This window comes from Nocardia exalbida NBRC 100660 (genome assembly GCF_000308575.1).
Classification (GTDB): Bacteria; Actinomycetota; Actinomycetes; order Mycobacteriales; family Mycobacteriaceae; genus Nocardia; species Nocardia exalbida.
Map to the genome: position 1 here is coordinate 1 of NZ_BAFZ01000053.1, position 57,671 is coordinate 57,671.

Annotated in this window: 51 protein-coding genes (1 of these 51 running past the window's edge); 26 read left to right on the top strand and 25 right to left on the bottom strand. The window is 68.2% G+C overall.

The features are described from left to right. Both ON29_RS11805 and ON29_RS11810 read right to left on the bottom strand, forming a co-directional pair. The coding region (locus ON29_RS11805; protein WP_040866308.1) for an MDR family MFS transporter at positions 1 to 1,303 on the bottom strand (1,303 nt) is incomplete at its 3' end. Continuing rightward, entirely contained in the window at positions 1,296 to 1,793 is a 498-nt protein-coding gene (locus ON29_RS11810; protein WP_040866272.1) for a MarR family winged helix-turn-helix transcriptional regulator, read from the bottom strand. The genes ON29_RS11810 and ON29_RS11805, both read right to left, overlap by 8 nt. A gap of 291 nt (positions 1,794 to 2,084) precedes the next feature. On the opposite strand from ON29_RS11810, the gene ON29_RS11815 reads away from it, so the two are divergent. The 5 genes from ON29_RS11815 to ON29_RS11835 all read left to right on the top strand — a co-directional run bounded on the left by ON29_RS11815 (position 2,085) and on the right by ON29_RS11835 (position 11,306). Further along, on the top strand, positions 2,085 to 3,752 hold the full coding sequence (locus tag ON29_RS11815; RefSeq protein ID WP_040866273.1) for a fatty acyl-AMP ligase: 1,668 nt from the start codon (positions 2,085 to 2,087) through the stop codon (positions 3,750 to 3,752). Between the two features lie 30 nt (positions 3,753 to 3,782). After that, a complete protein-coding gene (locus ON29_RS11820) occupies positions 3,783 to 4,049 on the top strand; it encodes an acyl carrier protein (RefSeq protein ID WP_040866274.1) in 267 nt (88 codons plus the stop codon). Beyond that, positions 4,046 to 8,344 (top strand): type I polyketide synthase, encoded by a 4,299-nt coding sequence (locus ON29_RS11825; protein ID WP_040866275.1) that lies wholly within the window; start codon positions 4,046 to 4,048, stop codon positions 8,342 to 8,344. Before ON29_RS11820 ends, ON29_RS11825 begins: the two co-directional genes overlap by 4 nt. A 364-nt stretch (positions 8,345 to 8,708) precedes the next feature. Continuing rightward, positions 8,709 to 10,316 (top strand): carboxylesterase/lipase family protein, encoded by a 1,608-nt coding sequence (locus ON29_RS11830; RefSeq protein ID WP_051175117.1) that lies wholly within the window; start codon positions 8,709 to 8,711, stop codon positions 10,314 to 10,316. Positions 10,317 to 10,619: 303 nt separating this feature from the next. Beyond that, positions 10,620 to 11,306: a PAS and ANTAR domain-containing protein gene (locus tag ON29_RS11835; protein ID WP_040866276.1), complete on the top strand. Its 687-nt coding sequence runs from the start codon at positions 10,620 to 10,622 to the stop codon at positions 11,304 to 11,306. Positions 11,307 to 11,319: 13 nt separating this feature from the next. On the opposite strand, the gene ON29_RS11840 is transcribed toward ON29_RS11835, so the two are convergent. Then, positions 11,320 to 12,390 (bottom strand): baeRF2 domain-containing protein, encoded by a 1,071-nt coding sequence (locus tag ON29_RS11840; protein WP_040866310.1) that lies wholly within the window; start codon positions 12,388 to 12,390, stop codon positions 11,320 to 11,322. Positions 12,391 to 13,209: 819 nt separating this feature from the next. Between ON29_RS11840 and ON29_RS35760 the strand changes: the two genes are divergently transcribed. After that, positions 13,210 to 13,368 (top strand): hypothetical protein, encoded by a 159-nt coding sequence (locus ON29_RS35760; RefSeq protein ID WP_157106603.1) that lies wholly within the window; start codon positions 13,210 to 13,212, stop codon positions 13,366 to 13,368. Positions 13,369 to 13,884: 516 nt separating this feature from the next. Next, positions 13,885 to 16,605 (top strand): hypothetical protein, encoded by a 2,721-nt coding sequence (locus ON29_RS11850; RefSeq protein ID WP_040866278.1) that lies wholly within the window; start codon positions 13,885 to 13,887, stop codon positions 16,603 to 16,605. Here ON29_RS11850 and ON29_RS11855 read toward each other — a convergent pair. Then, a complete protein-coding gene (locus ON29_RS11855) occupies positions 16,584 to 18,059 on the bottom strand; it encodes an MFS transporter (RefSeq protein WP_245548918.1) in 1,476 nt (491 codons plus the stop codon). The genes ON29_RS11850 and ON29_RS11855 overlap by 22 nt on opposite strands. A 111-nt stretch (positions 18,060 to 18,170) precedes the next feature. On the opposite strand from ON29_RS11855, the gene ON29_RS11860 reads away from it, so the two are divergent. Further along, the gene (locus tag ON29_RS11860) at positions 18,171 to 18,827 is read left to right on the top strand and encodes an EthD domain-containing protein (protein ID WP_040866279.1); all 657 of its coding nucleotides are present in this window, start codon (positions 18,171 to 18,173) and stop codon (positions 18,825 to 18,827) included. A 5-nt stretch (positions 18,828 to 18,832) separates the two neighbouring features. Here the strand turns inward: ON29_RS11860 and ON29_RS11865 are convergent, their stop codons facing one another. Further along, positions 18,833 to 19,711, bottom strand: a complete 879-nt coding sequence (locus ON29_RS11865; protein WP_040866280.1) for a LysR family transcriptional regulator — start codon at positions 19,709 to 19,711, stop codon at positions 18,833 to 18,835. 71 nt (positions 19,712 to 19,782) lie between these two features. Here ON29_RS11865 and dapA point away from each other — a divergent pair, with 71 nt between their 5' ends. Together dapA and ON29_RS11875 are read left to right on the top strand one after the other, a co-directional pair. After that, positions 19,783 to 20,718: a 4-hydroxy-tetrahydrodipicolinate synthase gene (gene dapA, locus ON29_RS11870; RefSeq protein ID WP_063825300.1), complete on the top strand. Its 936-nt coding sequence runs from the start codon at positions 19,783 to 19,785 to the stop codon at positions 20,716 to 20,718. After that, positions 20,715 to 22,253, top strand: a complete 1,539-nt coding sequence (locus ON29_RS11875) for a DHA2 family efflux MFS transporter permease subunit (protein ID WP_040866281.1) — start codon at positions 20,715 to 20,717, stop codon at positions 22,251 to 22,253. The genes dapA and ON29_RS11875 overlap by 4 nt, the downstream gene beginning before the upstream one ends. Positions 22,254 to 22,465: 212 nt before the next feature. Here ON29_RS11875 and ON29_RS11880 read toward each other — a convergent pair whose 3' ends face one another. Beyond that, positions 22,466 to 23,020, bottom strand: coding sequence for a TetR/AcrR family transcriptional regulator (locus ON29_RS11880; RefSeq protein WP_040866282.1), 555 nt, complete (start codon positions 23,018 to 23,020; stop codon positions 22,466 to 22,468). Positions 23,021 to 23,104: 84 nt separating this feature from the next. On the opposite strand from ON29_RS11880, the gene ON29_RS11885 reads away from it, so the two are divergent. After that, positions 23,105 to 23,821, top strand: coding sequence for an SDR family NAD(P)-dependent oxidoreductase (locus tag ON29_RS11885; protein ID WP_040866283.1), 717 nt, complete (start codon positions 23,105 to 23,107; stop codon positions 23,819 to 23,821). A gap of 9 nt (positions 23,822 to 23,830) precedes the next feature. Here the strand turns inward: ON29_RS11885 and ON29_RS11890 are convergent, their stop codons facing one another. Next, on the bottom strand, positions 23,831 to 24,262 hold the full coding sequence (locus tag ON29_RS11890; RefSeq protein ID WP_040866284.1) for a type II toxin-antitoxin system Rv0910 family toxin: 432 nt from the start codon (positions 24,260 to 24,262) through the stop codon (positions 23,831 to 23,833). Positions 24,263 to 24,824: 562 nt separating this feature from the next. On the opposite strand from ON29_RS11890, the gene ON29_RS11895 reads away from it, so the two are divergent. From ON29_RS11895 to ON29_RS11945, 11 genes are all read left to right on the top strand, one after another. Further along, positions 24,825 to 26,195, top strand: a complete 1,371-nt coding sequence (locus ON29_RS11895) for an ATP-binding protein (protein ID WP_040866285.1) — start codon at positions 24,825 to 24,827, stop codon at positions 26,193 to 26,195. Beyond that, a complete protein-coding gene (locus ON29_RS11900) occupies positions 26,195 to 26,620 on the top strand; it encodes a roadblock/LC7 domain-containing protein (protein ID WP_040866286.1) in 426 nt (141 codons plus the stop codon). Before ON29_RS11895 ends, ON29_RS11900 begins: the two co-directional genes overlap by 1 nt. A 73-nt stretch (positions 26,621 to 26,693) precedes the next feature. Further along, entirely contained in the window at positions 26,694 to 27,044 is a 351-nt protein-coding gene (locus ON29_RS11905; RefSeq protein WP_039805398.1) for a DUF742 domain-containing protein, read from the top strand. Next, positions 27,019 to 27,624: a GTP-binding protein gene (locus ON29_RS11910; RefSeq protein WP_040866287.1), complete on the top strand. Its 606-nt coding sequence runs from the start codon at positions 27,019 to 27,021 to the stop codon at positions 27,622 to 27,624. Before ON29_RS11905 ends, ON29_RS11910 begins: the two co-directional genes overlap by 26 nt. Beyond that, positions 27,621 to 28,892, top strand: a complete 1,272-nt coding sequence (locus ON29_RS11915) for a cytochrome P450 (RefSeq protein WP_083863389.1) — start codon at positions 27,621 to 27,623, stop codon at positions 28,890 to 28,892. Before ON29_RS11910 ends, ON29_RS11915 begins: the two co-directional genes overlap by 4 nt. Positions 28,893 to 28,906: 14 nt before the next feature. Next, complete coding sequence (locus tag ON29_RS11920; RefSeq protein ID WP_040866288.1) at positions 28,907 to 30,133, top strand: cytochrome P450 family protein; 1,227 nt, start codon at positions 28,907 to 28,909, stop codon at positions 30,131 to 30,133. Positions 30,134 to 30,434: 301 nt separating this feature from the next. After that, complete coding sequence (locus ON29_RS11925) at positions 30,435 to 31,727, top strand: cytochrome P450 (protein ID WP_051175120.1); 1,293 nt, start codon at positions 30,435 to 30,437, stop codon at positions 31,725 to 31,727. Positions 31,728 to 32,107: 380 nt separating this feature from the next. Beyond that, a complete protein-coding gene (locus tag ON29_RS11930) occupies positions 32,108 to 33,199 on the top strand; it encodes a cytochrome P450 (RefSeq protein ID WP_245548919.1) in 1,092 nt (363 codons plus the stop codon). A gap of 10 nt (positions 33,200 to 33,209) precedes the next feature. Further along, positions 33,210 to 34,439 carry a cytochrome P450 family protein gene (locus tag ON29_RS11935; RefSeq protein ID WP_040866290.1) on the top strand — a complete coding sequence of 410 codons (1,230 nt, stop codon included), beginning with the start codon at positions 33,210 to 33,212 and terminating at the stop codon, positions 34,437 to 34,439. 123 nt (positions 34,440 to 34,562) lie between these two features. Further along, positions 34,563 to 35,891, top strand: a complete 1,329-nt coding sequence (locus ON29_RS11940) for an MFS transporter (protein WP_051175121.1) — start codon at positions 34,563 to 34,565, stop codon at positions 35,889 to 35,891. 344 nt (positions 35,892 to 36,235) lie between these two features. After that, positions 36,236 to 36,736: a flavin reductase family protein gene (locus ON29_RS11945; RefSeq protein WP_040866291.1), complete on the top strand. Its 501-nt coding sequence runs from the start codon at positions 36,236 to 36,238 to the stop codon at positions 36,734 to 36,736. A gap of 32 nt (positions 36,737 to 36,768) precedes the next feature. On the opposite strand, the gene ON29_RS11950 is transcribed toward ON29_RS11945, so the two are convergent. The 3 genes from ON29_RS11950 to ON29_RS11960 form a co-directional block, all read right to left on the bottom strand. Continuing rightward, positions 36,769 to 37,635, bottom strand: a complete 867-nt coding sequence (locus tag ON29_RS11950; protein WP_040866292.1) for a TIGR03619 family F420-dependent LLM class oxidoreductase — start codon at positions 37,633 to 37,635, stop codon at positions 36,769 to 36,771. Continuing rightward, a complete protein-coding gene (locus tag ON29_RS11955) occupies positions 37,632 to 38,006 on the bottom strand; it encodes a MerR family transcriptional regulator (protein ID WP_040866293.1) in 375 nt (124 codons plus the stop codon). The genes ON29_RS11950 and ON29_RS11955 overlap by 4 nt, the downstream gene beginning before the upstream one ends. A 95-nt stretch (positions 38,007 to 38,101) precedes the next feature. Next, positions 38,102 to 38,971 (bottom strand): alpha/beta fold hydrolase, encoded by an 870-nt coding sequence (locus tag ON29_RS11960; protein ID WP_051175126.1) that lies wholly within the window; start codon positions 38,969 to 38,971, stop codon positions 38,102 to 38,104. Between the two features lie 64 nt (positions 38,972 to 39,035). Here ON29_RS11960 and ON29_RS11965 point away from each other — a divergent pair, with 64 nt between their 5' ends. After that, positions 39,036 to 39,620 (top strand): TetR/AcrR family transcriptional regulator, encoded by a 585-nt coding sequence (locus ON29_RS11965; RefSeq protein WP_040866317.1) that lies wholly within the window; start codon positions 39,036 to 39,038, stop codon positions 39,618 to 39,620. A gap of 63 nt (positions 39,621 to 39,683) precedes the next feature. Here the strand turns inward: ON29_RS11965 and ON29_RS11970 are convergent, their stop codons facing one another. The 4 genes from ON29_RS11970 to ON29_RS11985 all read right to left on the bottom strand — a co-directional run bounded on the left by ON29_RS11970 (position 39,684) and on the right by ON29_RS11985 (position 45,312). Continuing rightward, on the bottom strand, positions 39,684 to 40,724 hold the full coding sequence (locus ON29_RS11970; protein ID WP_051175122.1) for a 2-hydroxyacid dehydrogenase: 1,041 nt from the start codon (positions 40,722 to 40,724) through the stop codon (positions 39,684 to 39,686). Positions 40,725 to 40,726: 2 nt separating this feature from the next. Then, positions 40,727 to 41,908: a pyridoxal phosphate-dependent aminotransferase gene (locus tag ON29_RS11975; protein ID WP_040866294.1), complete on the bottom strand. Its 1,182-nt coding sequence runs from the start codon at positions 41,906 to 41,908 to the stop codon at positions 40,727 to 40,729. Positions 41,909 to 42,023: 115 nt separating this feature from the next. Next, on the bottom strand, positions 42,024 to 43,490 hold the full coding sequence (locus tag ON29_RS11980) for an MFS transporter (RefSeq protein WP_157172753.1): 1,467 nt from the start codon (positions 43,488 to 43,490) through the stop codon (positions 42,024 to 42,026). 31 nt (positions 43,491 to 43,521) lie between these two features. Continuing rightward, positions 43,522 to 45,312, bottom strand: a complete 1,791-nt coding sequence (locus ON29_RS11985; RefSeq protein ID WP_245548920.1) for a choline/carnitine O-acyltransferase — start codon at positions 45,310 to 45,312, stop codon at positions 43,522 to 43,524. A 550-nt stretch (positions 45,313 to 45,862) separates the two neighbouring features. Here ON29_RS11985 and ON29_RS37995 point away from each other — a divergent pair. Beyond that, positions 45,863 to 46,600: an IPT/TIG domain-containing protein gene (locus ON29_RS37995; protein WP_083863392.1), complete on the top strand. Its 738-nt coding sequence runs from the start codon at positions 45,863 to 45,865 to the stop codon at positions 46,598 to 46,600. Between the two features lie 203 nt (positions 46,601 to 46,803). Here ON29_RS37995 and ON29_RS11995 read toward each other — a convergent pair whose 3' ends face one another. The 4 genes from ON29_RS11995 to ON29_RS12010 form a co-directional block, all read right to left on the bottom strand. Further along, positions 46,804 to 47,865, bottom strand: a complete 1,062-nt coding sequence (locus tag ON29_RS11995; RefSeq protein WP_040866295.1) for an NAD-dependent epimerase/dehydratase family protein — start codon at positions 47,863 to 47,865, stop codon at positions 46,804 to 46,806. Between the two features lie 150 nt (positions 47,866 to 48,015). After that, positions 48,016 to 48,258: a hypothetical protein gene (locus tag ON29_RS12000; RefSeq protein WP_040866322.1), complete on the bottom strand. Its 243-nt coding sequence runs from the start codon at positions 48,256 to 48,258 to the stop codon at positions 48,016 to 48,018. A 42-nt stretch (positions 48,259 to 48,300) separates the two neighbouring features. Beyond that, the gene (locus tag ON29_RS12005; RefSeq protein ID WP_040866296.1) at positions 48,301 to 48,627 is read right to left on the bottom strand and encodes a hypothetical protein; all 327 of its coding nucleotides are present in this window, start codon (positions 48,625 to 48,627) and stop codon (positions 48,301 to 48,303) included. Positions 48,628 to 48,751: 124 nt separating this feature from the next. Further along, a complete protein-coding gene (locus ON29_RS12010; RefSeq protein WP_040866297.1) occupies positions 48,752 to 49,948 on the bottom strand; it encodes a lipase family protein in 1,197 nt (398 codons plus the stop codon). A gap of 401 nt (positions 49,949 to 50,349) precedes the next feature. Here ON29_RS12010 and ON29_RS33805 point away from each other — a divergent pair, with 401 nt between their 5' ends. After that, a complete protein-coding gene (locus ON29_RS33805; protein WP_051175125.1) occupies positions 50,350 to 50,778 on the top strand; it encodes a hypothetical protein in 429 nt (142 codons plus the stop codon). A 246-nt stretch (positions 50,779 to 51,024) separates the two neighbouring features. Here the strand turns inward: ON29_RS33805 and ON29_RS12020 are convergent, their stop codons facing one another. Beyond that, positions 51,025 to 51,423, bottom strand: a complete 399-nt coding sequence (locus ON29_RS12020; RefSeq protein WP_040866298.1) for an NUDIX hydrolase — start codon at positions 51,421 to 51,423, stop codon at positions 51,025 to 51,027. A gap of 62 nt (positions 51,424 to 51,485) precedes the next feature. Continuing rightward, positions 51,486 to 52,121 (bottom strand): TetR/AcrR family transcriptional regulator, encoded by a 636-nt coding sequence (locus ON29_RS12025; protein ID WP_040866299.1) that lies wholly within the window; start codon positions 52,119 to 52,121, stop codon positions 51,486 to 51,488. Between the two features lie 221 nt (positions 52,122 to 52,342). On the opposite strand from ON29_RS12025, the gene ON29_RS12030 reads away from it, so the two are divergent. Next, positions 52,343 to 53,335, top strand: coding sequence for an NAD-dependent epimerase/dehydratase family protein (locus ON29_RS12030; RefSeq protein ID WP_040866300.1), 993 nt, complete (start codon positions 52,343 to 52,345; stop codon positions 53,333 to 53,335). A gap of 15 nt (positions 53,336 to 53,350) precedes the next feature. Here the strand turns inward: ON29_RS12030 and ON29_RS12035 are convergent, their stop codons facing one another. From ON29_RS12035 to ON29_RS12055, 5 genes are all read right to left on the bottom strand, one after another. Next, positions 53,351 to 54,121: a glucose 1-dehydrogenase gene (locus tag ON29_RS12035; protein ID WP_040866301.1), complete on the bottom strand. Its 771-nt coding sequence runs from the start codon at positions 54,119 to 54,121 to the stop codon at positions 53,351 to 53,353. A 75-nt stretch (positions 54,122 to 54,196) separates the two neighbouring features. Then, positions 54,197 to 55,039: a helix-turn-helix transcriptional regulator gene (locus tag ON29_RS12040; RefSeq protein ID WP_040866302.1), complete on the bottom strand. Its 843-nt coding sequence runs from the start codon at positions 55,037 to 55,039 to the stop codon at positions 54,197 to 54,199. 27 nt (positions 55,040 to 55,066) lie between these two features. Beyond that, positions 55,067 to 56,302 carry a cytochrome P450 family protein gene (locus tag ON29_RS12045; RefSeq protein WP_040866303.1) on the bottom strand — a complete coding sequence of 412 codons (1,236 nt, stop codon included), beginning with the start codon at positions 56,300 to 56,302 and terminating at the stop codon, positions 55,067 to 55,069. Next, the gene (locus tag ON29_RS12050) at positions 56,299 to 57,570 is read right to left on the bottom strand and encodes a cytochrome P450 family protein (RefSeq protein WP_040866304.1); all 1,272 of its coding nucleotides are present in this window, start codon (positions 57,568 to 57,570) and stop codon (positions 56,299 to 56,301) included. Before ON29_RS12050 ends, ON29_RS12045 begins: the two co-directional genes overlap by 4 nt. After that, positions 57,567 to 57,671, bottom strand: partial view of a GTP-binding protein gene (locus tag ON29_RS12055; RefSeq protein WP_040866305.1) — the 3' portion only. The gene runs 540 nt beyond the window's last position; the window shows 105 of its 645 coding nt (coding positions 541-645); the start codon falls outside the window, past its right edge — the gene reads right to left on this strand; the stop codon is at positions 57,567 to 57,569. The genes ON29_RS12050 and ON29_RS12055 overlap by 4 nt, the downstream gene beginning before the upstream one ends.

Here is a 57,671-nt window from a genome sequence, read left to right on the forward strand (position 1 = left end):
TGGCCAGGACCGAACCGAGCACCGAGACCCCGATGGCGCCACCGAAGGTGCGGAAGAAGGCGACACTGCTCGACGCTGCGCCGATGTTGTGCACGCTCACCGTGTTCTGCACGGCCAGGACCAGGTTCTGCATCATCATGCCGACGCCGAACCCCACGACGGTGATGTACCCGCCGACCAGCCACAGGCTCGTCGCGTGGTCGATCGTGGACAGCAGGGCGAATCCGACCACCAGCAGTGCGGCGCCCGCGACCACGAAACCCTTCCACTTGCCGCGCCGGGTGATCAACTGGCCGGAGCCGACGGAGGCGATCAGCATGCCCGCGACGAGCGGGATGGTCAGCACGCCCGCCGCGGTGGGGGAGTAGCCGCGCGCGGTCTGGAAGTACTGGCCCAGGAAGGTGGTCGCGCCGAACATGCCGACGCCGACGGCGATGGAGGCGATGATCGCCAGGCCCGTGGTGCGTTCGGTGACGATCGGCAGTGGGATGATCGGCGACTTGGCGCGGGACTCGACCCACACGGTCGCGAGCAGCAGCAGCACGCCGGAAGCGACATAGATCGCCGATTCCCGCGAGATCCAGTCGTAGTACCCGGCCTTTCCGGCGAACGACACCCAGATGAGCAGCACCGAGACACCGCCGGTCAGCAATGCGGCGCCGAGCCAGTCGATCGACACTCCCTCTTTGCGGTCGGTGGGCAGTCGCAGGGTCCGCTGCAAGAGCGCCAGCGCGATCACGGCCAGCGGCACGCACACGAAGAAGCACCAGCGCCAGCCCAGCGGGCTGTCGACGATGACACCGCCGAGGACGGGGCCGCCGGACATCGAGACCGCCATCACGGCGCCCATGTACCCGGAGTAACGCCCGCGTTCGCGCGGCGCGACGATGGAGCCGATGATCGCGACGACGAGCGCGGTCAGACCGCCCATGCCGATGCCCTGGACGACGCGCGCGACCAGCAGCACGGGGACGTTGCCGGCGAATCCGGCGATCACGGAGCCGACGACGAAGATGACGATGGCCGATTGGACCAGCGCCTTCTTGTTGAACAGGTCGGCGAACTTACCCCAGATCGGCGTGGAGGCCGCGTTCGCCAGCAGCGCCGAGGTGATGACCCAGGCGTAGGCGGTCTGCGATCCCTGTAGGTCGCCGATGATGGTGGGCAGCGCGGTGGCGACGATCGTGGTGCTGAGCAGGGCGGTGAACAGCGCCGCGAGCAGCCCGGTCATCGCTTCCAGCACCTCGCGGTGGGTCATCGCGTACGGGTCGCGTCGCGTCACCGACTCGACTGAACTAGACATCTACTTCCTGACTCTCTTTCGAAACCGGCTGATGCGCGTGCACCGCACTGCCCTGTGCGTGCGCGGTCAGGGCGTTGCGGAGCTTTTGCACGGCGACGCACGCGCCCTCGGCGTCGTCTTCGCTCCAGTCCGCGAGGACGTTCTGCAAGCCCCGCGCCCGCGAAGCGCGGACGCGGTACAACAGATCCCGGCCCTCGTCCGTCACCCGGATGAGGGTGGCCCGCCCATCGGTGGGATCGGCGTGCCTGCTGATGTAGCCCGTGCCGACGAGTTCGGTGACGTGCCTGCTCAGTGCGCTCGGACTGATGCACAAGTCCACGGCGAGGTCCACCTGCCTGCACGGGCCCTTGGACTCGAGGGTGCCGAGCACCCCGATGCCGCCCGGAAGCAAGTGCCCCTCCTCCGGATGCGCGAGCACCGTACGGATCGCCCGGCCCATCAGATAGAGCTCTTTGATCAGGCTCTGAGCCGTATCGGGTGAGACTGCCATGTCCGCTCCAGACGAGATAAGTTGCTTGCGCTATGCAACTATATAGTAATTGCTTGAGCTAAGCAATTAGTGTCCACGGACTCCTCCTCTGTGCCGGGTCGGTGACCCGCAGAGGGTGTAGCAGCTTCACAGCTATCGGATTGCGGAACGGCGGTCGACCACCGACCCCAGGGTGGGTACTGGCCACCCCCGGGGTTTGCTGGACGGTCCCTAAGGTCTCTGTTCCTGCGGTTACCGACGCCGGAGAGTAGTAGCCGACGCCGAAACCGATCCCTATCGAGGAACTACGAGATGCAGCCGACTTTCGTTCACCACGTAAGGCAGCAAATTTTCGAATACGGGGAGACCCGGTCCTATACCTACCTGCGTGAGGCCGGACGAGGGCTCAGCGAGGAAGTCGTCACCTACCGCGAACTAGACCGCGACGCCAGGGCTGTCGCCGCCTGGCTGGCGGCGCGTCCGGAATCGACCGAGCCGGTCGTGCTGCTCTATCAGGACGGGCTGGCGTTCCTGCGGGTGTTCCTCGGTTGCCTGTACGCCGGGGTCGTGGCCGTTCCGGCGCCTGTGCCGCACGATGCGGGCAGCGCCCGGCGTGTGGCGAATGTGATTGCGGATTCCGGCGCCCGACTGGTCCTCACCACAGCGCATTTCCAGCCGCTGGTCGCGGCGGCCACGCGCGCGGCCGTGGTTACCACCGACGGTCAACTCGGTGACCCCGACGCGTGGCAGATGCCCGACATCGACTCGGGGACGATCGCGTTCCTGCAGTACACGTCGGGATCGACCGGCACCCCGAAAGGGGTCGTCGTGACGCACGGCAATCTCCTGCACAACGAGGCCGCCATCGCCGAGGGCGGGATGAAAGGTGCCGGTACCGGCGTCAGTTGGATTCCGCACTTCCACGACATGGGCCTGATCGGAATGCTGCTCGGGGCGGTATACGCCGGTGCGAACCTGGTGCTCATGGCACCGACGACGTTTCTCAAGCGTCCGGTGCGCTGGCTGCAGGCCATCGAGAAGTACCGCGCGACATTCACCGGCGCACCGAATTTCGCCTACGATCTCATCGCGCGCCGGGTGACCGACGAGCAGTTGGCCGATCTCGATCTCAGCACTCTCGAGATCGCGCTGAGCGGCGCGGAGCCGGTCCGCGAGCAGACCATGACGGCGGTGCTGGAACGTTTCGCACTCGCGGGTTGGCGGCCGACGACGTTTCGGCCCGCCTACGGCCTGGCCGAGGTGACACTGCTCGCCAGTGCGGCATCGACGCCCTCGGTACCCGTCTATCTCGACGTGGGACGCGATGCTCGGCTCGTCGGCTGCGGACCCGCGGCCGGTGGTCTCGACATTCGTATCGTCGACCCGCGCACGCTGCAACAACTGGCGGACAACACCGTCGGCGAGATCTGGATTCGCGGCGAAAGCGTCGCCGCCGGCTATTGGAATCGTCCCGACGAGACCCGCGAAACCTTCGGCGCACACCTCGGCACCGTGGGTCCGTTCCTGCGTACCGGTGATCTCGGCCTGCTTCGGGACAACGAGCTGTTCGTCGCGGGTCGCCTCAAGGATCTGTTGATCATCAACGGCCGCAACGTCTATCCCCAGGACGTCGAGGAGCTGGTGCGCGAGCTGCATCCGGCGTTCGCCGACAGTGCCGGTGTAGCCGTATCCGTCGACGCGGGCGGCCGGGAACGACTTGTGGTGCTGCAAGGTGTCAAGACGGCGCTGCAGGGCGACGCCACGCTCGCCGAACTCACCTCGGCGATCAAGGTCGCGGTGTCCCGCGGGTTCGACGTGCCCGCGCCGAACGTCGTTCTCATTCCACCCAGGTCGGTGCACCGCACCACCAGCGGCAAGGTCCAACGCAGCTCGATGCGGGAGGCGTTTGTCCAGGATCGCGTCGTGGGTGTGCTGCACGAGGATCTCGAACCGGCGCTGCGCCGGTCCGTGTCCGCCTGATCGATCGAAAACCCGCCGAGGAGCCGAAACATGTTCAGCAGCACGATCACTCGTCCGACCACCATCCGGGATTGGCTCGTGGAGCGCGTGGCGGACTACACCGAACGCGCGCCCCACGAGGTGGATCCCGTCGTCCCGCTCGCCGAGCTGGGCATGGACTCCGTCTCGGCGGTGAGCCTGTGCGGTGAGATCGAGGACCGCTGGTCACTCGAGCTGGACCCGGTGCTGGTCTTCGAGTACCCCACCATCGCCGACATCGCCGCCTACCTGGCCGCCGAATTCACCCTCGCCGCATGACCGATATCGCCATCGTCGGCCTCGACTGCCGATTTCCCCAAGCACCCGATCCGGCGGCGCTGTGGCGGCTGCTGATCGAGGGACGTGACGCGATCTCCGAGGTTCCGTCGAGCCGCTGGAACGCCGCCGACTTCCACGACCCGGCCGGTGCGCCCGGCACGATCAACACCCGCAGCGGCGGCTTCCTGGACGACGCGGATGCGTTCGACGCCGACTTCTTCGGCATCGCCCCGCGCGAAGCCGAGGCGATGGATCCGCAACAGCGGTTGCTGCTGCAAGCCACCTGGCGGGCCTTCGAAGACGCCACGCTCGACCCGCGCGGCGAGGCCGGTTCGCGGACCGGCGTCTTCGTCGGGGTGATGGCCAACGAATGGGCCAACTTGCAGATGAGCGACTACGCCGCGATCACGCCGCAGCACGGCTCAGGCAACGGGTACTTCATGACCGCGAACCGGCTGTCCTACCAGTTCGACCTGAAAGGACCGAGTGTCGCGGTCGACACGGCATGCTCGTCGTCGCTGGTCGCGGTGCACCTCGCCTGCGGCGCACTGGCTTCCGGCGAATGCGATCAGGCGGTCGCCGGTGGCGTCAACCTGGTACTCACGCCCGCGGTCGGGGTGTTCTACACCCAGGCCGGTCTCTCCGCCCCGGATGCTCGGTGCAAGCCGTTCAGCGCCGACGCCGACGGAATCGTGCGCGGCGAGGGCGTCGCGGTACTCGTGCTGCGCCGCCTCGCCGACGCCCAGGCGGCGGGCCTGCCGATCTACGCGGTGATCAAGGGCAGCGCCGTCAATTCCGACGGGCGCAGCAACGGCATCACGGCGCCGAACCGGTGGGCGCAGCAGCAGGTGATCGGCGCGGCGTGCGAGCGCGCGGGCGTACGGCCCGAGCAGGTGGATTTTCTCGAGGCGCACGGCACCGGAACGGTGCTCGGCGATATGATCGAGGTCAAAGCGCTGGGCCAGCTGCACGGGCGAAACAGGCTTCGCCCCTGCGGGATCGGGTCGATCAAGGGCAATCTCGGCCACACCGAGGGCGCCGCGGGCGTCGCGGGCCTGATCAAGGTCGCCCTCAGTTTGCGGCACGGCGTGGTTCCGCCGTCACGGTTCGCCGACCAGGAGAACCCGCGGCTGCGGATGACACAGCAGGGTCTGCGTCTGCTCACCGACCCGATGCCGCTGGAAGGCCCCGGCTACGGCGGAGTCAGCAGTTTCGGCATCGGCGGCACGAACGCCCATGTCGTGCTGGGCAGCGCACCTGCGGCCGACACGTCGACGGCGTCCGGCGGGGGAGTGCTCACCGTGTCGGCGAACGACGCGGAAGGGTTGCGGCGCAACGCCCGTCGGCTCGCCGAGGCATTGACTTCCAGCCCGCCGGATCAATTCGCGCAAATGTGCTGGACGAGCAACCAGGTCAAATCGTCCGGCCGTGCCCGGCTCGCGATCGTCGCGGCGGATCGCGACACCGCGATCGCGCGGCTGCGCGAGGGCGCGGAGACCGGAGTGGTGCGACCGCTGAGCGTCGGCTGGATGTTCACCGGGCAGGGTTCGCAATTCGCGGGAATGGCTCGCAGGCTGGACGCGGCCAGTCCGCTGTTCCGGCGCGCCTTGGCGGCGGTCGACCAGGTCATGGCCGCCCATCTCGGTCGCTCGGTGCGGGAGCTGATGCTCGACGAGAACACCGGGATCGACCGCACCGATCTGGCGCAACCGGCGATCTTCGCGATGGAGTACGCCTTGGCGAAGTCGCTCGCCGACCTGGGCGTCCGTCCGGCCTGGGTGATCGGGCACAGCATCGGCGAGTTCGCGGCCGCCGCGGTGGCCGGAGTGTTCGATCTGGAGGACGCGTGCCGTCTCGTCGTCGCACGCGGCGAGCTGATGCAGCGGTTGCCCCCGGGCGGAGCGATGCTCGCCGTGCGGGCGGACGCGGCCGACGTCGCAGGACTGCTCGCCGACCGGACGGAGATCGCGATCGCCGCCGTCAACGGACCGAAGGAGATCGTGCTGTCCGGCGCCGCCGCGGCGATCACCCGGATACACGAGGCGCTCGCGGCGCGCGGGGTGGGCGCCAAGGCGCTCACCGTGTCCCACGCCTTCCACAGTCCGCTGATGGAACCGATGCTGGAGAAGTTCGCGTCCGTCGCCCGCGAATGCACCTACCGGACACCGGCTCTGCCGCTGTACTCGACCGTGCGCGGTCGCCTGCTCGACGCGACCGAGACGATGGACGCCGCGTACTGGACCGAGCACGTCCGCGCCACCGTCCGTTTCGGCGAGGCCGTCGAGGCCGCACTCGGCACCGAGCCGAGTCATGTCGTCGAGCTCGGGCCGCGCCGCGTCCTCGCCGCGCAGGTCGGCCGGATCCGCCCGGACCTGGCGTCGCGCTGCCTGACGCCCAGCCCGGGGCCCGGCGCGACCGGGGGCGAACTGGCCGGCACCGTCGCCGCGCTGTATCGCGACGGATTCGATCCCGACTGGGACCGGCTCTACGAACCCGCGCAGTGCGTCCGCCGTCGGCTGCCCGGTTATGAGTTCTGCACCGACCAGCGGTTCTGGCTCGAACCGTGCGCCACCCCCACGCCTTCCGCACCAGCCGAGGAAACCCCCATGGACCAGTTGATCGCCCTCTTCCGTGAACAGAACGCCGTGCTGGCGAGTCTCGCGGGCGTTCCGTCCGCCGGGCGAGTTCCGCAACGGGCGGGGGCCACACCGGCGGTCACGCAGACGGTCACGCCGCAACCGATCGCGACGCAGACGACCACGGACCTGCCGATCGCCCCGGAAGCCGCCGCCGGTGTCGTGCGCGCGGAGTTCGCCAGGGTGAGCGGTTTCCCGGCCGATCGGCTCCGCGATACCCAAACTATCGGCGACGACTTGGGATTCGACTCGCTCATGCTCACCGACCTGATCGCCGCGCTCGTGCGCAAGCTGCCCGGAGCGGCCATCGACCCGAGCCGGTTCACCCCCGCCACGACGATCGGTGATGTGATCGCCCAGGTCTCGAATCAGGGGGGCGCGCCCGTCTCGCGGCAAGCCGCCGCGCCCATGATGGCCGAGGCGCCCGAACCCCGGCGTACGGTCGTCGAGCCGGAGTACCGGATCTCGGATTTCCCTGAGGTGAAAGCGATTTCCGACCGGGTCTCCGCTCTCGAAGCGCTCGGGTTGTCCAATCCCTATTTCTTGATCAACGACGGTGTCACGCGGGACACCTCCGTCATCGACGGTGCGCCGGTGATCAACTTCTCCAGCTACAACTATCTGGGGTTGTCCGGTCATCCGGCGGTCGTCGCCGCCGTGCAGGACGCGGTGGCCCGCTACGGCAGCTCCTGCTCGGCCAGCCGGATCCTGTCCGGTGAGAAGCCGGTGCACCGCGAACTCGAGGCCGAACTCGCCGCCCTGCTCGGCACCGAGGACGCCATCGCGCTGGTCGGCGGCCACTCCACGAACGTCACGATCATCGGGCACCTGGTCGGACCGGAGGACCTGGTGATCCACGACAGTCTCGCCCACGACAGCATCATGCAGGGCTGCAAGCTGTCGGGCGCGACCCGCCGTCCGTTCCCGCACAACGACCACGCCGCACTCGACGCGCTGCTCACCGAGATCCGCCACCAGTACCGGCGGGTGCTGATCCTGATCGAGGGCGTCTACAGCCAGGACGGCGACATCCCGGACCTGCCCGCGATCATCGCGGTGAAGAAGAAGCACAAGGCGCTGTTGATGATCGACGAGGCGCACAGCGTCGGGGTGCTGGGCGCGGGCGGCGGCGGGATCGGCGAATACTTCGGCGTGGATCGCGCCGATGTCGAACTGTGGTCCGGGACGACATCGAAAGCGCTCGCCGGATGCGGCGGGTACGTCGCGGGCAGCGCGGAGCTGATCCGCTTCCTGAAGTACACGACGCCCGGTTTCGTCTACAGCGTCGGCATGACGCCGATGAACGCGGCCGCCTCGGCCGCGGCGATCCGGCAGTTGCGGTCCGAGACCGAACCGCTGGAACGGCTACGCCGCAACTCCCGGCTGTTCCTGCGACTGGCCCGGGAAGCGGGGATCGACACCGGCGACAGCCACGACACTCCGATCGTCCCGTGCATCGTCGGCGACTCGCCGAAGACGCTGCGACTGTCGAACGCACTGCTGCGCCGCGGCATCAATGTCAACCCGATCCTGTACCCGGCGGTGCCGGAGAATCTGGCGCGCCTGCGGTTCTTCATCACCGCCTGCCATACCGAAGATCAGATCCGCGAGACGATCAAGATCCTCGCCGAGGAGATGGCCTTGCTCGCCGAGAGCTGACGCGCGGGGCCTACGCAGCGGCTGCGTCGTGTACCGCCACGCGCACCGGACCGCTGTAGCATCAGCCCGAGGTGGCATCGCCGCGGGTCGCAGCGGCGACTCGGCGGGCCGCGCGGACGATGAGGGCCGAGCGCGGTGTCCGCTGTCGCGGGCAGGGGTTCGAACGCCGTCGACGGGTGCCGCGGGCGTGTGATCTGCCGGATGAAGGTTCCAGCGGCGTTTCGGCTCCAGCCGCGTGCGGCCGGTCGGCTCCCGATCCGATCGCGCACCGCGCCACCGAGCCGATCGATGCCGGCTACCGCGGTGGACGAGGTCGCCTGCCTCGCCGCCGACCGTAGCGACGCATCGGAGGTAGTGGACAGCCATGATTCGCTCGATCGTGCGAACCGCGCTCGCCCTGACGGTCGCCGCCGGTGTGTGCTTCGCGGGTACTCCGCCGCCCATGGTCGCCTCGGCGCCGCTCGGCGTGCTCGTCACCGGCGGTGAGATCGCCGGCCGCGCCGCCGACGGAGTCGTCGAATACCTGGGCATCCCGTTCGCCGCGCCCACCGGGGGCGAAGCGCGGTTCGGGCCGCCGCGCCCCGTGCCGCCGTGGCCCGGTGTGCGCCCCGCCCGCGACCACGGGCCGCAATGCGCGCAGAACGGCTACCTGCCCGGCCTGCCGCCGATCGGGCAGACCAGCGAAGATTGCCTGACCATCGACGTATACGCGCCGGACCGTGCCCGCGATCGCCCGCTGCCCGTCATGGTGTTCTTCTACGGTGGCGGCTATATCAACGGTTCCAACAGCGAATACGACGGGCCCACGCGGATGGTCGCCGACGGCGACGTCATCGTGGTCGTTCCCAACTACCGCCTCGGACCGTTCGGCTTCATGTCGCTGCCCGAACTGACCGCCGAATCCGGCGGCGCCACCGGAACGGTCGGCATCCAGGACCAGCAGGCCGCTCTGCGGTGGGTGCGCGACAACGCGCCCGCTTTCGGTGGCGATCCGGGCAATGTCACGATCTTCGGTGAGTCGGCAGGCGGGGTGAGTGTCTGCACCCACTTCGCCGCACCCGGCTCCGAGGCTCTGTTCGCCAAAGCGATCATCCAGAGCGGCGCCTGCGCACAAGCGCCCCTGGCCCCCGTCGATCCCGGCGACGCGTTCGCGCGCTCGCAGCGCTACGCCGAACGCGTCGGATGCGGGGATCCCGCGACCAGGCTGGCCTGCCTGCGCGCACTGCCCGTCGCGGCACTTCTGGACGCGCCGAACGTCGAAGCCGACGGCCGGACTCCCGTCTGGGTGCCCAGCATCGACGGCGTCGTCATCACGCGGACACTCGACGCGGCCTTGGTGGGGGACGCGAGGAAGACGCCGCTCATCGTCGGGTCCACCAGTGCGGAAGGCGCGCTGAGCGTCGCCGAGACCGACTATGCCCGCGGGCGCGTCCCGGACGCGGCGAGCTATGAACGGTACGTGCGCGAATCCTTCGGCGCCGACGCCGAGCGAGTCCTGGCCCGCTATTCGCTCGACCGATATCCGTCACCGGCGGCCGCCCAGATCGCGGTGATCACCGACAGCCGGTTCGCCTGTCCCGCGCTGTTCACCAGCCGAACGGCGCGCGACGCCGGACATCCACTGTGGCAGTACGAAGTCGATCAGGCGCCGCTCGGTGCCGCCAATCCTGTTCTGCCCGGGGCCTTTCACTCCTCCGAGCTGTTCTATCTGTTCACCCGATTCATGGGCGTGCCGATTCCATGGACGGGTGCGTCCGCCGCTTTCGCCGCGCGAATGCAACGCTGGTGGACCACCTTCGCCCACACCGGTGACCCGAACGATCCGGGTCCACCCGAATGGCCTGCCTGGCCGGAGTCGACCGGGCACAGCCCCGATGGGCCTGCTCTGATCATGCGGGCGACCGGCAGCGTCGTGACGGAGGATTTCGCCGCCATGCACGACTGTGCGTTCTGGGCGGAACGCGACCGCTGAACGGTGAGACTCGAAGTTGAGAAAGTCTCAGCCAGATAGCCCGCTGTTGGCGGAATTCCCCGCTGAGCATCCTGCTCTCGGATGACGGCACGGGCGACCGTGTCGGAAGTGACCCTGCGTTTCGGTGAATGACGGCCGGGCTCACCCGCCGCGCGGTGGCCGCTCGGGGCGCTATCGACGAGGCCGGGAACCCGGCTCCCCAGGATCAGGATGATGATGTCACCGCGGGGGGCGCGGTCGGGACGTCTGCTTCGATCCGCAGGATCCACGGTGAAACGCCGCAGGTAGGAGCATACTGACGCGATGAACGAATCGGGCGACCGAATCGTGGACACGGCCGAGGGAGCGGTAGCCCGGGTGGTCGGCGCAGGCACACCGCAGACCACGGGCAGCTTCCGATTCTGGTTCGCCGATCAGCGGTGGGAGTGGTCGGACGAGGTCGCCGCGATGCACGGTTACGCGCCCGATTCGGTGGCGCCGACGACCGAGTTGCTGCTCGCGCACAAGCACCCCGAGGACCGGGATCATGTCGCGGAGGCGATCGAGAAGTCGGTCCGCAACGCCGAACCGTTCTGCAGCCGCCACCGCATCATCGACACCGCGGGAGTGCTGCACCACGTCCTCGTGCTGGGCGACACCATGACCGACAAGGACGGCACCGTCGTCGGTACCGCGGGCTACTACGTCGACCTGACCACCACCATCGCCGAGGAACGCCAGGATCTGCTCGACGGCACGCTGCCGAAACTGTTCCGGGCGCGCGCGCTGATCGAGCAGGCCAAAGGCGTGCTGATGCGGGTCTACCGGATCAACGCCGAGCAGGCGTTCCACGTCTTGCAGTGGCGTTCGCAGGAGACCAACGTCAAGCTGCGTGACCTGGCCGCCCAGCTCATCACCGAGATCGACCACCTGCCCCCGGCTCCCCCCGCGGTGCAGACCGCCTTCGACCACATGCTGCTCACACTGCACGAGCGCATCCCGAAATCGTGAGCTCCGCCGCGTCCTAGGGCCCCCGGAGCAGGGCGCCGGCTCCGTCGCGCAGCCCGGCCACGGCGTCGACCAGGACGATCTCGGCGCCGATCGCCAACGCGGCCACCGGAAGGGCTTCGTCGGCACGGCGCATCTCACCGGCCGCGGCGTTCGCCGCCGGGCCGAGCAACGGGTTCGGAGCGGTCCCGGCCAGCACCAAGCGGTCGCTCAGCGCCGCAGGGTCGAGCAGTAGGCGCTCCACGGTGGTGGCGCGCAACGCCATTGTGGTCGCGGCCAGCCCGGTCACCGCCAAGCCGTCCGGACGGTCGATCTCGGCGGCGAAGCGGTCGAGCACCCGGCGGTGGCGCAGTGCCGCCATCCGGTGCAGGATCTCGCGGACTTCCGCGTCGAGCGCCTTCGGGTCCGACCCCGGCATCAATGTGCCCGCTTCGGCCTCGACCACATCCCGGCCCTTCGCGTCGAACACCGCCCGCAGCTCGGTCCTGGCCCGGGTTTCTCCGGCGAGCACGACGACTTCCGCGTGCACGGTGTCGGCCAGCCGGTCCAGTTCCCCGGCGAACTCGCGGATGTCGCGTCGCGTGGTGTTCTCGACCCGCTCCCGGATCGTGCGATGCGTCCAGTCGTCGCGCCGGATCTCCGGATGGCCGACGTCGCGGAGGGTCTCCTCCGCTTCGCCGCCGTGGCCGTCGAGTGCGTAGAGTTCCGAGCTCACCCGGTCCACGAGGGCCACGACGTGCGGTATCTTCTCGGCCTGCACTTCGATCAGCGGCAGCAGGTAGGGCAGGGGTGAGACCCGGACGATCTGGGCGCGCGGCGGGCTCGGCAAGCGTTCGTCGGCGAGCACCTCGGTCTCGTCGGCGATGAGCAGCCTGCCGCAGCGCCCGCGCGGCGGGGGATGCAGTTCGATCGCCTGGGCAAGCAGCCGCCGGATCCGTGGGCGGGCGCCGCTGCGGTCCAATTCGGCGTCGATCGAGCGCCAGCGCAACTCGGTGCCACGCGCCGCGTCTTCGGTGTCGTATGAGCTGTCGAAACAGACCGAGGCGAAGGGGCCGTGTTTTCGGATTATCCGGTGGAGATCGGCCATCGGTATCACCTGATTTCCCTGGCCGCGGACGCCTGCACCGAGACGGGCGGCGAGAATCGGGCATCCACCCGGTCGGAGGGCGTCGGTGCCCGGGTGGCCTCGTCGTGTGTGCCCACAGCTTCGGTTCGGCGAACCATAATCGGCGGGTACCCGGGTGCCTCGGGCCGAATCAGCCACCACAGATCCTTGCAAGGCCCCTTCCCCGTATCGCCCACACTCGTTGCGCGCGAGGGCTTTCCGCCCTTCCGAGGCCGTCGACGGGCTCGGGCCCCGCCGGTCCGCGCCTGATCGTCGCCGTTGTCGATGGTCACCGCCCGATATCGACCTCTCCGGCCCGTTCGGAATCGCGCAGCAGGCGTGTTCGTGCCCTACGCGATGTCGACGAGAGCGATCCGCCGATCCGAGCGCCCGTAGGTGCGCAGGCGCCGCCCCACCGGTACCCGCGGGCCCGCGTGCGCAGCCACGGCAGTCGGTGAGAGGGATAGGTGATTTTTCGCTCGCTGCCCTTTTTCGGTTTCTTGTAAGAAAGCCGGTCGGACGCATGTTTTCACTGATCAGCGGGTTGAATTGTAACCAAGCGACCGCTTGGTGTCCGAATCGTGAACCGTAAAGATCGGTTTGTTTCAGGTGTGCTGTGGTAAATGTGGGAGGTATCGGTTCGACAGCGCGGTCGTTCCGACAAATGGGGCGAGGAACCCGCGCTGCTCGATGTTCAGCCGATTCGACGCGCTCTGGCGCGAAACCACCGGCGCGCACGAACACGAGGGCTCTCCGCAAGTATGTGTGCGGCAACGTGCACCAGCGCAGAGGAACGTCATCGTGATCGAGAAACCCGAAGCGCCCGTCGCGGACGACGAAGAACGAGATCGGATCGTATGGCCCGACCCCAGCCCACTGAGCGGCTGGTGGGCCGAAGTCATGGCTCATCGCCGGATCACCCGGCCCCACACCTCCACCGCCGACCCTCGGCACAACTGACCGGACCGACGGGGTCGCCCGGCCTTCCGTGACGTGCGGAAGGCCGGACCCGGCGATCCCGTACGCGTCGCTGCCGTCGGCAACCGCGCCGTAATTGCGGCCCGTGCGCCGCTTTACGGCGCCTTCGTTCGAATCACGCCTGTGGAAAGTGTTTCCCGGTGAGGCGAACGTGTCGGCGATGTAAATAGCTTGTTGCGGCGGATGACTCGCGCGCCGCGAAAATTCGCCGGGCTTTTGCGACAAGCACTTCGAACCGCGTGAAAATCGAAGGTTCGACCCGAGTTCCGCTGAACCGCCGGGATGGAACTCCTCGCCCCGACCTGATCGCCCGCGAATTCCGGGCTCGTTCGGCGTGTCTGCCGCACGGGGGGTTGCGTCCCTTCCCGCTTCCGGTTCCCGCCAAGACTCTCTGACTGCCAACGGGTTTGGCGTCTGCTTCAATGGGTGGTCACATTCGGCGGAGGACACGGGGGCGTGATGTCCGGCACCAGAGCTGTCTCCTTTCGGGGAGTCGATGTGCTCGAAGGTCTGCTGCATTCGTTGGTACTGCGGCCGCCGCGCGGCGAGCGGCTGCTGCCGATGGTGGGTCTGTGCGGCGATCTCACCAATGTCGAAGCATGCCTGGACATGTTCGACGCGGCGCTCGGCGGCGCGGTGCACGTGGCCGCGAACGTCGACGCTCTCGACCCCTTGCCCGACGGCAGCTCCCTGGTCGAGGAAACCACGCCGGGGCTGACCGCACTGCGCCGACTGCTCTACAACCTCTGCAAGGGTTTGTCGGCCGACCGCTTCGGGCGCCTGCGCCCGTTGCCTTTCCGGCGCTACCGGTTGGCCGAGTGGTTGATGGCTCGCAAGCTGAGTTCCGACAACGAACTGGACGAGCTGGCGACGTTGCTGCGCAGGGACTTCGGCCGGTGGGGCGAGGAATTGCTCGGCGAAGCCGAGGCCACGGTGGGCCCGGTGCAGCGAATCGTGCTGGGGCTGTTGCGCATCGTGCTGCCCACGGCGGTGTTCCGGGCGCGCACCGGCGGCCGGATTCCCGGTGTGGGACGGGAGTTCCGGTGGTTCATGCGCCAGCAATACCTGGCCCCGGAACAGTCCAGCCAGTTCGTCGGATTCGCGCACCGCCTCACCGAGGGCGCCCGGCGCCGCGAACACGCCGAGCATCTGGCCAAGCTGCTGGTGCACGCGTTTCTCGAGGATTTGCGCGTCGCCTACCGCCGGCGCTGGTGGAGTATCGGCGCGGCACGGCGCACCACCTATCCGGTCGCGATCCTGCGCGCGCTCGACGGCGAGGCCGGTCCCCGGCTGCTCGACCTGATCAACGACGTGCGCAACGAGACCGGCAAGGACGATCCGCTGCTGGTGGTGGCGGGTACCCGGACGCCACCACTCGGCGTCACCGCGCGCCCGGCGTACCGGGTGCGGCGGCTGTACGAGATCTGGGTGGAGGACTTGCCCGTCGAGCGGCAGCGGCAGCGCCCCCGAGCCTGGCAGCTGTGGCTCGACGTGCCCGCGACCGGCCCGAACGACGACGAGCCCGACCCGTTCCGGCGTATCCCGCCCCCCGATCCGCCGTGGTGGGCGCGGCGGGCGGTGTCGGCGACCGCGATGTTGCTGGTGGTGGTGCTGGCCGTGGCGGCGGCCGGATTCGCGACATGGCGACCGTGGCGTGCGAGCGAGTCCGCGTGCGCCACCGCCGCCGCCGACCGGTGGGTGCGCGTCGTTTCCGGTGCGGACGGCAGTTGCGTCGGTTTCAGCGCCTACGATCCGGATGATTCCGCGGCAGGCGGACGGGGCTTCCTGTTCGCGAGCGACGAGCCCGGTAGCCGCCGTCTGGTGGAGGTGCAGCGGCGGGTGTACAAGCAGAATCTGCTGGCCGAGCAGCTGGCCAGGGAGCAGCCGGCGCGGCCGTTGTTCACCCTGGTGTACTTCGGCCAGCTCGCCGGCGTTCCGGGCGATTACCCGGCGCAGAGCGAGGACATCGAGGGCTTGGCGCTGGCACAGTACGGCGCGCTGGAATCGGTCGCCTCGTCCGACACCCTCACACCCGACACCGTCCCGCTGATCCGGCTGTTGCTGGCGAACACCGGTCCGGCCAATCTGCAGGGTCCGCAGGTCGTCGAGCTGCTGAGGCCGCTGATCCGCGCCGAGCCGGGCATCGTCGGGGCGATCGGACTCGATCAGAGCCGGACGGCGACGCTGAGCATGATCAATTCGCTCACCGGCCTCGGCATTCCGATGGTGGCGCCGAGTCTGTCGGCCGACGAGATGGTGCTGTCCTCGCCGCTGTACTTCCAGATCGCACCGCCCAACCATGCGATCGCCGACATGATCGAGCAGTACCTGAATTCGCTTCCCGAGGCGGCCGGGCGCGGCGTACGGATCTTCCACCGGCCCGACCCGACCGATCTCTACACCACGAACATGGCCGCCGACCTGCACATTCTCGCCAGGGGCGGGCGAACGAAGTGGGATGGATCCTGGGACGTGCGCGAGGCATTCACCAGGGCGGACAACACCGACGCGTGTGACGAGGTGCTGTTCTTCGCAGGGCGGGATTCGGAATTCCCCGACTTCCTGCAGAGCCTCAACCGAGCATGTGGCGACCAGCGGGTGCTGTTGATCGCGGACGATTCGGTCAACCGGTTCATGGCCAGCGCGGACCGGCGCAGGGCGGCCAACAGCGCGCGGCCGCTGGTCTACGTGGCCAAAGCGAGCCTGGTGACCTGCCGGAACAGGGGCCAGGGCCGACGCAGCCGGGTCGAGTTCTACCATCTCGCCACCACCGTGGATCCGGACATTCCGAGCTGGAACGCGTGCGCCGAAGCCGACAAACCGCTCGGCGAGCGCGTCCAGTTGCATCCGCTTGGGGAGCGGGTCGCGCTGACCTACGACGCGGTCGGATTGTTCGTGCGCGCCGTGCAGTCGCTGGCCCCGGCCGTCTCGGGCGTGTGGACCGAGCCGATCCCGATCAGCGCGGCCGCGGTATGGGCCGCGCTGCGCGACCTACCGCGGCAACCGGCCATCGAATCCAGCAGCGGCGTGCTGGACTTCTCGGTCAGCCAGGGCGCCCACGCGGGGCGGGTGGCGCACGACAAGTGGGTCGGCATGCTCAGTGTGGAGCAGATCTGGGATCCCTCGAGCACCGCCGAGCCCGTGATGATCTACGGCTGTGGCCGGGCCACCGCCGATGACACCGCGCAGTGCCGTCCCTACCCGCTCGGCGGCGGCTGACCGGCCTCGACACGGCTCGGCTCCGAAGTCGCGCTGAGTGGCTCGGCCAACTCCTCCAGCGAACGGCCCTCGGCCCGCACGCCGTAGGCCAGTTCGACCAACCCGGCCGCGAACATGGCGAGTGCGCCGATGACGAACGCCAGGGCGGTCTTCCCGGGATCGCCATCCGCGGTCAGTTCGGCGAACACCAACGGTCCCGCGACGCCGCCCGCGACGGTTCCGATCGCGTAGAAGAAGGCGATGGCCATGGCGCGGGTCTCCATCGGGAAGATCTCGCTGACCGTCAGGTAGGCGGCGCTGGCGCCGCACGACGCGACGAACAGCACGGCGGTCCAGCAGGCGGTGAGCGTCGTCGCCGTCAGATGACCGCCCGCGAAAAGCCACGCGGTGCCGAGCAACAGCACGGCCGAACCGAGATAGCTGCCCGCGATCATCGGCTTGCGCCCGATCGTGTCGAACAGCTTGCCCAGCAGCAGCGGGCCGAGGAAGTTGCCGAAGCACAGGACCGCGAAGTAGTAGCCGACCCGGTCGTCGGGAATATCGAAGGATCTGGACAAGATGAGCGCGTAGTTGAACGTGATGGCGTTGTAGAGGAATGCCTGCCCGATGAACAGCGACAAACCGAGCACGCCGCGCCGTGGATAGCGCCGCACGATCACCTCCGTGATCTCGCGGAAGGAGATGGTCCGCCGCTGCCGGATCCGGATCTGCTGATCGGAGACGTCTGTCAGCGCGGCACCCGCGTCCGCTCTGACGCGCTCCTCGATCGCGGTGACGGTGCGCTCCGCGTCGTCTTCCTGACCGTGGATGAATTGCCAGCGCGGACTCTCCGGGACATGCCTGCGCACCAGCAGGATGACCAGTCCGAACACGGCACCGAGCGCGAAGGTCAGGCGCCAGCCGACATTCGGGGCGAAGAGGTCGGTGTCGAGCGCGACGATGGACAGCAGCGCACCGCCGACGGCGCCGAGCCAGTAGGTGCCGTTGATGACGATGTCGATGCGCCCGCGGTACTTCTTCGGGATCAGCTCGTCGATGGCGGAATTGATGGCCGCGTATTCGCCGCCGATGCCGAATCCGGTGAGGAACCGGAAGAAGACGAACCACCACATCGAGAACGACAGTGCCGTCATCGCGGTCGCGAACAGGTACACCGCCAGGGTGACCAAGAAGAGCTTCTTACGGCCGAATCTGTCGGTCAGCCAACCGAAGAACAGCGCGCCGGAGCCGGCGCCCGCGACGTACATCGCCGCGGCGAGACCGGAAACCTGTGCCGCCGTGATGTTCAGGCCACTGCCCGGTTCCGACAGCCGGGCGGCCACGCTGCCGACGACGGTCACTTCGAGCCCGTCGAGGATCCAGACGGAGCCGAGCCCGATCACGATCATCCAGTGCCACCGCGACCAAGGCAGACGATCCAGCCTGGCCGGGATGTCGGTCGATATGGTCCGCACGGATCACCCCTTCGGAAGACTGACGGTCGGATACCCCGAGCCGCCCCGGCCAACCGCGCCGTGGGCTAGGCTCGGATCCCGAGTGAAACGTGTTCTAGAAAGTGGTTCGCGATGAAGACGATCTACGCGCTGTGGGGCGTGCGCGACCTGCTCGCGGCGGATCCGGCGCCGCGACTGGCGGGGGCCGCGGCCGTGCAGGCGAACATCGCGGACGCGGCGGTCGAGGCGGCGATGTTGCGCATCACGACCTTCGACGCGCCGGTGCAGGCCGTCGTCAGCGTCTGGTGGGACGCGACGCCGCGCCCGGACGCGGCGCAACGAGCGCTGAGCGCCGTGGCCGAGCGGGTGGCAGGCTGGCACGTCGAGGAGGCGACTCCGATTCCGCCGCCGGCCACCGCCGTGCGCGAGCGGGCGCCGGGCTTGTCGAATATCGCCTTCCTGCGCAAACCGGATGAACTGTCGCAGGCCGACTGGCTGGACCGCTGGCGCAACCACCACACCGCGATCGCCATCGAGACCCAGGCGACGTTCGGCTACGTCCAGAACGTCGTCACCGGTCCCGCCACGGCCGGTGCGCCGGACATCGCCGGAATCGTGGAGGAGCTGTTCCCGATCGAGGCGCTCACCGATCCGCACGCGTTCTACGGCAGCGGCGGCGACGCGGCGGAGCTGGCGCGCCGCATCGAGCGGCTGATGACCAGCGTCGCGACCTTCGGCGGCGACCGGAACCTGGATGTCGTACCCACCAGCCGGTATCGGCTGCGCTGAGCGGTTCAGCGGCCAGGGGAACGTTCCGCCGATTCCCGCAACGCGACTCGGGCGGCGCGCACGGCGGGATGGCCGCCCGCGCCGCGCCGATAGGCGAGACGGGTTCGCCGTCGCGTCGGCAGCGCGCCGAGCGTGACGCCCGGAGGGCGATCCCGCGTCCCGAATTCCGGGACGAGGGCGACTCCTTGACCGGCGGCGACGAGTGCGAGGACCGTGCCGAAGTCGTCGGCGTGATGCCGGATCCGCGGCGTGAAGCCCGCGGCCTCGCACGCGCGCACGGTCATCGTGTGGCACAGCGTGCCGGGAGTGCTGGCGATCCAGGCACTTTCGCGGTGCGCGGCGAGTGGTTCGGCCGATCGCGCCGCGAGATAGACGATCTCCTCGAACAGCGGCTCGCTGTGCAATGCGGGATCGGCGGGGACCGGCACGTAGTCGTACTCCTGGATCAGCGCGACATCGAGGGTCTCGGCGCGCAGCGCGTCGGGCGCCAGCGCCGGATCCAGTTCGGTCACACGCAGTTCCAGCCGGGGGTGCGCACTGCTCAGTGCGACGAGTGCGGGGGAGAGGATGGTCCGCACCGCGGTGGGGAACGCTCCGATGCGCAGCGTTCCGGTGAGTTCGGCGCGCGTCGTGGCCAGCTCGGCGCCGGCCTGTTCGAGCACCGCGAGAATCCGCTCGGTGTGCTGGACGAGCGCCACGGCCGCCGGGGTCAGCGTCACCCGCCGGCCGGTTCGCGTCAACAGTGCCACGCCTGCCTCCCGTTCCAGGGCGGCGAGTTGCTGCGAGACCGCCGATGGCGTGTAGGCGAGGGCTTCCGCCACCGCGGCGATGGTCTCGCGATGCGACAGTTCCCGCAGCAGGCGCAGTTTCCGGACATCGAGCATAAGTCGAGCTTATGGTCTGCGACAGAAACATGAACTGGATCTGATGATTCGGCGCGGTCAGGCTGGTCGTCATGACACTCGCAGGTCTTCTCGTCCCCTTGGTCACGCCGTTCACGGCCGATGGCGGGCTCGCCGCGGGCGCGCTGGAGCGGCTCGCGCACGAGGTGCTCGACGACGGAGCGACCGGCATCGTCGCGCTCGGCACCACCGGGGAGCCCGCGACGCTGACGGCGCAGGAGCGGGCACGAGTGGTCGACGTGTGCGCAGGCGTCTGCCGGGAACGCGACGCGCCGTTGCTGGTCGGCGTGGGATCGAACTCGACAGCGGCTTCTGTCGAGACACTCGCCGGTCTCGATCCGGGTAGCACCGCGGCGCTCACCGTGGTCCCGTACTACACGCGACCGTCCGAGGCGGGTGTGCTCGCGCACTTCCGGGAGCTCGCCGCGGCGTCCCCGGTGCCGCTGGTCGTCTACCACATCCCGTATCGGACCGGGCTTTCCCTCGGTACCGACACCTTGCTCGCGCTCGCGGATATGCCCGAGGTCATCGGCCTGAAGCATGCCGTCGGCGCCATCGATGAGGCAACCATCGCGCTGATGGGCGCGCGACCCGCCGATTTCGCCGTGCTGGCGGGCGACGATGTGTTCGTCGCGCCGCTGCTGGCTCTCGGCGCCTCCGGTGCGATCGCGGCCTCGGCCGCCGTGCACACCTCGTCGTTCGTGGCCCTGGTCGCCGCTTGGCGCACCGGTCCGGTCGACCTGGCGCGGTCGCTCGGTCACCGGCTGGCGGTACTGTCGGCGGCGCTGTTCGCCGAACCCAATCCCGCGGTGATCAAAGCCGTGCTCGCGGCGCAGGGCCGCATACCGAGCGCTGCGGTACGGCTGCCGTTGCTGCCCGCGAGCGAGGCCGCGACCCGGGCCGCCTTGGCCGCGCTCGCGGAATTCCCGACATCAGGAACGGGCAATGACTGGTGTTGCGGCCGCGAAGGTGCAACGCTTAAACGGTGACACAACCTCCGGATACCCAGGCGGCTGGGCCCGACCCGTCGGCCGACAAACTGGACGCGGCCGTCTTCAAGGTCGCGGGCGTGGTCGTGCTCGGCGCGATCATGTCGATTCTCGACATCACCGTCGTCAGCGTCGCGATCCCGACCTTCCAGCGCGAGTTCGACACGAGCTACGCCATCGCGGCGTGGACGATGACCGGCTACACGCTCGCGCTGGCCACCGTGATCCCGCTGACCGGGTGGGCGGCCGACCGCTTCGGCACCAAGCGGCTGTACATCATGGCGCTCACCTTCTTCGTGCTCGGTTCACTGCTGTGCAGCACGGCGTGGAACATCGAATCGCTGATCGCCTTCCGCGTGATCCAGGGCTTGGGCGGCGGCATGCTGATGCCGCTGGGCATGACGATCATGACCCATGCCGCCGGTCCGCAGCGGGTCGGCAGGGTGATGGCGGTGCTCGGCGTGCCGATGCTGCTCGGCCCGATCGGCGGCCCGATCCTGGGCGGCTGGCTGATCGAGAACTTCAGCTGGCACTGGATCTTCTTGATCAACTTGCCGATCGGCGTGGTCGCCTTGGCGCTCGCGATCATCTTGCTGCCCGGCGACAAGCCGGAGCCGTCGGAGTCGTTCGACTTCATCGGCATGCTGCTGGCCTCGCCCGGCCTCGCGCTGTTCCTGTTCGGCGTCTCCTCGATCCCGGGGGAGGGGACCGTGCTGGCGGCGAAGGTGCTGATTCCGGCCGCCGTCGGCGCGCTGCTGATGGCCGCGTTCGTGTTCCACGCGCTGCGCACCGAGCACCCGCTGATCGATCTGCACCTGTTCCGCAACCGGTCGCTGACCTTCGCGGTGCTCACGATGGTGCTGTTCGCGATCGCGTTCTTCGGAGCGGGCCTGCTGCTGCCGACCTACCTGCAACAGGTGCGCGGCGAGTCGGCGCTGCAAGCCGGTCTGCTGATCGCGCCGCAGGGCATCGGCGCGATGCTCAGCATGCCGATCGCGGGCCGTTTCGTGGACAAGATCGGTCCGGGCAAGATCGTGCTCGTCGGTATCACGCTGATCTCGATCGGGACGGCGTACTTCATCCAGCTCGACGCCGACAGCTCGTACCTGCCCATGATCGGCGCCCTGTTCGTGATGGGCCTCGGCATGGGCTGCACCATGATGCCGATCATGACCGCGGCGATCCAGACCCTGACCCACCAGCAGGTGGCTCGCGGGTCGACGCTGATGAACATCGTCAACCAGACCGCCGGTTCGATCGGCACGGCGACGATGTCGGTGGTGCTGACCAACCTGCTGAACAACCAGCCGCTCGCGCGTCCGGCGATCGCGTCGAACTTCGATCCCGGCCTGGCGAGCCAGCTTCCGCCGGGGGCCGTCGACACCGGTCTCCAGCAGGCCGCGGAAGCGTTCAGCCACACCTATGTGGTGGCGCTGGTGCTGATCGTGCTCACCTTGATCCCGGCATCCTTCCTGCCACGCACGAAGCCGAAGAACCCGGAGGCGGTCGACGCCGCCACGGTGGTACACGCCTAGGTGTACGCGTCCCGGGATCGCCTGTCCGTCAGGCGATCTCGGGACCATGCCGGCTGGTTGTCGCCCGATCGCCCCGTGAAGTCACGCCGGGGACGCGTTTGCGGCAGCTGGTCGGGTCCGGTCGAAGACGATCCGGACGACCGGGCCTTCCACCGGATAGGCGAGGCGAATCCGTCTGCTGCCGCTGCATGCGGCACTTGTGTGCGTTCCGGTCACCGATGGCTTCGAAGGCCGTCGAACACGATCTCCGCGGCACGCCGCCACGACGGCGAGCCGGTGGTCTCCCCGAGCAGCGACAGCGCCCACACCAGGGCGACGACGTCCTCGTCGGTCGCGTCGGCGCGCAGCGCACCGTCTTCCCGGACGCGCGCGAGAACGGCGGACAGCTGCGACATTCCGCGGTGGCAGGCTTCCGCCAGCCGAGCCGCCGCGGGATGATTCCCGGTGAACGCCTCGAGCAATCCGCGATCGGCGGTCAGCCGGACGAGCAGGTCTTCCACGAATCCGGTGAACGCCGTCCACGCGTCCGGCTCGGCCGCGGCGCGGGCGGCGATCTCGTCCACGGCCGCCAGGCGTGGCGGCAGGAGGGCGTCGATCAACGTGTCGCGGGTCGGGAAATGGTTGTACAGCGTTCCGATGCTGACGCCCGCCCGCCGCGCGATCTCCTCCAGAGAGCCCTCGAGGCCCTGCTCGGTGAACACATCGGCCGCGTGCCGCAGCAATTTCTCGCGATTGCGGGCGGCGTCCCGGCGCAGCGGTTTGGTCACGCGCCCATCCTACAAAACTGAGGGAAGCCTCGATTTCATGCTACGGTGATAAGTCGAGGGGTCCCTCAGATTCAAGGAGAGTGTATGGCCCAGCAAGCAACCGCGGTGATCGTCGGCGTCGGGCCCGGTCTCGGGATGTCGATGGCCCGCCGTTTCGGCCGGGAAGGATTTCGCATCGCGCTGATCTCGCGCAGCGACGCGAGGCACGCGGCATATCTGGCCGACTTGGCGGCGCGCGGTATCGACGCCACCGCCCACGTCGCGGACGTCACCGATCGCCCACGGCTCGGCGCGGTCCTCGACGACATCCGCCGCGACGGCCCGATCGGAATGGTCTATTACGGGCCGGGGCCGACGCAGCAGCCGGTGCCGATCACCGATATCGACGCCGAGACGGCGCGATCGGCATTCGAGTGGGTATGGCCTGCGGTGGACGTGGTGAGCGACGTGCTGCCCGGCATGCTCGACCGCGGGGACGGTGCGTTGCTCTTCGCCGGTGGCCTTTCCAGCGTCCGCCCCATGCCCATGCTCGGTCACCTCGCCCTCGCGACCGCCGCGCTGCGCAACTACGCGCTCACCCTCAATGCGGCCCTGGCGGGGCGCAACCTCTACGCGGGCACCCTCACCATCGGCGGTCTCGTGGAGCGCGGGGACATCCACGCCATGGTCACCGCCGACCCCGCGCGCTTCGGCAGCGCGGAAGGCCACACTCTCGATCCGGACGACTTGGCCGAGACCGCGTGGAACATGTATCGCGGCCGCGACCGGGCCGAGGAGATCTTCGACGCCATCGGCGGATGACGGTCGGACTCAGCCGTAGAGCGCGATGAAGCGGTCCAGGGAGCGCTCGATATCGCCTTTGACCGCGCGGGCCACACCGGATCCGATCGGACCGAACAGCGGCGCGCCGCCGAGTTCGATGTCGACGGTGACCTCCGAACCGGAGCCCTTCGGCGCGACGAGCAGTTGCAGGCCCAGCTTGGTGCCGCCCTTGCCCGCGCCGCTCAGTTGCAGGCGGCGCGGGGGCTCGGCGGCGCGCACCGTCCAGGTGACCCGGTTGCGCAGGCCCTTCACCGAGGCGATGCCGACCAGTTGGGTGCCGACGGTCAACTCGGCGGGAACCTCACCGCGCCAGGCTTCGTGCATGGTCAGCCATTTGTCGAGTTCGGCGAGGTTGGAGGTGTGCGTCCAGGCCTCCTCCGGCGAGATCGGGACGTCGACCGAGACCTTCAGCTTTGCCATGGGCGCATGGTATCCGGCCGGTGGCCCACCCGGTCGAATTCGAACACCCGCCAATACGTTTGTGGACAGACCGGTGAACACCCGTTCCACCTGCCGAGTTCCGGCGCGCGGCTGCACGGCCGCTGCGCCGCCGGTGCCGTTCCCGGTGCTCATCCGGGTGCGGCCCCGTACGCAGGGCGAACGTCCGCGGGTTGCACCGCAGCCCAACATTATTGCGCAGCTATGTCGCGATCCCCGGCACGTATCGTCCCAGCTCCGGGAAAACAGAAAGTGTCGATGGGATCGGCAGAGACTTCGTCGGAATGCTGCTAATGTGCGTTTGGTCGGATTCTGGTTACCGTTCGGATACGATCCGGGCGGTCGGCGATTGACGTGTAATCGCCTGTCCTGCGGGCACTGTGCGGTAGGCACTCGCGATGAGTGCCGGTGCCGTCGCGGGGTTCCGGTACTCCGACGCGGACCCCACCGACCGGTCCGTTCATGGTCGGCAGGCGAGGGAAGGCGAGCGAAGCAGGATGGCAATGGGCCGATTCCTCGAGACCAGTCAACGACGAAAGAACTGATGAATCAAGATATCGCCGTGGTGCTTTCATGGATCCTCGCCGCCGCTTTGGTGATCGCCGTAGCGGGGGCGTTGTACGCAGTGCAGTATGCCAGGGCTCAACGGGCCAAGCTCGAGGCTGTGAGCAGGGAACAGCGCGCGACGGAGGACACGCTCGAGCGGTTCGCCGCCACCACGCTGCCCGCGGTGGCCGAGTCGATCCGCCGGTTCGAGTCGCAGGTGCCCCCGGTCGAAGTCCAGGCGGGCATGGAGAATTCACGGCTCGCGCAGATCCTGCGGTGGATCTCCGAGCGGTACGCCGACGATCTGAGCCTGATGCGCTCGGAGACCAGGGACCTGACCAACAACGAGGCGCAGCAAGCGATCAAGGCCGCCGAGGAATCCGCGCGCACCGAGGTCGCCTCGGCGTCGCGCCAGGCGACCAGCGCCGCGGTGCGCTCGTTCGGTACCTCCGTGGTCAGCCTCGGCGCGGATGTCAGCCAGGTGGTGAGCGCCGCGCTGCGTGAGCATCGCGACGACGCGGTGTACGAAACCCTCACCCGCATCGACCACACCGTGCAGCAGATGATCCGTCAGGCGCAGTCCTATGTGATCGTTTGCGGTGGTCTGCCCGGCCGTCGCTGGCCCGCGCAGACGCTGACCGACGTGGTCGGCGGCGCCATCGGCCGCGTCCGCGAATACCTGCGGGTGCGGCCCAACCAGCTCGATCGCATCGTGATCAGCCGCGCGGTGGAACCGCTCGTGCACACGCTGGCGACCCTGCTGGACAACGCGTTGCGGTACTCCCCGCCGACCTCCTACGTGGACGTCAACTTCCAGGAGGGTCATCACGGCGTCACCGTCATCATCGATGACGCGGGCGTGCGGATGAACGCCGAGCAGATGGAGGAGGCCCGCCAGGTGCTCGCGCACGAGCGGCCCGTCGACATCCACCAGCTCGGCCCGTCGCCGAAGGTCGGCTTCCCGGGTATCGCCGCGCTGGCTCGTCGCTACGGTTTCACCGTCTACATCGACGGCCCGAACGTCTACGGCGGCATGCGCGCGATGGTCTACATCCCGGAGTCGCTGCTGGTCACCCCGCAGAACGTCCAGGAGGTCGCGCCCGTGGCCGAGGCCAAACCGGAGCCGGTGACGGTTCCCGCGCAGGACGCGCCGAGCGAGCAGTCCGGCGAGGACGAGCACTCGCTGACGGTGAGCGAGATCACCAGTGGCGGGTTACCCAAGCGACGACGCAGGACGGTCGCGCTCGCCCCGGTCGGGCCGCGCACCGAACCGGGCCTCGCTCGCCCCGAGGTCGCAGCAGCTTGGCATACCGGCTCCAAGAGCGGCCGCGCCGCCGCATCTGATGACACGGAAGGGATGACATCCTGATGGCCACACCCGTGACCGACAGCAGCAACAAACTGGGCTGGCTACTCGAAGATCTCAGCATCACGGGTGTGCGGTTCGCGGTGTTGCTGTCCGACGACGGCCTGCGGATCGCGCACTCCACGGGGATCGCGCGTGACGAGGCGGAGCGCTTCGCCGCGGCGGCCTCCGGCCTGCGCTCGCTCGGCAAGGCGCTCGGCGAGTTCTGTGGCGATTCCACGAATGGCGTCCGGCAGAACATAACCGAGTACGACCAGGGGATGATCCTCATCACCGCGGCGGGCGAAGGGGCGTTACTCGGCGTCGCGACGACCAACGAGATCGACGTGGGCCTCGTCGCCCACCGGATGAACGAGTTGGCCGGCCGGGTCGGACGCGAGCTCGGCAGCCAGCCGCGTAGGCGCGTAGACGGCAGCGAAATGCCATGATCGAGCGCAGCGAGCGAGTCAAAGGTACTGCGCCGCTGCGCATCACGGAGCCGAGCGAAAGCGAGGCGACGTCATGAGCAAGCCGCGGCGCGATCCGGACCTGGTCCGGGCCTATGTGCGCACCGGAGGGCGTACGCGTCCCACTCGCGAGCTGGACCTGGTTACTTTGGTCCTGACCGCCAAAGATCCACTCCCCGGCGCGTCGCCCGATGCGCGCCGGGTCATGGCCCTGTGCAGCCGTCGAGGTGCGCTGTCGATCGCCGAGATCGCGGCGTATCTCGACCTCCCGCCGTCCGTCGTGAAGATCGTCGCGTCCGATCTCATGGACGGCGGGCACCTGGTCACTCCCACCCCGGCCGAGTCCCTGCCGGAGATCGCTCTGCTGGAGGAGGTACTCAATGGGCTCCGTGCTCTCGCCGTCTGATCGCGCCGTCGACTACGTGCCGGAGACCGTGACCCGCTCGGTGAAACTGCTGGTGGCCGGCAATTTCGGCGTCGGCAAGACCACGTTCGTGAGCAGCGTCTCGGAGATCAAGCCGCTGCGCACCGAGGAGACCATCACCGAAGCCAGCGTCGGCGTGGACGACATGGCCGGACTGCCCGGCAAATCGCAGACCACGGTCGCGATGGACTTCGGCCGCATCACCCTCAGTCCCAAGCTCGCGCTCTACCTGTTCGGCACTCCGGGCCAGCAGCGTTTCGTCCCCTTGTGGGAGGAGCTGGCCCGCGGTGCCCTCGGCGCGCTCGTGCTGGTGGACACCCGCCGCATCGAGAAGTCCGACGAGGTCCTCTCGGTGCTCGAGGAACGTGGCGTTCCCTATTCCGTGGCGGTCAATCAGTTCGAAGGCGCGCGGCCCTACCCGTTGGAAGAGGTGCGCGATGCCCTCGACCTGGAACCCGGCACACCGCTGACGTTGCTGGACGCGCGTGATCGAGGCACGTGCCTGCGTTCACTGATCACGCTTGTCGAATTCTTGTTCCACCGTTTGGAGTCTCGCATTTGACCACGCCACAGTCCTCGACCTTCCCCCCACACCTAGCCATCGGCGCCTGCCCGGTCGCGCACGGATCGCCGATCGACACCGACGGTCCCAGATTCCCGCTCTACGCGGAGGATTTCGCGGCCGACCCGCACGGGACCTACCGGGAGATGCGCAGGCGCCATGGATCGCTGGTCCCGATCGAGCTGTCGCCCGGTGTGCCCGCCACGCTGGTGATCGGCTATCAGGAAGCCGTGCGGATCCTCAACGATCCCGAGCACTTTCCCGCCGATCCCCGCGTCTGGCAGAAGAACATCCCCGAGGACTCGCCCATCCGTCCGATGATGGAGTGGTACCCGAACGCCCTGCGCAACAGCGGCGCCGCGCATGCCCGCTACCGGGGCGCCTACACCACGAGTATCGATGCCATCGACCTGCACGAGGTGCACTCGATGGTCGAGCGCATCGCGATTCCGCTGATCAATACCTTCATCGAGGTCGGATCCGCTGATCTGGTGACGCAGTACGCGTTCCCGCTCGTCTTCGAAGTGCTGAACCGGATCGTCGGCTGTTCGACGGAACTGGGTCAGCGGGTCGCCACCGGCATGGCGATGCTCTTCGACACCGTGGAGGCGGCCAAGGGGATGCAGATGCTCTCCGAGGCCTTGATGGAGCTGATCCATCAGCGCCGCGCGGAGCCGGGCGACGACGTCACGTCCGGGCTGGCGCATCACCCGGCCAATCTGAACGACGAGGAGATGCTCTCCAACCTGATCAGCCTCTACGGCGCCGGAATCGAGCCGCAGCAGAACCTGATCACCAACACGCTGCTGCTGATGCTCACCGACGACCGTTTCGGCGGCGACGTCCTCGGCGGCAGCCTGTCGACGCGCGACGCGCTGGACGAGGTGTTGTTCAACGACCCGCCGATGGCGAACTTCTGCATCACCTATCCGCGCCAGCCCATCCTGATCGATAACACCTGGTTGCCCGCGCATCAGCCGGTCATGGTCAGCCTGGCCGCCTGCAACAACGACCCGGCGATCCGCGGCGGTGACCGCACCGGCAACCGTTCGCACCTGGCGTGGGCCGTCGGACCGCATGCCTGCCCCGCGAAGTCGGTGGCGTCGGTGGTCGTCCAAGAAGCCATCGACCAGCTCCTCGACGCGCTTCCCGAAATGCAGTTGGCCGTGCCCGCGGATCAAGTGGTCTGGCGGCCCGGTCCGTTCCACCGGGCGTTGGCGGCTTTGCCGGTCGTCTTCCCGAAGTCCCCTCCCTTGAACATGGTGTAAGGAGTAGCGTCCCGATGTCGCAAGAGCCGATAGTCTTGGATCTGACCGGTTCCGATATCCAAGGCGAGGCCGCGCGGCTGCGCGAGCGTGGGCCGGTGGCCCTGGTGGAACTGCCCGGCGGGGTGCCCGCGTGGTCGATCACCGATGCCGTCGTGCTCAAGACCCTGTTGGCCGACGCGCGCGTGTCGAAGGATCCCCGGCAGCACTGGGCGGCGTTCATGAACGGCGAGATCACCCAGGAGTGGCCGCTGCACCCGTGGGTGGCGGTCGACAACATGTTCACCGCCTACGGCACCGAACATCGGCGGCTGCGCAAGCTGGTCGCACCGGCGTTCACGCACCGCCGCACCGTGGCGCTTCGACCGCGCATCGAAGCGATCACCGCGGACCTGCTCGACGGGCTGGCGGCGACCCCGCGCGGTTCGGCCGTCGACCTGCGCGAGGGCTACGCCTATCCGGTGCCGATCCAGGTCATCACCGAGCTGATGGGCGTGCCCGACCATTTGGGCCCCGGCGTGCGGAAATGTGTCGACGGATTCTTCGATACCTCCTTCGGGCCGGAGGAGGCCCAGGCCAATTATCTCGAGATGTACCGGTTGATCAGCGAACTCGTGGCCTACCGGCGGGAGACGCCGGGTGACGACATCACCAGCGTGCTGATCGCCAGCCGGGACGAGGAGGACGGCTCCCAGCTGACCGAGAAGGAACTCGTCGACACCCTGATGCTGGTCATCAACGCCGGGCACGAGACGACGGTGAACCTGCTCGATCAGGCCATCTTCGCGTTGCTCACCCACGCCGAGCAGCGCGCCGACGTGATGGCGGGCCGGATTCCGTGGTCGGACGTGGTGGAGGAGTCGCTGCGCTTCGAGGCGCCGGTGGCGCACCTGCCGCTGCGCTACGCCGTCGAGGACATCGATATCGCCGGTGTCCGCATCCCCGAGGGGGAGGCGATCCTGGCCTCCTATGTGGCGGCCAATCGCGATCCGAAACTGCACGGCGCCACCGCGGGTGAGTTCGACCTGCGGCGACCGACCAAGGATCATCTGGCCTTCGGTTACGGCGCCCATCACTGCCTGGGCGCGCCGCTGGCCCGGCTGGAAGCCGAGATCGCCCTTCCGGCCATCTTCCGGCGCTTCCCCGACATGCGCCTGGCGACCGATCCGTCCGAGCTGGGCCCCGTGCTCAGCTTCATCTCCAACGGCCATTCCGAGTTGCCCGTGTTCCTGGAGGCGGACTAGTCGCCCGCACCGGCATCTCGAATCACACGTGCGCGAGTAGGGCTCGGTCGTCCGTTGTCCCGGTCCCCGGCAACCCGCGTATCCCTCGCGGATACGCGGGCACGGGTGTTCCGCCGAAGGCGGGTGCACGCGGAAAGTACCCGATCGCGCCAACGTGGCGCACGAGATATGCTCTGCCCCAGCGAAATTCGGCGTAGTGTCGAATTCGCCACGCCGCACGGCGATCCGGATCACGAGACCCGGAGCTACCCGTCGTGCGCCCACCCTTGCTCGTCGAACGTTCCGACTTTGGAGTCACGTTTTGACCCACCCCCAGTCCTCGGCATCGTCCTACTCCGGCGGCTGCCCGGTCCGGCACGGTTCACCGGTCGGCGCCGACGGCCCCCGGGTCGCGCTGTACGCGGACGATTTCGCGACGGACCCACATCGTGTCTACCGGGAGATACGCGAGCGATACGGATCGCTCGTTCCGGTGGAACTGTCTCCCGGGGTGCCCGCGACGCTCGTGATCGGATATCACACCGCGCTGCGCATCCTGAACGATCCCGACCACTTCCCCGCCGATTCCCGGACGTGGCAGCAGACCGTGCCCAGTGACTGCCCGGTCCTGCCCCTGCTCGAGTGGCGACCGGCCGCGATCCGCAACTCCGGCGCCGAGCATGCCCGATACCGGCAGGCTACGGTCGCGGGCATCGAGGAGATCGACCAGTTCGCATTGCGCCACACGGTGGAGCGGATCGCCGTTCCGCTGATCAACAGCTTCTGCGCGGACGGCTCGGCCGACCTGATCGCGCAATACGCGTTTCCGCTGTCGTTCGCGGTGATCAACGCCATGCTCGGCTGCCCGCCGGACATCGGGCAGCGGGCGGCGATGGGGCTCGCGGCGATGTTCGAAGGCGTGGACGCCGAGCGGGGCAACGCGATGTTCAACGACGCCATGGCGGACCTGGTGGCGCTCAAACGGTCCCAGCCCGGCGACGACATCGTCTCCCGCATCCTGCGTCACCCCGTCGACTTCGACGACACGGAGATGGTCCAGCAGGTGCTGATGCTGTACGGCGCCGGCATCGAGCCGCAGCAGAACCTGATCGTCAACACCCTGCGCCTGATGCTCACCGACCAACGGTTCGCGGGCGGCCTCCTCGGCGGCAGCCTATCGACCCGGGACGCGCTGGACGAGGTGCTGTTCACCGATCCGCCGCTGTCGAATTACTGTGTCACCTTCCCACGTCAGCCGATCCTGATCGACGGCGTCTGGCTACCCGCGCACCAGCCGGTGGTCATCAGCATGGCCGGATGCAACGACGACCCGGCGATCAACACCGGGCAGTACACCGACAACCGCGCTCATCTCGCGTGGAGTGTCGGGCCACATACCTGCCCGGCCCGGTCGGTGGCCTATCTGATCGCCCAGGATGCCATTGATCAGTTGCTCGACGCGTTGCCCGAGATGCGGCTCGGCATCCCCGCCGAGGAGCTGACCTGGCGGCCGGGTCCGTTTCATCGATCGCTGACCGCCCTGCCGGTCCTCTTCCCGGAATCCCCGCCCCTGCCGGTCTTCACGGACCAGCCGGAAGCCGGTTCGGCGTCGTAGCCGACCCCGCCCGGCGAGCCGACCCTGCCGTATGCCGATCCCAGAAGGAGGTTGCCGCTCAGAGGTCGTCGTGCACACAGCTGATGAGGGTGTGCGTGTGCCCCGGCCTGTCACCGATTCCCCCGCATCACGTCGACCTACGCCGTCGCGGCGCGCACGCGCCGGGCGATCGCGTTCGTCGAAATGTTCGTTCCTCTGGAGTTTCGTCTTTGACCACGCCACATTTCCCGCCGTCCACATTCGCGAACGGGTGCCCCGTCACGCACAGCTCGCCGATCGATAGCAGCGGCCCTCGCTACCCGTTGTATTCGCAGGAATACGCCGAGGATCCGCACCGGGCCTACCGCGAGATGCGCCGACAGTACGGTCCGCTCGTCCCGGTGGAACTGTCGCCGAACCTGCCCGCCACGCTGGTGATCGGCTACCACACCGCGCTGCGTATCTTGAACGATCCCGACCACTTCCCGGCCGACCCGCGCACCTGGCAGAAGGACGTTCCCGGCGAGTGCCCGGTCCTGCCGATGCTGGAGTGGCGGCAGAACGCGCTGCGCAGTTCCGGCCTGGAACATCTGCGCTACCGGCAGGCGAACGTCGCCAGCATCGCCGGGATCGATCTGCACGCGCTGCACGGAACCATCGAGCAGATCGCCATCCAGTTGATCAACGCGTTCTGCGAGGACGGTGCGGCCGATCTGATCAGCCAGTACGCGTTCCCGCTCAGCTTCGCGGTGCTCAACGCCATGATCGGCTGCCCGGCGGACATCGGCCAGCAGGTCGCGACCGGCATGGCCGCCATCTTCGAGGGCGTGAACGCGGACAAGGGCAACGCGATGCTCACCGACGCGCTGTTCGAACTCGTGCAGCTGAAACGCAAAGACCCCGGTGACGACATCACCTCGCGGCTGCTGCGGCACGAGGCGGGCCTGGACGACGTGGAGATGATCCACCAGCTGATCACGCTCTACGGCGCCGGTATCGAACCGACGCAGAACCTGATCGTCAACACGCTGCTGCTGATGCTCACCGACGAACGGTTCGCGGGAGACTTTCTCGGCGGGAGCCTTTCGACCCGCGACGCCCTCGACGAGGTGTTGTTCAACGACCCGCCGATGGCGAACTACTGCGTCAGCTATCCCAAGCAGCCGATCCTCATCGATGATGTCTGGCTGCCTGCGCACCAGCCGGTCGTGATCAGCATGGCGGGCTGCAACAACGATCCCGCGATCGGTGTCGGTCAGCGCACCGACAGCCGCGCGCATCTGGCGTGGAGCGTGGGGCCGCATGCCTGCCCCGCCCGATCGGCCGCGTACCTGGTGGTCCAGGACGCGATCGATCAGATCCTCGACGCGCTGCCCGAGCTGCGCTTGGCCGTGCCGCCCAGCCAGTTGAACTGGCGGCCGGGCCCGTTCCACCGCGCGCTGGTGTCGCTGCCCGTGGTCTTTCCGAAATCCCCTCCGCTGACCGTCTTCTAAGGAGTTCCCGATGGACACACAGCCCCTCGTCCTCGACCCGACAGGCGCCGACATCCAGGGTGAATCCGCGCGGATCCGCGCGCGCGGGCCGGTGGCCCTCGTCGAATTGCCGGGCGGTGTGCGGGCGTGGTCGGTCACCGACGCCGATCTGCTCAAGCGGTTGCTGGCCGATCCGAGGGTCTCGAAAGACGGCAAGCAGCACTGGCCTGCGCTCGTCAACGGTGAGATACCCCAGGACTGGCCGTTGTTGCCGTGGGTCGCGGTGAACAACATGTTCACCGCGTACGGCGCGGACCACCGCAGACTGCGCAAACTCGTCGCGCCCGCGTTCACCCACCGCCGCACCCAGGCGATGCGCGCCATGATCGAGCAGATCACCGCGTACCTGCTGAGCGAACTGGCGGCCACACCCGCGGGCGAAGCGGTGGACCTCAGGGAAGGCTTCGCCTACCCGTTGCCGATCCAGGTGATCAGCGCGCTGATGGGCGTCCCGGAGTCCCTGAACGCCGGTCTGCGTACGTGCGTCGACGGTATCTTCGACACTTCGCTCGGGCCAGAACAGTCGCAGGCGAACTATCTGGAGATGTACCGGATCCTCGGTGAGCTCGTCGCCTACCGGCGTGAAACGCCCGGTGACGACATGACCAGCCTGCTGATCTCGCACCGGGACGAGGACGACGGCTCGCAGCTGACCGAGCAGGAGTTGATCGACACGCTGCTGCTGGTCATCAGCGCCGGGCACGAGACCACGGTGAACCTGCTGGATCAGGCCGTTTTCGCCTTGCTGACCCACCCCGGCCAGCTCGCCGAGGTGACCGGCGGGCGGGCGACCTGGACCGACCTGATCGAGGAGGCGTTGCGCTACGAGGCGCCCGTGGCGCATCTTCCGCTGCGCTTCGCCGCCGACGACATCGAGATCGACGGACTGCGCATCGCCAAGGGCGAGCCGATTCTCGCGTCCTACGCCGGGGCCAACCGCGATCCGAAGCTGCACGGCGCCACCGCGGACGAGTTCGACGTGCGGCGAGCGACCAAGGAGCACATGTCCTTCGGGTACGGGGCGCATCACTGCCTGGGCGCGCCGCTGGCCCGGTTGGAAGCCGAAATCGCCCTGCCCGCGCTCTTCCAGCGCTTCCCGAACATGCGCTTGGCGGCCGGACCCGATGAACTCGGCACCGTGTCCAGCTTCATCTCCAACGGACACGCCAGGCTTCCGGTGTACCTGGAGCCGGCCGACTAGCCGCGGACACGCGCCCCCGGTGGCGGCCGGGGGCGCGAGGCGGCCGGTCCCGCGTGCTCGCGCGAGAGCGGTTCTCCCGCGGCGCACTTGACGAAGCGGTGGTCCGGGGCCGAGAGTGCGCTGATGGTTTCCACCACCGAGGTGGCCGGCGCTACGCTGCGCAAGGTCACGATTCGCCTGGTGCCCTTTCTCGGGCTGCTGTACTTCGTCAACTACCTGGACCGGGTCAACATCGGGTTCGCCGGGCCCAGCGGTATGAAGAACGACCTCGGTCTCACCGAGACCGCCTTCGGATTCGCCTCCGGCATCTTCTTCGTCGGATACCTCCTGCTCGAGGTGCCGAGCAACTTGGCGCTGCACCGGTTCGGCGCCCGGCGCTGGATCGCCCGGATCATGGTCACCTGGGGCCTGGTGGCCACGGCGATGGCGTTCGTGCCCGACGCCACCGTGCTGTACATCCTGCGGTTCCTGCTGGGTGTGGTGGAGGCGGGCTTCTTTCCCGGCATCCTGCTCTATCTGACCTACTGGTTCCCGCAGGCGCAACGAGCGCGGATCGTGGCGTTGTTCATGACCGCGGTGCCCATCTCCACCGCGCTGGGCGCGACGGTGTCGAGCCTGATCATCCAGTACGGCGACGGGGTCTTCGGGCTCAGCGGTTGGCGGTTCATGTTCTTGGTCGAGGGGCTGCCCGCCATCGCGCTGGCGGTGGTGACGTGGTTCTATCTGACCGACCGTCCCGAGCGGGCGACCTGGCTGGCCCCCGCGGAAAGGGAATGGCTCGCGGGCGAACTCGCCGCCGAGCAGGCCGCGCTGCGCAGCGCCGAGCACTGGACTCTGCGTCGTGCGCTGACCCATCCGCGGGTGCTCGGGCTCGCCCTGGTCTACGGCGGCATCGTCTACGGCCTCTACGCGCTCGGCTTCTTCCTGCCGACGATCATCGACGGCTTCCAGCAGCAGTACGGCACGCGGTATTCGGTGGTGCAGCGCGGGCTGATCAACGCGGTGCCCTACCTGATCGGGGCGATGGTGATGGTGTGGTGGGGGCGGCACGCCGACCGGACCGGCGAGCGCGTCTGGCACGTCGCGCTGCCCGCGCTGCTCGGCGGCCTCGCCATTCCGGCGGCCCTGTATCTCGGCGATCCGTTCGCCGCGATGGTGGCGGTGACCGTCTGCGCGGTGGGCGTGCTCGCGGCGCTGCCGACGTTCTGGGCCCTGCCGGGCACCTTCCTGACCGGTGCCGCCGCGGCGGGCGGCATCGCGCTGATCAACTCGATCGGCAACGTCAGTGGTTTCGTGGCGCCGTACGTCACCGGTGGGCTGAGGGACGCGACGGGAAGCCAGCGCGCCGGGCTCTGGGTGGTGGGGCTGTGCATGATCGCCGCCGCCGCAGGCGTACTGACACTGCGAGGGCGCGCGGGCGATGTTCCGGTGCGCCGGAAGCCGGAGCCGTGATCTGCCGACAGCGGCGCTCACTGTCGGCTCCGGCACTGCTGAACCGGAGGGGGCGACGGGCCATGTCGACCGACGAGTGCACCGGTGCGCTCGCAATGTGGCGACCGCCACCATGCGTTTCCAGTGTCGGCGCGTAAGTCGTTGTGGTGGACTATCATCCACGGGATGTAGACCGGAATGAGCCGATCTACACGGGCCGTCACCCGGGCTTCCCACCCTTCCGGCGTCGCCGTCTCAGACGACCGTCCGCCGCGGTTGTAGGGTGAGCGCTGCCCGGTCCGGCATGTTTGCGCGACGGTCGCGCGGGCATCCGGGGAAGACGTTGCATCACGCTGGGAGGACCGATGGCTACCGAAGACCGGACCGCAGTGTTCGACGCGGTGGTCGCGGCGGCAGACTATCCCGTGCTGCTGGTCACCGCGCAGGCGGATGGCCGGCGCGCCGGTTGTCTCGTCGGATTCGCGACGCAGGTCAGCATCGAGCCGCGCCGGTTCTTGATCGGCCTGTCCAAGAAGAACCACACCTACCGGGTCGCGCAGCGCGCCGAGCGGCTCGCGGTACATTTGCTCGGCAGCGAACAGCTGTCGCTGGCGCGGCTTTTCGGCGGTGAAACCGGCGACGACATCGACAAGTTCGTGCACTGCGACTGGCACGCGGGTCCCGATGGCATTCCGGTGCTCAGCACGGTGCCCAGTTGGTTCAGCGCCCGCATCCGTGAGCGCTACGACTTCGGCGATCACGTCGGAATGCTGCTGGAACCCGAGGACGGCGACGTGCGGCGACCCGCCGCCGAGACCCTGCATTATCACTCGGTAGCGGATCTCGTTGCGGGCCACGCCGTCTGAGGAGGTTTCCGGCGCCGACGAGCGCGCGGTCGCTACCTTCGTGCGTTCGCAAGATCGAAGCGCGCTGCGAAGGCGGACAACTCGTCGCGCGCGCGCTCCGGGTCGCCCGTACCGGCGCTCACAACGATGCGCGTGACGCCCTGTTCGGCCATTCCCTCGACCCGCTCGGCGGGCATGTCGATCGATCCCCAGCGTGTGTATTCGAACGCGCCGGGGTCCCGGCCCGCCGTACCGGCCGCGGCGTGGGCGATCTCCAGCTGGGTGGCGCGTTCGGCCGGCCCGAGCATTCCGCCCGGGAAGTAGCCGTCGCCGCGGGATCCGGCCCGGCGCGCGGCGGCGCGGCTCGATCCGCCGACATGGATCGGCAAGGTTCCGCCCCCGGTGGGTTGCGGGTAACTGCACAGGTTCTCGAACCGGAAGAACTCGCCTTCGAAGCTCACCCCGTCCGCGCCGCCGGACCACAGGAGCCGGAGCACGTCGATGGCCTCGTCGGCTCGGCGGCCCCGGGTGGCGAAATCGACGCCAACGGCCCGCGCCTCGCCGGGCAGCGTGCCCAGGCCCACCGTGAGCAGGCGCATCCGTCCCTTGGACAGGACGTCGATCGTCGCCAGGCGTTTGGCGAGCACCACCGGATGGTGATAGGGCAGCAGCAGCACCGCGGTGCCGAGCAGAATCCGATCCGTTGCGGCGGCCACGAAACTCAGCGCGTCGAGCGGGTCGGCGAACGGCACCGTCGGCGTGAGCTCCATCGGCCCGATCGTCGCGCCCGGGTACAGCGCGACGTGCTCGGGCAGGTAGATCGCCTCGAATCCGCAGCGTTCGGCGTGCTGGGCGTAGGCGATCAGCCGATCCGGGTCGACGCCGAAGAAGGGGGTGCTGTAGCTGACCGCGAATCTCACCTCGGCTGCTCGATCCGGTCGAACTCGCAGGCCGCCGCGAGCCGGTCGTTCAGATGACGACGCACCTGCGCCAGCCGTTCCATATACGAATCGACCTCGGCCAGCTTGCGCCGCAACGTGGAGACCGAGTCCGGGCAGACGTCTCCGGAGCCGTTGCCCGCCCGCAAGCAGGTGACGAACGGACGGATGTCGTCGAGATCGAACCCGGCGCCGAGCAGTTCACGGATCTTCGCCACGATCCGCACCTCCGCGTCGTCGTAGGAGCGGTACCCGTTGGCCGCGCGGCGCGGCCGCACCAAACCGTGTTCCTCGTAGTACCGCAGGGCCCGGGTGCTCGTGCCCGCCCGCTGCGCCAGTTCGCCGATGCGCATCCGTCCTCCTTGGCCGCCGTCACCGCCACGCTAAACCTTCTCGTCGACGTCAAGGCAAGCGGCCGAGAGCACTGCCCGGCGTGGTCGCCCGAGCGCTACCGCGGTCGGCGAGTGTTCCGCTCCGGCGTGGTGTGGTGCTCGACCAAGAACGCCGACATCGCCTCGGCGACCGCGGCGGGCTGGTCGAGCATCGAAAGGACGTAGGCGTCATCGATTTCGACCAGTCTCGCGCCGGGGATGAGTTCGGCGAGTCTGCGGCCGTGCTCGCGCGGCATCACCTTGCCCGCCGACGACCACAGGATCAGCGCGTCGCCCCGGAAGTCGCGCAGTGCCTCGGTATTCGCGATCAATTCCGGCTTGCGGAACCCCGACTTGGTGTAGGCGAGCAGGTCGCGCCGAATCCCGGCATCCCGCAGCCCCGGTTCGGTCCAGTCGCGCACCAACGCGTCGGACAGCGGGCGCCGCGCCATCCAACCGAACAGCAGCGGCGAGCGACGCAGCCACCGAACGCGTAATTGCCGCAGCGCCAGTGAGACGCCGCCGGGCAGATAGGTGGCGACGGTGGCCATCTTGCCCGGCAGGCCGGGCGGGAAATTGTCGAACGCCTCGCACGGCAGCACGATGAGCCTGCCGACGCGTTCGTCCAGTCCGTAGGCGGTGAGAAACAGCGCACCACCCCAATCGCTGTGCACGAGCGTGACATCCCGCAGATCCAATGCGGCGAGAAGATCGGCGACGAGTTGATTCAGGCCGCGCAAGCTCAGGTCCACACCCGGCCGCAGCGGTAGGGGATGGGCGCCGAGCGGCAGGTCCGGCAGCACATACCGGAAGCCGTCGGGCAGGGCGTCGATGACCTCGTCCCACACCGTGTGGTTCATCAGCAGACCGTGCAGCAGAACGACCGCCGGTCCTTCGCCGCGCTCGACGTAGTGCACCCGGCCCACCGGTAGTTCGATAACGGGCATGTCCGCCTCCATTCGAGCGATCACTCTAGAGTAGTTGCTCTAGTCTGGAACGGTGACCGAGAAGATGTCAACCAGCACCCGGGAGCGCCTCGTCACCGCGATGGCCGAGCTGATGCGGACGCAGGGCTACGCGGGCACCAGCGTCAAGCAGCTCACCGTCGCCGCGAGCGCGCCGATGGGGTCGCTCTATCACCACTTCCCCGAGGGGAAACCGCAGATCGCCGCCGCGGCGCTGCGCACGTCCGGAGCCGCGTACCTGCGGTTGCTCCCGCTGCTGTTCGACGCCGACGAAGACCTGTGCGAGGCGATCCCCGCCGCGTTCGCGTCGGCCGCCGAGCAGATCGAACAGACCGGCTGGATGAACATGTGCCCGGTCGGCACCGTCGCTGGTGAGGTCGCCGACAGCGAACCCGGGCTGCGCGAAGTCGCCGCCGAGGTCATCGCCTCTTGGATCGACGAGGGCGCCGACTACTTCGTCCGTCGCGGCCTGTCCGCACCGGACGCCCGCGAGCTCATCCTCGCCGTCCTCGCGGCGCTCGAGGGCGCTTTCGTGCTCAGCCGCACCCTTCGCTCGACCGAACCCTTGCACGCGGCCGGCCGGTCGTTGCGCGCCCGCATCGAGCAGATGCTCGACGGGGTGGGCGAATAGCAGATCAACAGTCCGCCATCATCCGAGTCCCTCGCGGCGAATCCGGCGCGAACTGATTCGACATCATCGACGCGGGGGCCTGCGGCGCGCAGGCGACCAACGGGCGTGCTCACGGAAGCCGGGGTTGACGACTCGGGGGTCTTCTCCGGTCTCGAGAATATTCCCGATGGACTCGACGTTCGCCGTGAGCATCGCGCGGAAGGACTCCTCGGTAGCGCCCGCCGCGTGCGGCGTGACGAGAAACCTGTTGTCGCCCAATGCCATCAACCCGAGGGGATCGTCTTGCGCGGAAGGCGCGGGCACGACGTAATAGCCGTCCATGGCAGCGGCCGCGAGGCGGCCGTCGAGCAGCGCGGCTCGCAACGGCGCTGGATCCACGAGCTCCGCTTCGGAAGTGTTGAGCAGAATCGCACCGGGCTTGACGGCGGCCAGTTGCGCTTCACCGATCATCCGGGCCGTCTGCGGGCCGTATGAAGCATGGAGACTGATGACATCGGACTCGGCGAGGAGTTCGGCCAGCTCGACCCGGCGAGCGGGGATGGTCTGTTCCAGTTCCGGTTTCGCTGTTCGGCTGACGTAGACCACGCGCATCCCGAACCCATCGGCCGCCATCCGGGCGACGATAGCGCCGATGGTCCCCATTCCGACGATGCCGAGCGTCTTCGCATGAAGGTTGCGCCCCTTGCTCTCGGGCCATCGACCGGCCTTCGTTTCCCTGGTCAGGTCCGTGATCCGGCGCCACGCGTCGAGCATGAGACCGATCGTGAATTCCGCGACCGCACGGGCGTTGGCTCCTGGCGCGTTGGTCACCGCGATTCCCGCCGCGGTCGCAGCCGCGGTATCCACGTACGGCTGATACCCGACACCCAGGAACGCGATGACTTCGAGGTCGTCGGCAGTGGACAACGCGGCGGCGGTCGCACGCTCCACACCACCGAGAATGTATGCGTCCTTGCCGACCAGGGCGCGCGCCAATTCGGCTTCGGAGAGGTCATAGCGACGAACATCGACTTCGAGATTCCGCCGCCGCAGCCATTCGATATCGGCCGGTGCCGGGTCGGCCCCGGTCAGCAAGGTGCGATAGCGGCTCGATCGAGCGCTCATCGTCATGCGTCTTTCGCGGTGAGCCGGGTGGCGGTGTCGCGCAGCAACCGCGCGCCCTCCAGCACCAGCCGCGGGTCGCGGGCCAAGGCGACCCGGACGAACTCTCGCCCGCGCTCCGGCTGATTCCAGTAGAAGTTCGTTCCGGGTAGAATGTGGACTCCCTCCCGAATCGCCTCGCGGACGAAGCGCTCGCAATCGCATCCCTCCCGCAGGCGAAGCCAGTCCACCGAAACAGGCGACCGCAAATCGGTGAGGAATTCCAATTCACCGTCCGGAAGAATCGACCGGAGGATATCCCGGTTCTGTAGTACGGAAGGAAGGATGCTGCGCTCGACGCCATTCTTGCAGCTGTCCTCGATGAATTCCGTCAGCACCCGGAGATGGAAAGGGGAGACGCTCTGCAACAGATCGTCGTGCAGCCGGTACATGTCTTTGTACATATCCGGACTGCATACCGTCAATCCGACCTTGATCTCACTGGTCGGCCAGGTCTTGCCCGTGTCTTCGAGCACGATATAGGAGACTCCCGATTCCTCCAGGATCTCGTACTGCGACCAACCGATGGGTTGCGGCGAGAAGAAGCGGAAGGAGGCGTCGAGGACGAGGGTGCAACGGCGGTCGGCGCAACACTGGACCAAGGTTCTGAACTCCGCTTCCGACAGCGTCCATCCGGTGGGATTGTTGGGCGAGACCAGCCAGATCACCGCAGGTGCGAGCCGGGCCATCGCCGCAGGCAGGCGTTCGACGGTGCAATCTTCTTCCGGCAGCGGTACGAGCTCGACATCCTCGCGGCGCAAGATCGATGAAATATTGTCGAAGACCGGCTCGATCAGGGCGACTCGCTTGCCCGCGCGAGCGCAATGACTTACCACCATCGTTATCGCGGATGATGCGGAATACGACAGCATGTATCTGGACACATCTCCGTGCATCGGCTCGCCGGCCAGACGCAGGAAAGCGGCGAGGAACGTTTCCTCCAGATCGGATTGCGATTGCTCGCGCGCCTCGTAGAACAGCTCCGGGAACCGCTCGACGATGTCGTTCTGCGAGGCAGTCAGCGGTTGACGGCAATGGGCATCCGAAAGGTTTACGGCTCGATCGAGACTGCGCCGCTCATATGTGGTGCTGGTGGTGTGCCCGAGCGGGTTCGGAAGATTCGGACAGTGCGTACGAATAGATGTCACGGTTGATAAACCTTCGAGATGGTAGTTGCATGCGGATGCGTGATGTTTTGTGGGCGTATCGGATGCCTCGGCGAACGGCGGAATCCGGGCAGTCGGCAACTGGCAAGACCGGCGGTTAAACCGGGCGTCCGCTCCATGGCGAGTCTTTTCGCTCGTGCGGTGACGGAGTTTCGGTCCAAGGTGTCGGAAAGCGTTGCCCGGTCCGGACGGCGTCGACGGCTTCGGAATCCATGGATGGTACGGCCGCGATCTCCGCTCGGTTTCGGTGTCCGGGATCGGGAGGGTCCGCATTCTTCGCGGAAGTGTCATTTCCGTCGGGCCGGGCGTCGAGGGAGCCATAGATATCGTCGCCGAGGACGGCGTCCACTATCCGCCTTGTCGTACTGACGATGAGTTCTCGACTCACTTCGTCGGGTGCCCCTGGCGTGGGCGCGGCACGCGCCGCGACCCGGCCCAGCCCGATTCCCGCACCGATACCGATCGCGGTCGCGGAGAGGAAGCCACCTGACGAACCGGCGAAGTCTACGGACTGGCTCGCCAGAATGCTTCCCATGGCCACGCCCACCCACATCAGGCTGAAATGAAAGCCGAGGGCTTCACCGAGTGCATCTTCGGAGACAACGGCATTCATCCGATCGGTGCTGGCCGGGAACACGGCACCGGCCAGCACGCCGACGATGAAAACGGCTACCGACAGCGAAACCGGCCCGGTTGCCAGGGCACAAGGCACCACGCCGATTCCGAGGCCCACCAGCAGGACATACGGCGAGATGGTTCTGGAGATCGCGCCGTAGCCGTATCCACCGACCACCGCACCGGCTGCGCCTATGGCCAGCACCAGTCCGATCGACTTCTTGGCGTGGAAATCGTGCATGGCCGTGATGACACTCAGTTCCTCCGCACACAGGACGGCGGCGGCCGCGGCGTATCCGATATTCGGCGCCACGAACCCGATCTGCAACCAGAATCGCTGGGGGGTACGCCGTGCCACTCGGCGCGGACCGGTTCGCAGCGGTGGATTCTGTCGCAACAACACGACCCCGCAACCCACGGCCACCAATCGGACCACGAGCAGCACTACCCCCGTGTCCCAGATACTCATCGCCGCGACACCCAGCGGCGGCCCCACCAGTAGCGAGATATCCGCGGTCACCTCGTACGCGGCCAGCGCCGGTCGCCGCTCGCGTTCGGTCGTGGCGACCGTAATGGCCTGTTTCGCGACGTTGATGATCGGTATCTCGAACCATGCCGCCAACGCCGCGAGCAGCAGCAACAGCGGAAACGGGGCGAACGGTGCGACCAGCCAACAGATCCCGTTCACCACGATCGCGGGCGCCAGGGTGGGCCGCAGGCCCGAGCGATCCAGCCGCGGGCCGCGCTGGAGCTCGGTGCCCGCCATGCACAGGTAGACCACGGTGCTCAAGAGGCCCGCAGCACCATAGGAGAGGTCCAACGTGTGCCGCACATGCATGACCAGCAACAGCGATTGGGAGTTGAGAACAGTCCGGAACAGCAGACTGAGCAAAATCATATTGCATACTGTTCGATTTGCCAGAAGCTCTCGGTAGGCTCTCACCCCCACTCACCTCTCGGAGCGGAAACCCTACGCAATGCTAGGCGACGGATGTCGTCTCGAGCAGATCGCACAACTCCGGGATGGCGACAGCGACAGCGTGCGCGAATCGGTGCAAGGACTGTTCGATGCCCTCGGGCGCGCTGAGGTGGATGTTGACACCGCCGGGCTGCACGAGGTAGCCGATCCCGATGCATCGGTCGGCGATCGGCCCGAAACCGAAGAATCGAACATTGACCGATGACACGGCACTCGTGCTGAGATAGTCATCGCGCAGAATTCGCCAACCGGGAGATTCGTGCAGCGCCAGCGGCTCACCGCCGTGGTGTCGCTGGATTCGCAGTAGCTCCGCGAGGTGCCGTTCGGGAGCACGCCCCGCCTGGCATTCTCTGGTGTGAGCGACGTGTACCGCCGCCGCGGTGCGCAGCGCTTCGGCCCGAGCGGTGGCCGTGGCGGTCTCGTCGTTCATCAACGCGACGAAGCGAACGACTTCGGGGGTGACCACGCGGAGGGCTTCTGTGCGGCCGTGGCGGTAATGCCGCACGGCAACGGATTCATAGGTGGTGCCGAGCAATCCCCTGGACCGCTGATGAGCGAGTTGATAAGCCATCTGTACCAACGCATCCGGTGATATTCCGAGCCGTTTGGCCGTGTCCGAGCCGAAGCCGTCGAGCGTGACAATCTCGGTGGCGGTCTCGCTCGCCTGCTCGGCGAAGTCGGCTGAGGCTTGTCGCACAGCCTGCCGGACAGCCTCGTCGAGACGGAATTCGATCGGTGATATCGCGGGCGCCCGTCCCGGCTTGTTCGCCGAGATGACTGTCGCACTCGCCAGCACCGCGTCGCACAAGCCGGCCACGGTGGTTCCGTCCAGGCCGGACTCCTCGATGTTGACGCCTGCGCGACCATCGGCGAACACGATGAATGTCAACGCTTTGTCGTACCAGCGGTTCCCGCCGTCACCGTGCATGAGCTGGTTACAGGCAGCGAGTTCGTCTCCGGGCGCGAAGTCGTCGAGCGCGAGGCAGAACAGCGCCGTTTCGATCGTCTCGAACGCGGCGACGTTGTCCGGATCTTCCATGAGGGCCTGGCGAGCCCTCGCCCAAGCGGTGCGTGGTCCAGTTGTCAGCGCACCCGGCGACACCTCCCCCGCCGGATCGGCTCTTCTGATCACGTCCAACCCGGCGATCAGGTCCTCGATGGAATGCGGGGTACCGTCGGCCGCGACGACGTCCATTCGGAACGCATGACTTCGGAAGAAGACGACGATGTGCCGGGCCGTCGACGGGCCGGGCTCGGCGGCACTGTAGGCGGAGCGCACGGTGTCGCACTCGAAGCCGGGGATCCTGGTGGTGGAGAACAGGCGCCTGTTCTGATGCATGGACAGGGGCCGGCCGCGCAGCATCGCAGGCGCTACCATCTCGGCGTCGAGGTCGAATTTGTACGCGGCGGTACGGAAGATCAGTTCGGCGGCACGTTCGAGTTGCCCATGCTCCGAGTCCGGGAACAAGAAGAAGGAATTCGCGCTGTACGCGATACTGTCCCGATATCCGAGATGGCGAGAGTTCCAGAATGCGTCGAGCCAACTATGGACGCCGGGTGACCGATCGAATCGCTCGATCTCGCTTTGCCGAGTCCGTGCCGGACCGTCCGGCGCGAGGAACTGCTCCACGGCCGCTTTCGTGGCAGTGAGTTCCTCGTCGGTCAGCAACGGCGAGCACCTCTCGAGAAACCGTTCGCACGTTTCCTCCAACGTCGGGATGGGAAGCCGTGGCAATTGCTCGTCGTAATCGTATGTGCTGACGGGCATCTCGGTGGCGAGTTTCTCGGTCACCGTGAGAGTGTCTCATCGCAACCGCGGTGACTGACTCCAACGGTGGGAATGCCGGATGAGCCTTTGCGCGGACAGTCCGTGGATCTTCGTGCCGGACTCTCCGCGGTCGACCGGGCGGTAGCGCATCGCGAGCGGGGAGCGAACCTGCGGTGACAGAGGCTCGACCGGAGCCCGCGACTCGCCGGTTCCCACCGCTGGAGACGGCTCGACGAAAACGACGAGACATGCCGCACCGCAACGGATCTTGTGGGGGGTGACACGCGGACCGACGCCAACGCGGGAGGGTGCGGGCCACCTCCTGGTCGTGTACGCCGAAGCAGTCTGTCCGACCGGAATATTCACGCTATCGGATGACTCGAACGATGCGCTCCCCCGGACCGGGGAGCGCAACAGACCATAAAACAGACGGAATCGGACAAAAACAGACGAAAACGGATCGCAATATGCATTGCCGCAGCACCGCTTTCAGGGCCTTAATGGTTACAGCCGGGCAACCAAAAGGTCGAGCACCCCCCGGTGCAGGTAATCAACTCTGAAAAGGGGCAATGCCATGCCTACTATCACTTCGGTATCGCCGACCACGGGCCCGACTTCGGGGGGTAACAGCGTGGTTATCACCGGAACCGGATTCACCGGGCCGACCACGGTGCGATTCGGTGCGACCGCAACGACTTTCACCTTGGATTCCGATACGCAGATCACGGCGATCGCTCCGCCCGGCGCAGGCACCGTACAGATCACCGTTGCCAATGCGGGCGGAACCAGCAATGGCTTTCCTTACACCTACGTCGTGCAGCCTCCTGTGGTGGCCTCGGTCATTCCGAGTTCCGGGCCGTCGACGGGTGGAACCGTGGTTTTGATCGTCGGAACCGGCTTCACTGGAGTTACTTCGGTCAAGTTCGGTGCCACGCCGGCGACATTCTTCTTCGGGATTTCCAGCACGCTGATCATCGCGATCGCTCCGCCGGGAACGGGTACCGTGCCGGTCACCGTCACCACTCCGGTCGGTACAAGTCCGGGAGTGCCGTACACGTATGTTTCGGTGCCGACGCTGATTTCGGTCACACCGAATACCGGGCCGGTGACCGGCGGTACCGCGGTCACGATTACCGGCACCGGATTCACCGGCGCCACCGGCGTGTTCTTCGGTTTCCTTCCGGCAGTGTCGTTCACGGTGAATTCCGACACGCAGATCACCGCGATCACCCCGGTGGGCTTCGGCCCGGTGCCGGTCACGGTCACCGGTCCGGGCGGTATCGCCGGCGGCGTGTTCTTCATCTACAGCTGACGCCGCCGCCCGTGTGTGCCCGAGCCTGAGGCAGTGGTACTGCGCAGGTGGCGGCATCCGGAGGCCGGAGGGGTCGACCCTGATGCGCGGGTCGGCCCCTTCGGTCGTGGTGACGTCGACTCGGGGTCGTCGAACGAATCGCGGCGCACCCGGAACCGGCACCGGTACGGCGACCGCTGCGGCAGCACGGAGCGGCAGGCGAGCTAGCCGGCACCCAGCTCTCGGCCACCCACTCCGGACGCGAATTCCCGCCAGCGCCAAGCCCCGCCCGCGTCGCGAGCCAGAGGTGGGGTGTCTTGCCCCGCGCCGGCGCGCAGACCGGAGAGCAGATGCCGGAGGGCGTCGACGGCGGTGAACCGCGGCGTCCAGCCCAGCTCCGCCCGCGCGCGCCCGGTATCCAGGATCGGCAGGCGCATCACCGCGTCGAACAGGTCCGGCGCCGCGGGCAGGGTCCGCGCGTGCCACCCCATGGCCAGCGCGGCGCGGACGAGTCCGGGTGGGACGGTCACCACCCGGGCGCCGAACAACTCGGCCAGCCGGGCGCGGTCGATCACCGGTTCCGCGGCCAGATTGAACGGTCCGCGGGCGTCGGTCGCGATAGCGAGGGCGTAGGCGCGACCCACGTCGTCACTGTGTACCGCTTGGAAGCGCAGGCCCCGCGGAAGTGGCAAGATCGGCGGGAGCCCCGGCCGGATCAGGCGATTCGGCAGCAGCGGCCCGGCGAACAAGCGCCGCTGCTGGCTGGCGGTCTCCCGGCGGAAGATGAACCCCGGGCGCATCCGGACCACGCGGCGGTCCGGATTCTCGGCCTCGAACCGATCCAGCAGCCGTTCCACATAAGCCTTCTCGCGGGTATACGCGGCAGACGGCCAGCCATCGGTCGGCCAACTCTCCGGCACCGGCTCGTCGTCGTGGCACGGGGAGTAGGCGCCGACCGACGAGGCGTAGATGAAAGCCGGGACCTGCGCGGCGGCCACGGCACGCAGCACGCGCTCCGTGCCGCCCACATTCGCGCGCCAAGTGACGATGGGCTGATGGCTGGGCTGGAACAGCCATGCCAAATGCACCACCGCGTCGGCGCCGTGGAAGTGGGATTCCAGGTCGTCGGTTCGCATGTCCGCCTGCACCCATTCGACGCCATCCCAAGACTTGCTCGGAACGCGTCGCGCGATTCCCACGATCGAATCGACCCCTGCTTCTGCCGACAGGGTCTCCAGCAAACTCGTCCCCACGTTTCCGGTGGCACCGACCACGACTACGCGCATATCTGCTCCTCGGCTCGGCGGCGAGATTCGAAAGCGATGTACCCGGCCGCCGGACGACGACACCCGGCCATCCGTTCCAGCTGGATAAAGATGGAAACAGGCGGGGAGGGCGGCCGCGCGGCCGCCCTCCCCGCCTGTCGTCGGGAAAGCTCAGATATCGGATTTGGCCAGGCGCTGGGCCAGAAGCTCTTTACCCATCCGACCGCCTTTACGGCTGTCGGCCTGCGCCTTGCGGAAGAATTCCACCAGCTCGCTGTCTCCGTCGCGTTCCGCGTCCCGGATGAATGTATCCAGACGCAGAGCATTCTCCAGGGACGCTTCGACGAACCAGATCAGGTTGTAGTCCTTGTCCCTGGTGCCGGTAACGGTGCCCGTTTCCTGCTGCTCGGCCATCTCCACTCCTCTCGCTTCTTCGTCGTCGAGCGGCGCGCTTGCTCAGTCCCGTCCGAGCGCGTGCGCCAGCTCCTTCTTCGTCATCTTCGAGCGGCCTTCGACATTGCGTTTCTTGGCCTCGTTGTACAGCTGGTCGCGCGTCGGCCCTTGTGCGCCACTGTGCGAACGCTGTCCGCCGCGCTGTTGCGGCGACTTGTCGTCGGTCGAGGTCTTGCTCGCGGCCTTGGACTGCCCGGACTGGGCGCGGTTCTTGTCGACCGTGCGAGCGGCGATCTCCTTCGCGCGATCGGTGCTCGCGCCGCGAGTTTTCGCGGAGTCCTTGATGTGCTCGTATTGGCGTTCCTGCTTGTCCGACCAAGCCTTCGGCATGTGATCACCTCCTGTGATTGCGGTTTACCCCGCATGTCCGGACGCAATCCGGTCCGGGCCGTCCGCCTACCCGCTCGGCCCCGGGGGGCTCGTCGCGGCCGGAGCCACCCGGGGGCTCGGTTCATCAGCAATTGGACGGCGCGGGCTCTCCGCGAACCCGGCCTTCGAGCCAGGTCAGTACCGCAGGGGCGCCGGAGACCGCCGCGGACAGATGGTCGAAAGCGGGCACGTGCAGCATCTGCCACCGCACCCCGGCCGCGCACCAACGGCGGCCGGTGTTGTCGATGGCAGCGATCGGAATCAGCGGATCGCTCGGCGAATGCCACTCGAAGATCGGAATTTCCGGAGCGCCGCCGTAGAGCTCCACGCTGTTCTCCTCTACCACCGACCATGCCTCGGGCATGTCGAAGACCGAGGTGCTGTCGGTCATCTCGCGCGCGCTGCCACCGGCGCCGATGGTGAGGATCTCGTTGGTGCAGCTGTTGGCCATGGCGTCACGCAGTGCGCGGCCGCGCGCGTTGAGATTCGAGCTGATCCGCACCTGGTCGGGATATTCCCGCTCCAAACCGATCGCCGCCGCCATCGCCAAGCCGAAGGCCGGGTGCGGATTCAAACCCAGCCCATCCGCCATCGCCACCAGGTTCATCGGCGCGCCACCGAAGGCCGCGCCCACCAGCCGCACGTCAGGGGCGTAGGAGGGCTGTAGCGCCGCCGCCCAAGCCGTGGCGAGACCGCCGCCGGAGTACCCGGCCAGCGCCACCGGGCTCTGCTGAACCCCGAGGTCGGGCAGTTGTTTCGCCGCCCGGATCCCGTCCAGCGTGATCTGGCCGCCCAGACGTCCCGCTCCGAGGGCGAACTGCGGTCCGAGATGGTCCGGCAGCGCCAGACTCCAGCCTTCCTGCAGCAGCACACCCAACATCGGCGTCGTCGCCGAGAGATTCAGATCGTTCTCGTAGAGCAGGTGCGATACCGCGCAGCCGGTACCGAGCGAATTGATGAAGTGCTGGTACGACAACAGTGGCATGCCGGGCCGCTGGAAGGCGGGGGTGACGATCGTGGTGGTGGCCGCGATCGGCGCGCCGTGCGAATTGGTGGAACGGAACTCGACCAGCCGGACGGCGGCGCCCGGGAAGGAAGCCAGCGGCGGCAAGGGCCGCACCGCGAGCACGTCACCTGGTCGGTGCGCCGCCAGATCGGCCGGCGCGGCGTAGAACGGGTCCGGATCGGGCAGCGGATATATCGGCTCCGCGGTTGCCGTCGTCGACAGCAGCAGGGTGAGTGCCATGCCGCCGACCGCACCGAGGACACGGACCGAACCCATGCGCCCGCTGCCCAGGATACGAAGAAATGGACGAGTCACGACCGTTGACCTCCAAGGGTAGTTCGCCGCATTCGTCGATCAGCCGGCTGGGTTGATGTTCCCTCAGCAAATTACCAGCGACACAACGGGTGAAACCGGAATCGGTCAGAAAGGCGCTTTAACGGGCGGTGGAACTTCGAATCCTCCGGATCAACGCGCGTATCGTGATGCTCAGCAATCTGTTGGCCATTCTGGTTCGCCGCGTCGATTCGAAGCCGCCTGCGACATCCGTTCGACGGCGGCGCGCCCCGCGCGCGGGCGAGCGGCCCCGGCGAACGCCCGGGGGTTGCGACGAGGGGCGAGCACGGCTTGGCTGGATCACATACACAGTGACGAGGTGCAGGACGAGGGAAGGAGCGGTCATGTCCAAGACAGCAACCGAGAAGGTCCGCGCATCCGGCTCCGAGGCGCGGGAGGCGGCACCGCCGGTGCCCGGCACCGAGACCGAATCGAAGGCCGAATCGAAGACCGGGTCGAAGACCGGGTCGCGCCCCGCGCCCACCGCGCGCGCCAGGTTGCGTGTGCCGGTTCCCACGGTCGGCATGCGGATGGCCCGCATTCCGCTTCCGCCCGGGCCGCGCACCGTGGCGACCGGAGTTTCGTCGGCGACCACGGCGGTGCGCAATCGGGTACCGGATCGGGAGTCGTTGCTCTATTTCGGCGGGCTCGGGGCCGCGGCGGTCACCGGGCTGGTGTCGTGGCCGGTCGCCGGGGCGATCGGCGTCGGCGTCTGGGTGGCCGAGCATGCCCGTCGTGCTCCGGAGACCGCGCGGAGTGGGAGCGAAGGGTGATCTGACGCCGGCATCGCTCCCTGTGGTTCATCGGCTCTGTCGTGCCGCCCGAGTGCTGCGGCTGTGCCGTTCCGCCGCCGGGTTGCGTACCCGGTGCACGGCGCGTAGCTCCGAGGACGAATCCGGTTCCGCCACAGGACGTCCGCTCTGTGTGATGAACGGAGCCGTCCGGCGCCATCGGCGTTCACCACGAGCACCCCGGCGGCAGCGCTGCGAGGACAGTGCCCCGGGCGGAGTTCGCGAGGGCTACCAGTCGACCACGCCGAGTTCGTGGAGCTTGCGGAAGACCAGCATCGAACCGGGTGCCACGTGGTCCATCGCGGCGTACTCGCTGACGGTGAAGTAGCGCAGTTCGGCGATCTCGCTGGTGGGGCGCGGGTCGCCGTCGAGTTCGGCGGTGAAGCAGGTCATGTGCAGGCGGGTGCCGGGGGAGTGGCCGTACGCCTCGGCGTGGAATACCCCGAGTTCGTCGCAGGAGACGACACCGACACCGAGTTCCTCGCGCACTTCGCGGTGCAGTGCCGCCTCGGGCGTCTCGCCGGGGTCGATCTTGCCGCCGGCCATGTAGAAGACGTCTTTGCCTGCCGAGCGCGCCTGCAGCAGGCGGCGATCCCGGATATGGGCCAGCGCGGACGTGCGAATCACCGGCCCACTGTACTGAGCGGCCCGGACGGGACGTCAACCGGATTTCGCGCGGATCGGCAGGCTCAGCGCTCGAGGACGGCGCGGTGCAGCAGTTCGCCGATGCGCCGGTGGATCAGCGCGGTGTCGTCCCCGTCGGCGACGAACTCCAGGAACAGCGCCGCACCCGCCGCCAGTGCGATGACGGCCCTGGCGTCGAGCTCGGCCTGCCCGCGGGGTTCGGTGGCACCCGGCCGGGCGGTCCCGCCACGGCGTCCGGCCGTGTCGCCCGCGGCGAAGAGCGCGGCCGCCGGTGTGCTGAACCCGGCCCACAGCCGGTGGCGCAAGTGCGGGTCGTGATCGAGCGCGGTCAACAGCCCCGGGACGGCGGCGCGAACATCGGCGCGCGCGAACAATTCCCGGCTGCCGCGCAGCACCCACTCGATCCACCCGGACTGGTCGGTGCCCTCGAACGGGCCCAGGTCGGGTGTCTCACCCAGAACGGCGTGCAGCACCAACTCCGCCTTGGATTGCCAGCGGCGACCGATGGAAGCCCGGCCGACTCCGGCGCGTGCCGCCACCGCCCGGACGCTCAACTCATCCCATCCGACTTCGGCCAACATCTCCCGGACGGTCGCCAGCACGCGCTGCTCGACCGACTCGTCCCGAGGCCGGCCGACGCTCCGGGGCCCCGGCCGCGGGTCCTGTGCCGTTTCGCCCATGCCGTTTCCCGCCTTCTATTACGATGCCACTGGCATCGAATTTATGCCGATGCTTCGGGCAATTGTCGCGGCGCGCCGAAGGCGCCCCGTGGGCGGCCCGGACAGGTGAGCTCGGGGTGACGAAGGAATGAGATGGGCGGACGAAACGGTCGACCGTGGACGGCGGCGCGGGGAACGGAAACGCGGGAGCGGTCGACCGGAAACGACAAGGGGTAGCCGGGATGCGAATCGCGGTCACCGGCGGCACCGGCTACCTGGGTGCGCATACCGTTTCCGCACTGCTGCGGGCGGGGCACAGCGTCGTCCTGCTGGTCCATCCGAGCGAATCGGTCCCGGCGGCGGTCGGCATGTTCGATGCCGGGCCCGAAGCGCTGTCGGTGCTGCCGGGCGACATCCGGGATCCGAAGGTGGTCGAGGCGTTGCTCGTCGGATGCGACGCCGTCCTGCACGCGGCGGGCGTGGTCGGCACCGACGACCGGCGCGAGCAGTTGATGTGGGAGGTCAACGCCGACGCGACGGCCACCGTGCTGGCCCGCGCGACAGCGCTCGGATTGGACCCGATCGTCCACGTGGCCAGCTACAGCGCGCTTTTCCCCAGCCCCGATCCGGTCATCACGCCCGACAGCCCGACCGCGCCCGGTCGCAGCGCCTACGGCCGCACCAAGTCGGCCGCCGATCGGATCGCCCGGGCGTTGCAGGCCGCGGGCGCGCCGATCGTCATCACCTACCCCTCCAGCGTCGTCGGCCCTGGCCTCGGCGCGCAGGCCGGGATCACCTCCGACGGCTGGGGCGCGATTCTGCGGGCCCGGGTCGCGCCGCGGATTCGCGGCGGGATGCAGATGATCGACGTCCGGGACGTGGCCGCCGTGCACGCCGCCGTCATGCGTCCCGGTCTCGGACCGCGGCGCTATCTGTGCGGCGGTCACCTGGTGGCGTTCGACGAGATCGTGGACATCCTGGAAAGTGCTGCCGGACAGCGGATCCGGCGGGTCCCGGTGCCGAAGGCCGCGCTGCTGGGACTCGGGCGGCTCACCGACGCCGCCGCCCGCTTCCTGCCGATCAGCGCCGGGCTCAGCTACGAGGCCGCGTGGTTGCTGACCACCGCCACGCCGACCGACGATTCCCGGACCCTGGCCGAACTCGATCTGCGCTGGCGGCCCATCCGGGACGCCATCGTCGAATCGGTGCGGCGCGAGAACGGTTCGCGCACGTGAGGGACCGCGAGCCGGTCAGATCAGCTCGCGGGATACGGCGGCGACGAGACCGCCGTCGATGATCAGATCCTGGCCGTTGACGTAGGACGCCTCGGCGGACGCGAGGAATGCCACGGCGCAGGCCACGTCGTCGGCGGTACCCAACCGGCGGCTCGCCACCTCGGCCAGCACGGCGGTGTGCGCGTCGGGGCTGACGTTGTCGTGGAACATCGGAGTCTCGATGTACCCGGGGCTCACGGAATTGACCCGGATTCCCCTGGGTCCCAGCTCCGCCGCGAGGGTGCGGGCCAGGTTGTGCACGGCCGCCTTGGTCGCCGCGTACAGCGAGGCGCCGGGCAGGCCGCGGTGCAGCGTCCACGACGCGTTGATGACGACCGCGGCGTGCGCGGACAGCAGCGGCAGGGCTTTCTGGACGGTGAAGAACACGCCTTTGAAGTTGGTGTCCACGACGCGGTCGAACTCGTCCTCGGTGACTTCGGCGTGCGGCTGGAAGGACGCGACCCCCGCGTTGGCGAACACGACATCGAGGCGGCCGTACCGATCGCGAATGGCGGCGGTGAGCGCGTCGAGGTCGGCCAGACGCGCCGCATCGGCTCGGATCGCGAGCACGCGGTCGCCGCCGTGCAATGCGCCGGCCGCGGCGTCCAGTCGGGTCCGGTCCCGGCCGGTGATGACCACCTGCGCGCCTTCCGCGAGCAGCCGTCGGGCGGTGGCAAGCCCCATGCCGCTCGAGCCGCCGGTGATGAGCGCGACCTTGCCGTCGAATCGGGAGATGTTGTGCGTCATGGAAATCAGCGTGCCGAAGCGTCCCGGGAGCGAACAGTGTCCAGTTGACCTAGGTGTGGCACCACCAGGTTGCGGTCACACCGGGGCGAGTTGGCTGCGCATCAGCCCGTCGACCCGCTGGGCGGTGCCGGGTTGCGGGTTGTAGAGCACCAGGAACCAGTCCGGATGGTCGGCCACCGCGAGGGTGGTCGTGTCGAACAGCAGGTCACCGGCTACGGGATGGCGCACCGCTTTCACGGCTTGGACGGCGGCGTCCACATCGTGGCGGGCCCACAGCCGGGCGAACTCGGGACTCGCGGCGGTGAGTTCGCCGACCACCCTGGCGAACTCGGGATCGCCGGGGGCGTGCGCGGCGTCGGCGCGGAAGGCGGCCACGACCGCGGGCGCGATGGCGGTCCACGCCACGTGCATGGCTCGGTACCGGGCGTTGGTGAAAAAGCTGATCAGGCAGTTGTGGTCGGCCTCGGTGAATCCGAAGACAGTTCGTGCCGCGTCGTTGACCGCGAGCAGATTCCAGCAGCGGTCACGCAGCACTGCCGGGCGCGATCCCCACGCGTCGAGCAACCGGTGCAGCTCGGGGGTGACCTCGGTGCCACGGGCCGCGCCCGGCGGCGGTGGATTGAGACCGGCGAGCAGATACAGGTGCGACCGCTCCGGTCCGGAAAGGCGCAGTGCCGCACCGACCGCGTCGAGGACCTCCGCCGACACGGTGATATCGCGCCCCTGCTCCAGCCACGTGTACCAGGACACGCCGACACCGGCGAGTATCGCGACCTCCTCCCGGCGCAGGCCGGGCGTCCGCCGCCGGCCCACCGCCGCCAGGCCGACGTCGTGCGGAGTGAGCCGGGCTCTGCGGGTGCGGAGGAAGTCACGGAGTTGGGCACGCCGGTGCGGTGCCGCCGAAGTTTCGCCGGTCATAGGCACGGCAACAACCGACGCTTCGGATCAGTTCCCGAGGTGCACCGGGAATGCTTCGAGGTCGTTCTGGGTGAGGACGGGGAGGTTGCGGATCTCCTCGACCGGCACTGCGAAGCGCAGGCCGGGGAAGCGGGTGAACAAGGCGGGCAGCGCGATCCCGGCTTCCAGGCGGGCGAGGGCCGCGCCGGGGCAGATGTGCGGGCCGTATCCGAAAGCCAAGTGGCGGTTGGCGGTCGCGCGGGAGACGTCGAAGTCGTCGGCGTCCGGGCCGTGCACGGCGAAATCCCGGCCGATCGCACGGTAGGACATGACCACGCCCTCGCCCTTCTCGATGACGGTGTCGCCCACGGCGATGTCCTCGGTGGCGAAACGCATCAGCAGGTGCGTGACGGGGCTGTCCCAGCGCAGGGTCTCCTCCACCGCGGCCTCCCAGGTGAGGTCACCGGCACGGATGGCGCTCAGCTGTTCCGGCCGCCCCAGCAGGGCGCGCACGGCGTTGAGGATGAGGCCGATGGTGGTCTCGTGCCCGGCGGCCACCAGTGCCTTCAGGTTGCCCACCACTTCTTCCTCGGTGAGCGGCTCGGTGCCGTCGCCGCCGACGATGAAAGCGCTGGTCAGGTCGTCTGCCGGGTCGGCGGTCTTTTTGCGAACCAGGTCGGTGAAGTAGAGGTCCAGCTCGTCGATCACCCGTAGCCTCTCGTCCTGCGGCGTGAGCAGTGAGAAGAACGCTTTGTACCAGCCGAGCAGCATCGGATGGTCGGCCCGGTCCACGCCCATCAGCTCACTGATCACCCGCATCGGCAGCGGATAGGCGAACACCGTCTTGAGGTCTACCGCCGTGCCGTCGCGTCCGGCCTCGGCGAGATCGTCGAGCAGTTCGACGGTCATCCGCTCGATCGTCGGCCGCAGCGCGTCGAGCCTGCGCTTGGTCAGCGCCTGGGTGGTCTTGATCCGCAGCCTGCGGTGCTCGGCGCCGTCGACGGTGAACATGGAGCGACCCGCGTCGATCATGCCGATCAGCGGCCACTGCCTGGTCACCGCGCCGGACTGCCACAGCGACCACGCGTTGATGTCCTTGACCAGCCGGGTGTCGACGAGCAGCTGCCTGGCGAGCGTGTGCTGGGTGACGGTCCAGGCGGGCACGCCGAGCAGTTCGATCCGGGTGAGCGGGCCTTCGGCGCGTAGCCGGCTGGTCTCCGCGCCCAGGTCGCCGACCATCGGATCGATGACAAGGGTGGCTGCGTGCGGGCATTCGGTGCTCACGGGGTACCTCCGACGGCGCGAACGGGTGTGAAGCGGACGGGCAGAGATGTCATGCCGCGCAGGAAGGCCGACGGTCGCCGGACCAGATTCCGGGCGGGTATCGCCAGATCGAGGTCGGGCAGCCGGTCGAGCAGGACCTCGATGCCGGTGCGCGCGATGACCTCGGCGATCTCCTGCGCGGGAAAGGGGCAGCGGTATTCGCCGTAGCTGAACGCGAAATGCGCGCTGTTGCCGGTGTGCGCGGGCTCGGCGCCGTCGGAGACGTGCTGGCGCACATGCGGATCGGCGTTGGCCGCGGCCAGGCCGAGCAACAGCATGTCCCCGGCGCGGATCACCTTGTCGCCCAGGCGCGTGTCGCGGGCGGCCCAGCGCCCGGCGAGGATCTGGGTCGGCGTGTCCTCCCACAGGACTTCGTTCATCGCCTGGCCAACGCTGTGGCGCCCGCCGCCGAGGGCGGCGGCGAACCGGTCGTCGGTGAGCATCAGCCGCACCGAGTTCCCGATCCAGTCGGCCGTGGGCAGATACCCCGCGGCGGTGATCGCCATCAGGTCGAGGACGTATTCCTGGTCGGTGAACGGACCGGGATGCGCGAGCATCCAGGACACCAGATCGGCGCCCCGCGCGGCCTTCTTGCTCGCCAGCAGGCGCTGCATGTGTTCGGCGAACTGCTGATGCGCGGCCTGCGCATCGGACCCGCCGTCGGCGAGGGTCTTCATCGTCCACGCCACCTGCGGTCCGTCCTCGTCGGGGAAACCGAGGATCCGCGCGAGCGCCAGCACCGGCAGCGGCTCGGCGAAATCGGCGACCAGTTCCGCTTCACCCCGGCCGCAGAACGCGTCGATCAAGCGGTCGGCCAAATCCTCACAGGCGCGGCGCAATCCGAAGGTGTCGACCGCCTCCAGCGCCGGCTCCACCATCGCCACGTGCCTGCGGTGCTCCGCGCCCGCGGTGAAATAGATCGATGGCATCGGCTGCCCGACCATCGGCAGCAGCGGCCAGTCCGGCGGAATGTTCGGCCACTGATTCCATCGGCCGACATCGCGCGGGAACAATTCGGGATCGCTGGTCACCTGGTGCACTTCCCGGTAGCCGATGACCAGCCACGCGGGGACGCCGCCGGGCAGTTCGACGGCGACCACCGGGCCGTGCTCGCGACGCATCTCGTGATAGAGCTGGTGCGGATCGGTATGGAAACGCGGGCCGCTCAACGTCACCGGGGCGGCGTGAACGGGGCAGCTGTCGGTGGAACTCGGCGCGGGCGTGGTCATGACGCGGCCTCCGGAGTCGGGAGCAGGGGGCGCCGGGCCGCCGGGGGCGGGGCGAGGGAGTAGAGGTGCTCGACGAGGGTGATGAGGACGCCCTTGCCGGA

What these genes read in the sequence shown, in the direction of transcription:
- ON29_RS11965 (WP_040866317.1), top strand. Translation starts at nt 39,036, where the DNA reads ATGTCAACCAGCACCCGGGAGCGCCTCGTCACCGCGATGGCCGAGCTG.
- ON29_RS11815 (WP_040866273.1), top strand. Translation starts at nt 2,085, where the DNA reads ATGCAGCCGACTTTCGTTCACCACGTAAGGCAGCAAATTTTCGAATAC.
- ON29_RS11935 (WP_040866290.1), top strand. Translation starts at nt 33,210, where the DNA reads ATGGACACACAGCCCCTCGTCCTCGACCCGACAGGCGCCGACATCCAG.
- ON29_RS11830 (WP_051175117.1), top strand. Translation starts at nt 8,709, where the DNA reads ATGATTCGCTCGATCGTGCGAACCGCGCTCGCCCTGACGGTCGCCGCC.
- ON29_RS11905 (WP_039805398.1), top strand. Translation starts at nt 26,694, where the DNA reads ATGAGCAAGCCGCGGCGCGATCCGGACCTGGTCCGGGCCTATGTGCGC.
- ON29_RS11895 (WP_040866285.1), top strand. Translation starts at nt 24,825, where the DNA reads ATGAATCAAGATATCGCCGTGGTGCTTTCATGGATCCTCGCCGCCGCT.
- ON29_RS12000 (WP_040866322.1), bottom strand. Translation starts at nt 48,258, where the DNA reads ATGGCCGAGCAGCAGGAAACGGGCACCGTTACCGGCACCAGGGACAAG.
- ON29_RS11820 (WP_040866274.1), top strand. Translation starts at nt 3,783, where the DNA reads ATGTTCAGCAGCACGATCACTCGTCCGACCACCATCCGGGATTGGCTC.
- ON29_RS11840 (WP_040866310.1), bottom strand. Translation starts at nt 12,390, where the DNA reads ATGGCCGATCTCCACCGGATAATCCGAAAACACGGCCCCTTCGCCTCG.
- ON29_RS12005 (WP_040866296.1), bottom strand. Translation starts at nt 48,627, where the DNA reads ATGCCGAAGGCTTGGTCGGACAAGCAGGAACGCCAATACGAGCACATC.
- ON29_RS11910 (WP_040866287.1), top strand. Translation starts at nt 27,019, where the DNA reads ATGGGCTCCGTGCTCTCGCCGTCTGATCGCGCCGTCGACTACGTGCCG.
- ON29_RS11825 (WP_040866275.1), top strand. Translation starts at nt 4,046, where the DNA reads ATGACCGATATCGCCATCGTCGGCCTCGACTGCCGATTTCCCCAAGCA.
- ON29_RS11865 (WP_040866280.1), bottom strand. Translation starts at nt 19,711, where the DNA reads ATGCTCGATGTCCGGAAACTGCGCCTGCTGCGGGAACTGTCGCATCGC.
- ON29_RS12035 (WP_040866301.1), bottom strand. Translation starts at nt 54,121, where the DNA reads ATGACGCACAACATCTCCCGATTCGACGGCAAGGTCGCGCTCATCACC.
- ON29_RS11835 (WP_040866276.1), top strand. Translation starts at nt 10,620, where the DNA reads ATGAACGAATCGGGCGACCGAATCGTGGACACGGCCGAGGGAGCGGTA.
- ON29_RS12010 (WP_040866297.1), bottom strand. Translation starts at nt 49,948, where the DNA reads ATGGGTTCGGTCCGTGTCCTCGGTGCGGTCGGCGGCATGGCACTCACC.
- ON29_RS12030 (WP_040866300.1), top strand. Translation starts at nt 52,343, where the DNA reads ATGCGAATCGCGGTCACCGGCGGCACCGGCTACCTGGGTGCGCATACC.
- ON29_RS33805 (WP_051175125.1), top strand. Translation starts at nt 50,350, where the DNA reads ATGTCCAAGACAGCAACCGAGAAGGTCCGCGCATCCGGCTCCGAGGCG.
- ON29_RS11970 (WP_051175122.1), bottom strand. Translation starts at nt 40,724, where the DNA reads ATGAGCGCTCGATCGAGCCGCTATCGCACCTTGCTGACCGGGGCCGAC.
- ON29_RS11960 (WP_051175126.1), bottom strand. Translation starts at nt 38,971, where the DNA reads ATGCCCGTTATCGAACTACCGGTGGGCCGGGTGCACTACGTCGAGCGC.
- ON29_RS11920 (WP_040866288.1), top strand. Translation starts at nt 28,907, where the DNA reads ATGTCGCAAGAGCCGATAGTCTTGGATCTGACCGGTTCCGATATCCAA.
- ON29_RS11900 (WP_040866286.1), top strand. Translation starts at nt 26,195, where the DNA reads ATGGCCACACCCGTGACCGACAGCAGCAACAAACTGGGCTGGCTACTC.
- ON29_RS11955 (WP_040866293.1), bottom strand. Translation starts at nt 38,006, where the DNA reads ATGCGCATCGGCGAACTGGCGCAGCGGGCGGGCACGAGCACCCGGGCC.
- ON29_RS11885 (WP_040866283.1), top strand. Translation starts at nt 23,105, where the DNA reads ATGGCCCAGCAAGCAACCGCGGTGATCGTCGGCGTCGGGCCCGGTCTC.
- ON29_RS37995 (WP_083863392.1), top strand. Translation starts at nt 45,863, where the DNA reads ATGCCTACTATCACTTCGGTATCGCCGACCACGGGCCCGACTTCGGGG.
- ON29_RS11945 (WP_040866291.1), top strand. Translation starts at nt 36,236, where the DNA reads ATGGCTACCGAAGACCGGACCGCAGTGTTCGACGCGGTGGTCGCGGCG.
- ON29_RS11810 (WP_040866272.1), bottom strand. Translation starts at nt 1,793, where the DNA reads ATGGCAGTCTCACCCGATACGGCTCAGAGCCTGATCAAAGAGCTCTAT.
- ON29_RS11890 (WP_040866284.1), bottom strand. Translation starts at nt 24,262, where the DNA reads ATGGCAAAGCTGAAGGTCTCGGTCGACGTCCCGATCTCGCCGGAGGAG.
- dapA (WP_063825300.1), top strand. Translation starts at nt 19,783, where the DNA reads ATGACACTCGCAGGTCTTCTCGTCCCCTTGGTCACGCCGTTCACGGCC.
- ON29_RS11995 (WP_040866295.1), bottom strand. Translation starts at nt 47,865, where the DNA reads ATGCGCGTAGTCGTGGTCGGTGCCACCGGAAACGTGGGGACGAGTTTG.
- ON29_RS12040 (WP_040866302.1), bottom strand. Translation starts at nt 55,039, where the DNA reads ATGACCGGCGAAACTTCGGCGGCACCGCACCGGCGTGCCCAACTCCGT.
- ON29_RS12025 (WP_040866299.1), bottom strand. Translation starts at nt 52,121, where the DNA reads ATGGGCGAAACGGCACAGGACCCGCGGCCGGGGCCCCGGAGCGTCGGC.
- ON29_RS11860 (WP_040866279.1), top strand. Translation starts at nt 18,171, where the DNA reads ATGAAGACGATCTACGCGCTGTGGGGCGTGCGCGACCTGCTCGCGGCG.
- ON29_RS12050 (WP_040866304.1), bottom strand. Translation starts at nt 57,570, where the DNA reads ATGACCACGCCCGCGCCGAGTTCCACCGACAGCTGCCCCGTTCACGCC.
- ON29_RS11940 (WP_051175121.1), top strand. Translation starts at nt 34,563, where the DNA reads ATGGTTTCCACCACCGAGGTGGCCGGCGCTACGCTGCGCAAGGTCACG.